This is a genomic window from Kutzneria sp. NPDC052558 (assembly GCF_044547355.1).
GTDB lineage: Bacteria > Actinomycetota > Actinomycetes > Mycobacteriales > Pseudonocardiaceae > Kutzneria.
In genome coordinates this window covers 1-55,028 of the sequence record NZ_JBIUAG010000044.1, presented here as the reverse complement: position 1 = coordinate 55,028, position 55,028 = coordinate 1, and the positions used below count along the sequence as shown (strand labels likewise).

Here is a 55,028-nt window from a genome sequence, read left to right as displayed (position 1 = left end):
CCGCAGACGGTGAAGGGCGCGGGCGCCGGGGTGGTGACCAAGCTGCCCGCGACCGGCGATCTCGCCGTGCAGGGCAAGGCGCTGTACTGGGTCAACGACAAGCCGGTGCCGGTGTTCTTCGGTGACACGCCGTTGTTCCGCAAGCTCGACGGGCCGATGCTGAAGGGCGCGGACGTCGCCGTGGTGGCGCAGAACCTCAAGGCCCTCGGCTACAGCGTCGGCACGCTGCCCAAGGACGCGCAGCAGACGGCGTTCACGCCGGCGATCGCGGCGGCGCTGAACAAGTGGGAGCGCAGCGTCGGGCTGGACGACACGGGAACCCTTGACGTGGGCCAGGTTCTGGTGCTGCCCGGGCCGATGCGGGTGAACTCGGTGACCGCGCAGCTGGGCGATCCGGCGGCCGGCGAGCTGTTGGCGGTGACCTCCACGCAGAAGGTCGTGACCATGCCGGTGGACGCCAGCTCGGTCGGGCAGATCAAGAACGGCGCGGCGGTGACGGTCATCCGCCCCGACACCAAGACCGTGTCGGCCAAGGTGACCGCGATCAGCACCACTGTGGACGGTGGCGACAAGCAGCAGAACAACGGGCCGCCGAAGCTGAACGTCACCGTCACGCCGGACGATCCGTCCACTGTGGCCGATCTCGACGCCGCCTCCGTGCAGGTGCAGGTGACCACGTCCGTCCACAAGGCAGTGTTGGCGGCGCCGGTCGGCGCGCTGGTGGCGTTGCGGGAGGGCGGTTACGCGGTGCAGACCGCCGACGGCAAGTACCACGCCGTGCAGACCGGGATGTTCGCCAACGGCATGGTGGAGATCAGCGGCGACGGCGTGGCCGAGGGGCTGAAAGTGGTGACCACGTCGTGACCCCGGTGCTGGAGCTCGCCGGCGTGGGCAAGCACTACCCGGGCGGCGTGGTGGCGCTGGACTCGGTGTCGCTGGAGATCGAGTCGGGCGAACTCGTGGCCATCGTGGGACCTTCCGGCTCCGGCAAGTCGACGATGCTCAACATCATCGGCACCCTCGACCTGCCGTCGCGGGGCACGGTCCGGCTCGGCGGCCTGGACGTCACCACGCTGTCCGACCGCCGGCTGTCGGCGCTGCGCGGCAAGTGGCTCGGCTTTGTGTTCCAACAGTTCCACCTCACCGACGGGTTGACCGCCGCGCAGAACGTCGCCACCGGGCTGCTGTACGCCGGCGTCCCGCGCCGCCGCCGTCGGGCCCTGGCCCTGGAGGCGCTGGACCGGGTCGGGCTGTCGCACCGCGTCGACCATCTACCGCAACAGCTTTCCGGCGGCGAGCGGCAGCGGGTGGCCATCGCCCGGGCCGTGGTCAACGATCCCGCGCTCGTGCTGGCCGACGAGCCGACCGGCGCGCTGGACACCGTCAACGGCCAGGCGGTGCTGGAGTTGTTGCGGCGCTTGAACAACGACGGCACCACCATCGCGGTGATCACGCACGACCGGGACATCGCGGCCAGCCTGCCCCGGCGCATCGAGATGCGGGACGGGCGCCTGGTGGCCGACACCCGCGCGGGGAGCCTGGTGTGACCGCGACCCTCGACACCCAGCCCGTCCGCCTCTCCTTCGGCGACATCGTCCGCCTGGGGCTGCTCGGCGTGGGCACCCGCAAGATGCGGACCGTGTTGTCGGCGCTGGGAATCTCCATCGGCATCGCCACCATGGTGATCGTCACCAGCATCCCCGCCGCCAGCCAGCAGGCCCTGCTGGACCAGCTGACCGCGTTGGGCACCAACCTGTTGCGGGCCGAACCCCAGCAGACGCAGGGCGATCCGGTGCTGCTGCCGCCGGACGCCATGGACATGGTCGAGCGCATCGGGCCGGTCACCGCGGCCGCGCAGGTGGCCAACGCCCACTCGTCCGTGCGGCGCAACGACAAGATCGACCCGAACGCCGACTCCGGGCTGACCGTGTTGGCCAGCAGCGCCAACCTGCTCAGCGCCGTCAACGGATCCCTGCACGCCGGCAAGTTCCTCGACGACGCCACCTCCGACTTCCCGACGGTCGTGCTCGGCTCCGTGGCCGCGGCCCGACTCGGCTTCACCACGCTGGTCGCCGGGCAGCAGCCGCCGCAGGTGTTCATCGGCAAGCAGTGGTTCACCGTGATCGGCATCCTCGACCCCATGCCGCTCGACCCCGACCTTGAACGGGCCGTGCTGGTCGGATGGGGTGCGGCGAAACAGGTTCTGGGCTTCGACGGCCATCCGACCGTGGTCTACGTCAAGGCCGACGAGGACGCCATCCAGGACGTGCGGGCCGTGCTCGGGCCGACGCTCTACCCCCAGCTGCCGGGCCTGGTCCAGGTGTCCCGACCCTCGGATGCCCTGGCCGCCAAGCAGGACACCAAGACCACCTTCTCCGCGCTGTTCCTCGGCCTGGCCGGGGTCGCGTTGTTGGTCGGCGGGGTCGGCGTGGCCAACACCATGGTCATCTCCGTGCTGGAACGCCGGCGGGAGATCGGCCTGCGCCGGGCGCTGGGGGCCACCCGGGGCCAGATCCGCGGGCAGTTCCTCACCGAGGCCGCGGTGTTGTCCGGGCTCGGCGGCCTGGCCGGCACGGTGATCGGCGTCGTGGCCACCTTGGCGTACACCGGATATCAGGGCTGGCCGGTGATCATCCCGTTCGCCGCGCTCGGCGGCGGCCTGGCCGGGGCCGTGCTGATCGGCGTGCTCGCCGGCATCTACCCCTCGGTCCGGGCCGCGCGGCTCACCCCCACCGAGGCCCTGGCGACGGCCTGACCATTCCAGGGCTTGGAACGGTCGATTGCCCCGACCCGCGGCGGCGGATTTCCTGGTGTCCGAGGTCGACGATCCCGCTCGGCCGACCGTGAGAACAGGAGTGAGAGATGCTCAATCTACGACGCAGGATCAGCGCCGCCACGCTGGTGCTCGGCGCCGTCGCCGCCGGCGCCGTGGTGACCGCCACCGCGGCCGACGCCGCCCCGACCAGCGGCGCGGTCTCCTACACCCAGGCCGTGCCGCAGCAGGCTGCCCCGGTGGGCATCTGCCGGGTGCGCATCTGCCCCTGACCGGTGCCCTGAACCTCGTCAGGACAGCTCGGCCAGCAGCGCGCGGATCTCGTTCGCCGCGCGCTCATTGCCGGCCAGGTAGCCGGTCGTCCGCATGACCTCCACGGCGTTCGCGAGCAGTTCCCGGGCCCGGTCGGTGCGGCCGGCCTGCACCAGGGCCCGGGCCAGGGCGTGTTTGCTGCGCACCTCGCCCCAGGGGTCGCCGAGCCGGCCCCAGAGTTCGAGGGCCTCCTCGTAGTGGCGGATCGCGTCGTCCACGAGGCCGGCGGACAGGCAGGAATCGCCCAGGTGCATCAGGCCGTGACCGCCGAGCATGTGCTCGGCCTTGGCCTCCCGCACCAGTTCCACGCACCGCGTGCCGTGCTCGATCGCCTCGTCGTACCGGCCGAGGTCGGCCATCACGGTGCCCAGCGCGTCGGAGACGGTGGCCTCGACGAACCGGTTGCTCCACCGCCGGGCGATCGCGAGCGCGTCCTCCAGCAGCGGCACCGCGTCCACCTGCCGGCCCATCTGCTGGTAGGCCACGGCGAGGTTCACCGCCACCGCGTGGTCGTCGCCGTCGCCGCTCTCGCTCAGCCCGGCCAGGATGTCGACCGCGGCCTGGTGACAGGGGATGCCTTCGACGCCGCGGCCGAGGAAGTGCAGTGCGACTCCCATGTCGTTGTGCAGCCGGGCCTGGTTGAGCCGGTCACCCGAACGCCGGGCCGCCGCCAGCCCCATCTCGGTGATGCGCAGCCATTCCGTCCAGCGGCTGGTGCAGTGGCACAGCGTCGCCAGCGCGGCGGCGAAGGTGGCGGCCCCAGCGTCGAGACCTCGGTCGACGGCCAGCCGCAGCACGTCGACGAGCGTGAACAACGTCTGGCTGGCCCAGCCGAAGGCCTCTTCGTAACTGCGCGGGGCGAACGGCGGATGGCGCGGGTGCGGCGGGTCGACAGCGATCGGGCCGAGCCCCGGCGCCAGCACGTCCCGGGCGGCCACGGTCGAGCCGACGCACCAGTTCAGCAGGCGCTGCACCGCCTGGCCGGTGGTCAGCGCGGTCTCGTCCCGGTCCGCGCACTCGGCCGCGTAGATCCGGAGCAGGTCGTGGAAGCGATAGCGGTCCCGCGCCACCCGCTCCAACAGGTGCCGCTGGCCCAGGCCGAGCAGCTGCCGCCGGGCGTCGGCCGGGTCGGTGTCCAGCAGCACGGCCGCCTCGGCGACGCCGAACTCCACCGCCGGATGCAGGCCCAGCAGCCGGAAGGCCCGGGCCTCCTCCGGCTTCAACGCGTGGTAGGACCAGGAGAACACGGTGCGCACCACGGCCGGTTCATCGTCCGGAGTGGACAGTGCGTCCAGCCGGTCCCGCTCCGCCCGCAGCTCATCGACCATGTCCGCGATGGCGTACGGCTCGTAGCCGAGAATGCGCTCGGCGGCGATCCGCAGCGCCAGCGGCAGGTGGCCGCACAGCTCGGCCAGCTCCCGCGCCTGGTCGAGCTCGGCGTCCACATGCTCGGCGCCCAGCACCCGGCGCAGCAGTTGCAGCGATTCCGCCGGCCGCAGCACGGTCAGGCTGATCCGGGTCGCGCCGTCCCGGGACACCAGCCCCGCGAGCCGGTTGCGACTGGTCACGAGCGCGAGGCAGCCCTTCGCCCCAGGCAGCAGCGGGCGGACCTGCTCGGCGCTGACGGCGTTGTCCAGCACCACCAGCACGCGCCGGCCGGCCAGCAGCGACCGGTACAGCGCCGACTGCGCGGCCAGGTCGCCGTGCTGGGTGTCGGTGTGCGCGCCGAGACTGCGCAGCAGGTGCCCGAGCGCGGTCTCCGGGGTGACCGGGGAGAAATGCGGGTCGAAGCCGCGCAGGTCGACGAACAGCTGACCGTCCGGAAAGGACGGTGCGACCTCGTGGGCGAGGCGGATCGCCAGCGCGGTCTTGCCGACCCCGGCCGTGCCGTCGATGGCCGAGATCACCACCGATCCGCCGCCGGTCCCGCCGGAGGTCTCCGAGCACAGCTGACGGAGCCGCCGCAGCTCGTCCTCCCGGCCGCTGAAGGCGGAGATGCTGTGCGGCAGCTGCGCCGGGACCACACGGGCCGGCCGCCCGGCGACGACCGGTTCAGCGGCGGCCGGCTCGGCGGCCTCGCCGGCCAGCACGTGCTCGTGCATCCGGCGCGTCGCCGGACTGGGATCCACGCCCAGCTCCTCGACGAGACGCCGGCGGAGCCGGCCGTACACGTCGAGCGCCTCGGCCTGCCGCCCGGTCCGGTACAGGGCGAGCATCAGCAACTCGTGCAGGCGCTCGCGCAGCGGGTTCTCGGCCGCGAGCGTGGTGAGCGTGGCGACCGCGCTGTCGGCGGCGCCGGTTTCCACCAGCGCCGCGCAGCGCAGCTCCGAAACGTCCAGTTTGAGCAGTTCGAGACGGGGCCGCTCAGCCTCGGCGAACGGCCCGGTCGCGCCGTTGAGGGCCGTGCCGGCCCATTCGCCCAGCGCGTCGTCGCAGCGCGCCAGCGCGCCGGGGAAGTCGTCGGCCGCCCAGCAGCGGCGGGCCTGCGCGGCCGCGGCCTCGAACCGACAGGTGTCCACGGACCCTGGCGGCAGCAGCAGTGAGTAACCGGCGCGGCTGCTGGCCAGCACCCGCGGTTCGTCCTTGCGGTGGCGGCCCGGTTCGAGCACTTTGCGCAGCGCCGAGACGTGGGTGTAGATGCCGCCTTCGGCGCTGCGCGGCGGGTTGTCGCCCCACAGCGCGCTGATCAGCTCGTCCATCGAGACGGTGGTGTTCGCGCGCAGCGCGAGCACGGCGAGCACGGATCGCGGCCCGGGCGGACCCAGGTCGATCGGATCGGCGCCGGCAAACGCCTGAACCTCGCCCAACAGCCGGACGGTGATCGCCGGACCGCCGACGTCGTCGTCCATCTGCCACCCTCCCGTCCCGAATGCCGACGCACTCGGCGGGACGCCGAGCGCGCCGGCACATCATGGCCGGGATCAGGGCCGGGTGAAAGTCGACAGGGGGGAAACGCTTGGGTCGGCCTGCCTCTACGGCCGCCTAGTCGGACAGGCCGGCAAGTTCCTCGTGCAATCCCGCCCTGGCCACGGCGGTGGCGACGACCCGCAGCCAGTGCACGGTCTGCTCCGGTCGTTCCAGCGGCGCTCGACCCCTGAGCACGAGAGCCGCCCGCGGCTGGCTCCCGCCGGTGGCCAGGACCATGGCCAGCCAGGCGACGCCGTCGCACTCGCTGATGGCCAATCCCCGGGCGCGGATCCGCAGCAGTTCGCCGTCGAGCTGGTCGAGCTGGTCGGCGGTCATGCCCACCGCCAGGGCGACATCGCGGGCGTTCTTCAGGTCCTGGGCCAGCAGCAGCCGGCCGACGACCGAGCGGAAGGCACTGTGCCGCCCCGGCACGGCGAGGGGATCCGGCACGTCATCGTGGCTGTAGACCGCGTGGGCGAACGTGACCTCGGCGCCGGTCAGCACGGCGAGGGCGGAGGTCATCCGGGTCCGCAGGAACAGGTCGCCGACAAAGGGGGCAAGCCGCCGTAACAGCCGGTCGCGCCGGTCGTCCTCGGCCGCTGCCGGGCGTTCGGCCGCGATGTAGCCGACGCCGAACCGGTCCACCAGACCGGCCGTCAGCAGGGCGCCCAGCATGCGATGCGTGGTCGACTTGGGCAGGCCGGTGCGCCGGCTCAGCTCGGACAGCCGGACCGCGCCGTCGGCGGCCTGCAGCACATCGAACAGGATCATCGCCTTGTCGATGGCGGTCGTCTCGCTGATGTCGACGGTGGTGCAGCTGGGCATGTGGAGCAGCGTTCTGGAGCCGTCTCAATGAAACCTCGGCCGAACCTCTATACGCCCCGCGCACGTGAAAGGGCCCGCGAGTGCCGGGCGCTGGAAATGCCCGGGCACTCGCGGGCCCGCGAGTGGTGAAATGAATCAGATGCACTGCCGCCCGCGGCAGATGTTCGGCTGCGCGAACGTCGCGGTCGAGGTCGAGACGGTGGCCTTGGCCGGGGCCGCGCCGGCGGTCGCGGTGCTGGTCAGCGCGATCGCGCCGGAGGTGAGGGCGCCGAGGGCGAGCGCGGCCGCGGCGACCCGGATGCGAATGCTCATGGGAACCATTCCTTTGTTTGGGATGGCGGGCCGATCGTGTCGACGGCCCGGCGAGAATGATGAAAGCAGCGGAATGGCCGGCCGTGTGTCGGGCGTTCCGACCCTTAGAACGGCTGTCGGAATGCTGTCGAAAAGCGACGTTCGACTGGCCGCTGCCCTGCGTGCGTGATACCTACTGACACGAAGGCGCTCCCGTCCTGGGGGAGCGGCCCGGCCTCGGTGTTCCAAGCCCTGGAACACCCGCTGTGCGGCCCGTGCCGTCCCTGTTTCGCTGACCCGGCCGACAACCCGTCGGCAGCGATCACCCTAGGAGTGGACATGACCGAGATGATCCGTTCGGCCTGGGCAGTGGCTGTGCTGGCGGGTGTCGCCGCCGCGCTAGGCCTGTGCTGCGTCGCCACGGCGTCGCCGTCCACAGTGGAGTCGAGTGGCGCTCACATCGTGCAGCCCATGATCTGTGTTCCCCGGGCGTGCACGTGATCGTGCCGCGGCGGCTCAGGCCGGCCCGGCCAGGGCCGGCACCGAGTCCCGGATGGTGATCTGCCAGCGGGTGGTGGGCGCGACCCAGCCGGCCGCCCGCCGCCCGGTCCGCTGCACGAGGTCGACGGCCGGCATCAGGCCCTGCTGGTAGGCGATCACGCCGGCCCGCCGGTCGACGGCCCGGCGCAGCGACTCGGCGAGCCGGTAGCCGCCGAACACGGCCACCGAGGCCCCGTGCCCGGCCAGCGCGGAGCCGGCCGCGGCGGCGTCGCCGACCAGGACGGTCCGGCCGACGTGCCAGCCGGCCAGTTCGACCTGGGCCACCGGGTGGTGCGCCAGCCCGGTCGGGCAGTGGCCCAGGGCCCGGTCGACGATCCAGCCCATGCCGGCGCAGCGCTGCCGCAGCTCGGCCATGGGATCGGCGGGGGAGCGGTCGCCGCGGTGCACGAAAAACGCGGCGACCCGGCCGTCGCAGGTGCGGCTGAAGCCGGCCTGCCGGTCGGCCAGGCTGAGCACCTTGAGGTTGGGCCCGAGGCGGGCCGCCAACTCGTCGTCGGTGAACACGAAGGCGCCGGTCTGCTGGCCCAACGCCCGCACGTACAGCCGGTCCGGCCCGAAGACGAGCCGCCGCACCGAGGACTCCAGCCCGTCCGCGCCGACCAGGAGATCCACTTCCTCGACCCGGCCGTCGGACAGCGTGACCCGCACCGGCCCGTCCCCGTCCTCGACGCCGACGACCTCGGACCCGCGTCTGAGCCGCACCCGGTCGGGCAGGGCGGCGGCCAGCGCGGCCTCCAGGTCGCCGCGCATGATCGTGAGCAGCCGGCCGTCCAGCAGGGTGGCGGCGGCCAGGTAGCTGACGGTGGCGAGGGTGGCCCCGTCCTCGTCGACGTACTCGATGGCGGGGATGGGCCGGCGGGTCCGGGCCAGCGCCGGCAGCAGGCCCATCCGGTCCAGCACGTCGTAGCCGGCGCCGCCGACGTCCAGCAGGTGCCCGGGGCCGCGGGGATGCTGGTCCCGCTCGGTCAGCAGCACCTCCCAGCCCTGCCGGTCCAACCACCACGCGGTGGTCAGCCCGGCGACCCCGGCGCCGCACACGAGCACCCGCATCGACCCTCCAGTCGAATTCGTCGGTCCCCAGTTCTATCCGGTGTCGCCGCTCGGTTCATCCGTTTCGCCAGGTTTAGACCAATCCTCATCTTTGCATAGTGCAAAACCCGGTGGCGGTACTATGCGCCACCGGGCGCAAGTGCGGGTTACCCGCTGCAATCGATTGCACCACCCTGTTGTGTCGATGGGCTTGATGTACGACAGGCCTGGGAGCGTTGCGGGTGCGAACGATTGCAGTCCGGTGGCGGACGTCATGGGCACGCCCCGCATCGGGTGGACCGGCACGGGTCACGGTCCTGACAAGTGAGCGGATGCTCGACCCCCAGTCCCTATGCTGGCGCGATGGACAAGCCCGCGACCATCAAGGACGTCGCCGAACTGGCCCGCGTGCACGCCGCGACCGCGAGCCGCGCGCTGAACCCGCAGACCAGGGACAAGGTGAGCCCGCGGACGGCGGCCCGGATCGTGGAGGCGGCGCGGACCCTGGGCTACTCGCCCAACTCGGCCGCGCGGTCGCTGCGCACACGGACGTCGTCGGTGGTCGGCGTGGTCATCCCCGACCTGCGCAACCCGGTGTTCCCGCCGATCGTGCGCGGCGTCGAGGACGGGCTGCGGGAGGCCGGCTACCTGGCGCTGCTCGGCAACACCGACGGCGACCCCGAGCGCGAGCGGGACCTGCTGACCACCATGCGCGGCCAGCAGCTCGCTGGGTTCATCCTGGCCACCAGCAAGCGGGACGGCGCGCCGCTGGGACCGGACGCCTCGGTCGTGCTGGTCAACCGGCGCACCGACGCCGGGGACATCGCCTCCGTGGTCGCCGACAGCGCGGCCGGCGTGCACGCCCTGGTCGATCTGGTCGTCGGCCAGGGGCACACCCGGATCGCCCATCTGGCCGGGCCGCAGGACACCTCGACCGGCGTCGAGCGGTACCGGGCGCTGCTGGACGGCCTGTCCACCCACGGCCTGTCGCCGTCCCGCGTCGAGTTCTGCGACGCCTACAGCGAGCAGGCCGGCTACGACGCCACCCTCGCCCTGCTGGCCGACCGGGCCGCCGCCACCGCGATCGTCGCCGGCAACGACATGATCGCGCTGGGCTGCTACCGGGCGCTGGCCGAGCTGGGGCTGCGCTGCCCCGAGGACGTCTCGGTCACCGGCTTCAACGACATGCCCTTCGTGGACAAGCAGAGACCGCCGCTGACCACGGTCCGCATCCCGCACTACGACATCGGCTACGAGGCGGCGCGGCTGCTGCTGGAGCGCATCGCCAACCCCACCTCCCCGCCCAAACGCATCGTCCTCCCCGTAGAACTGGTCAACCGCGCCTCCGTAGCCCCCGCGAATCCCGCTTAGCCCCGTTACTCGCGGGGGGTCACATGGCGGCGATGATGGCGGTGGGGGTGAGGGGGAGGTGGCGGACGCGGATGCCCAGGACGGAGTGGAGGGCGTTGGCGATGGCAGCGGCGGTGGGGCCCTGCGCGGTCTCGCCCGCGCCGAGGCTGGGCTGGTCGGGACGGTCCACGATGACCACCTCGACCGCCGGCACCTCGGAGAAGCGCAAGATCGGGTAGGACTCCCAGTCGGTGCTGGTGACCCGGGACCGGTCGAACCGGACCTGCTCCTTGACCGTCCAGCTGGTGGCCTGCACGGCCCCGCCCTCGACCTGGTTGCGCAGCCCGTCGGGGCTGATCACGGCCCCGGCGTCGACGGCGAGGGTGAGCCGCCGGACCAGCACCGAGGTCTCGGCCTCGACCTCGGCGACGACGGCGCAGTAGGCCCCGTGGTTGCTGTAGCGGGCGAAGGCGAAACCCCAGCCCTCGCCGCGATCGGCCCAGCCGGCGGCGTCGGCCGCGGCGGTGATCACGGCTCGGGCCCGCTCGTCCTCGAGATGCCGTAGCCGGTACTCGACCGGGTCGGCCCCGGCCCGCCCGGCCAGTTCGTCCACAAAGGACTCGATCGCGAAGACGTTGGCGTAGGCGCCCAAAGCGCGCAGGGACGAGGTGCGCAGCGGCATCTCCAGCAGGCGGTGCTTGACCACGTGCTTGGACGGAAACGTGTACAGCGGCACGGAATTGCGCTCGGAGCCGCCGCCGCCGGCGTAGGGTGGGTCCATCGACACCGGCGGGGCGGCGCCGGTCCGCAGCTGGTTGCCGAGCAGCGAAGGCACCTCGAACAGGCCGGGGCGGCTGACATGTCCGTTGCTGTAGAGGTCATGCCGCCACGCGACGACCTCGCCGGCGGCGTCGAGATCGGCCTCCACGCGCACGGCCATGGCCGCGCCGAACGGGGCCCAGCCCAACTCGTCGGCCCGGGACCAGACCACCTGCACCGGCTGCCCGCTCACCGCTCGGGCCAACAGCACCGCGTCGAACGCCGCGTCATCGGCGCCGTTGTGCCCGTAGGCGCCAGCGCCCTCGACGTGGTGCACGGTGACCTGGTCGATCGCCACGCCCAGCGCCCGGCAGATGTCCCGCCGCAGGTGGTAGACGCCTTGGCTGTGGCACCACAACTCCAGCTTGTCGCCATCCCAGCGAGCCAGTGCGCATGATGGCCCCATCGACGCGTGGGACAGGTAGGGCCGGGAGTACACTGCGCTCATCGTGGTGACGTGATTGTCCGAAGTGGACGGTTCGCTGATGGTGACGTCCTCGGTGTGGCGGGACATCAGGAATTCCGGCAGAGCGTCCACATCGGGCAGGCTGTCGTGCTCGACCCACTCGCAGCGCAGCAGTTCCGCCGCCCGCACGGCGGTTTCCTCGCGCGTGGCGAGCACGCCGAGGAAGTCGCCGTCCCGCACCACTTCCACCAGGCCGTCGAGCTCAAGCGGAGTCACCGACGCCAGGGTCGCGCCCCGCGACGGCGGTCGGACGACCCGGCCGTAGAGCATGCCCGGCAGCGACACGTCGTGGATGAACCGCGGCCGGCCGTACACCTTGTCGGGAATGTCCAGCCTCGGGCGACTCGTGCCGACCACCCGGCGCTGCGAGAACGGTTTGGGGGCAACGGATCCGGTCGCCTCCACGTCCAGGTCCACGTCGTCGGCCAGGTCCCAGTAGGTGATCGCGCCGTTGATCACGCCGTCGTCGACCGACAGCAGATCGGTGGAAACGCCCATGATGACGGCGGCTGCGTCGAGGAAGCGGGCCCGGACCTCGGCCCCGACCTGGCGCAGCGCCGCCCCGGAGTCCTCGATGGAGCGGCTGCCGGCGGTGAGCGCCTCGTCCGGGCTGGAGTCCGTGGTCAGCGGCACCATGGTGATCCGCTCGTAGGCCACGTCCAGTTCGTCGGCGGCGATCTGGGCCAGCGCGGTCAGCACTCCTTGTCCCAGTTCGACCTTGCCGCAGCGGACGTCGACGGTGCCGTCGGCGTGCACGGAAACCCAGTGCGAGAGCCGGGGATTGGCGGCCAGGTTGGGCGGGATCACCGGCTGGCCTTCAACACGGCGCGCACCATCCGGTTGTGCGCCCCGCAGCGGCACAGGTTGTCGTCCAGCGCCGCCCGGACCTCGGTCTCGTCCGGCGTGGAGTTCTCGGCCAGCAAGGCGGTCGCGGTCATCACCACGCCGGACACGCAGTAGCCGCACTGGGCCGCCTGCTCGTCGATCATGGCCCGCTGCAAGGGTGTGTCGCCGAGTCCTTCCACCGTCACGACTTCCTTGCCGTCGACCGACCACAGTGGAGTGTCGCAGGAGTGGATCACCCGCCCGTCGACGAGCACGTTGCACGCCCCGCACAGCCCCTGGCCGCAGCCGAACCGGGTGCCCTTCAGGCCGAGCTGGTTGCGCAGCGCGAACAGCAGCGGAGTGTCGCGGTCGCACTCGACCGTCACCTCGGCGCCGTTGACCAGCAGCCGGAACCTCTCGTCGCTCACTCACGGAAACGCTAGTCGCCCGCCGGCGAGCCGTCCACCAGATCCGGCAGCGCGGCCGGCCGTCGATTGCTCACGCAGCGGCGTTGATCCGCCGTCCCGCCAGGCGCACGGCGGCCCGAACCACCGGCAGCAGCACCCAGCACAGCAACGCCCAGTTCGTCACGAACGCCACCGGGATCGACAGCACGAACATCACCGTCACCGCGGTCATGAACTCCATCGCGTCGCTGATCACCGCGCCCGGGGTCAGCCGGCCCGACAGGCCTGTCGCGTGCCGGAACAGCCGGCTACCTCGACGTCGGCGCGCGCGGCGGTCTCGCTCATGAACCCGTCTCCCCTCACAGTCCAATGCTGGACGGTCCAAAAGTAGAATGTCGCTGTCGGGCCGTCAAGACGGAAAAGGCCGGGCGGTAGACCATCGTGACCTGGCAAGGTGGGGGTGTGAGCGTCCAGTACCGCACGACCGGAAGGCTCTCCGCCCGCATCGAGCTGCACCGCTACGGCACCAACCCGACGCCGTGGCACGACTGGGTTCGCGGCCGCCTGCCGAGCGGCCGGCGGGTGCTGGAGGTCGGGGCCGGCACCGGGGCGCTCTGGCCGTCCAAGCCGGATTTCCAGGTGGTGCCGACGGATCTCTCCGCCGCGATGTGCACCACGTTGCGGGGCAAGGGATTCGCGACCGCTCGGTGCAGCGCCGACGCCCTGCCCTTCGCCACCGGCTCGTTCGACGGGGCCGTCGCGTGCCACATGCTTTACCACGTCGGCGATCCCGCTCGGGGCATCGCCGAGCTGCGGCGGGTGCTGCGCCCCGGCGGCTGGCTGGTCGCCACCACCAACGGCGCCGGGCACATGGCCGAGCTGTGGGAGATCGCCGTTCGGGTCGGGCTGCCGATGTCGTTCCCCGAGGCCGTGGACCTCTCGTTCCGCGCCGAGAACGCGATCGAGCTGCTGTCGGCCGAGTTCGACGACGTGACCATGATTCGCTACGAGGACGAGCTGCGCGTGCCGGCCGCCGAGCCGGTCGTGGCCTACCTGGCCAGCTGCGTCGACCGTGATCTCACCGAGGACGAGCTGTCGGCCCTGCGCGCCGGGGTCGCCGGCGCCACTCGGGTGAGCAAGCATTCGGTGTTGTTGACCGCCCGTTCCACCGTCTGAGGAGAAACCAGTGGACTTCGCCGATGTGCTCCGCGCCCGCCGGATGGTGCGCAGCTACCGCCCCGACCCGGTGCCCGAGGACGTGGTGCGCCGGATCGTGCAGGTCGTGCACCGCGCGCCCAGCGCCGGCTTCAGCCAGGGCCACCGGCTCATCGTCGTCACCGACCCCGACATCCGGGCCGAGGTCGCCGCTCGCATCGAGCCCACCTATGTGGAATCCGGCATGAAACCGTGGGTTTCCGTCGCCCCGGTGTTGATCGTCATCGGTGTGCGGGAGGCGTCCTACCACGAGCGCTACCAGCAGCCCGACAAGGTCACCGAGGACGGGGAGGAGGGTGTGTGGCCCGTGCCGTACTGGTGGTTCGACAGCGGCAGCCTGCTGGTGATGCTCCAGATGGCCGCCGCCAACGAGGGCCTGGCCACCGGCTTCTTCGGCCCGCACGCCGACGGCCTCGCCGAGCTCGTCGGCCTCCCCGCCGACGTCGGCCTGTCCGGGATCATGACCCTCGGCTACTCCGACGACAACGACCGCGGCGTGCCCGCCACCCTCACCAACCGCCCCAAGCGCATTCCCCTCGACGGCCTGGTTACCTGGCGCTAACCCCCTCCCTCCGCTTTTTCGCCACATATGGTTACTGGGCGTTGTCGCGGTCGATCACCGGGAGGGAGAGGCGGCTGGGGCGGGTCGGACCGAAGTGGACGGTGTTCTCCGCCACCACGACGTTCTCCTTGCCGGCGGAGGCCACCACCCCGCCGGTGTTGGGGTTGCGGTCGTAGCGGGGGAAGCTGCTGCTGGTGACGTCCAGCCGGATGCGGTGGCCGGGGCGGAAGACGGTGGAGGTCACCGAAAGGTCCAGGGTGAGCTCGTAGACCCGGCCGGGCGTCAGGAGTTCCGGGGCGGAGAGGGAGTGGCGGTAGCGGGCGCGCAGCATGCCCCCGCACAGGTTCAGGGCAGTGCCGTCGGGGTGCACGTCGACGAGCGTGCCCATGAAGTCGGTGTCGACGGCGGAGCTGGACACGAACAGCGTCAGCGACACGTGTCCGGTGACCTCCAAGGGATCGGCCAGCGGCGGGCCGGTGAAGCAGAGCACGTCGGGGCGGGCCTCGACCGGCCGCTGGTCGCGCGGGCCGGCGTCGGCGGCGAGGGTGTTGCCGCCGACGGTGGGCACGGGGTCGAGCGGGTCGTAGCGGTAGGTCGTCGAGCCGGAGGTCGGCGCGGCGCCGGAAAGTGTGCCGTCACCGAGGAAGTAGTCCATGCGACGGGTGTCGGGCAGCGGCCAGGCGGCCTCGTCGCGCCACTGGTCGATGCCCATCACGAAGATCCGCACCGGGGCCGAGTCGTCGGGCTTGCCCCGCAGCCACTGGTCGAAGAACCGCAGGTGCGCCTCGGTGAGGCCGGCCGAGCGGTAGTCGGTGCTCAGGTGCGTCCACGGCCCGATGACCAGCTTCTCGTTGTGGCCGCGGACGGTCTCGTCGATGAAGATGTCGTACCAGCCGCCGACGCTCAGCGCGGGGGCCTTGGCCGCGGGAGCCAGCTGCTGCCAGTAGTGATCGCGGTCGGGGTGCGAGAAAACCGTGTCCAGCCAAGGGAAATGCTTGGCCAGCACCGGGTGGTCCCTGGTCGGCAGGGCGTCGAACCGCTGCCGCATGATCTCCGGCAGGTCGCCGACCGCGCCGGCCCTCATGGCCTCGCCGGCGGCGTTCGCGGTGATCCACGTCAGCACGGTGTGCAGGGACATCGCGCCGCCGGGGGAATACCAAGGGGCACGGTAGAAATCGGCGGTGGCGAAGGTGGGGGCGATGGCCTGCGACAACTCCGCCGACTGCCACTGCACCGCGCCCTGGTAGGACGCGCCGAAGCCGCCGATGTTGCCATCGCACCAAGGCTGTTCGCGCAGCCAGGCGATGGTGTCGGCGCTGTCGGCGGCCTCCGTCTCGTGCGGCACGTGCACACCGCCGGACCGGGCCGTGCCGCGGCAGCACTGGATCACCACCGCGTAGCCGGACTCCAGCAGGGCGAACAGGTTGGGCCGGTTGCCGCCGTAGCTGCCCACGTCGTCCTTGCCGTACGGGGTGCGCAACAGCAGCACCGGCGCCGGGCGCCCGTCGGCCGGCCGCCAGATGTTGGTGGCCAGCGTGACGCCGTCCCGGGTCGGGACCGGCACGTCGGTGTCCATGAGGTGGCGCATGACCCGGATCGTACGGATGATGACGATCGGGTGTCTCTGGCATTGTGATCGCATGAACCCGTTCGCCTCGCCGCTGGTCCTCAGCGGGAACGGCCTGCTGCTGCGGGATTTCACCGACGCCGACCTGCCGGTGATGATCGAGTTGTTCGACGATCCCGATGTGGCGCTGCGCACGCCCATCGTGTCGCCGTTCGACCTGGCCGCGGCCCGCGACTACCTGGCCGTCATGCGGCGGACCCGGGCCGAGGAGAACCGGCTGCACCTGGCCATCACCCGACCGGGCGAGGATGTGCCGCTGGGCATGGTGTTCCTGCGGCCGGCGCTGTGCATCGCCGGCTACGTGGTCGGCAAGGCGCATCGGCGGCAGGGGCTGGCCGTGCGGTCCATGCAGGTGATCATCGAGTTCGCGTTGCGCACGGTCGGGCTGCCGCATGTGCTGCTGGAGATCGAGGCCGAGAACCACGCGAGCGTGGCCGTGGCCCGGGCGCTCGGGGCCCGGCTCAGCGGGGCCGCGCCGATCGAAGTCGAGTCCAAGGGGCGGTCGCTGCGGCTGGACACATGGATCGTCGAACCGGAATTCGCCTGACCGGGGCCGGGTCGACGGGCCATAGTGGGTCGGTGCTGGATGTGCGGTTGGTCGACGGCCGGCGGGCCGATGTCGACGAGTACCACGAGTTGCAGCGGGCCGCGAGCCTGGTCGACTACCCGCACTCGCCGCCGCCGACCCGGGAGGCCGTGCTGGCCCGGCTCCGCGATCCCGACGTCGACCTGGGCGAACACCTGCTGTGGACGGCCCGCGTGGCCGGTCGGCTGGCCGGCTGCCTCAGCGCCCAGCTGCCGGTCGACGGCAACGAGCACCTCGCCTTCGCCCGCATCGTCGTGCATCCCTCGGACCGGCGGCAGGGCATCGGCTCACGGCTCCTGCGCGCCGGGGCCGTCGCCCTGCGGGACCGAGGCCGGACGGTCGTCGAGGTCTCCCAGATCGAGTCCAACTCCCCGGGCGCCCGCTTCGTTGCCGCACAGGGCTTCCGCACTGTCAACACATCCGTCTTGCAGACCCTGGAGTTGTCCGAGGTCGACCCGGCCATCTGGGACGTCGAGCCGCCGGCCGGCTACCGGCTCGAACGCTGGATCGGGCGCGCCCCCGAGACCCTCGTCGAGTCGTACGCCCGCGCCCGGCACGCCATCGGCGACGCCCCGCCCGGGCAGTCCGCTTTCCGGGTCCCCTCCTGGACCGTCGAGCGGATCCGGCGCGTGGAGGCCAGCTACCGCCAGCACGGCGTCGAACGCCGCGTCGTCGTCGCCGTGTCCGATCCGGGCGAGGTGGTCGGCGTCACCGAGCTCGACCTCCAGCCCTTACGCCCCGAACTCGCCGCCCAGCGTGACACCGCTGTCCTCGCCGCCCACCGCGGCCGGGGCCTCGGCCAGGCCATGAAGGCCGCCATGCTTCGCTGGATCACCGCCGACAAGGCCGGCCTGCGCCGGGTCTGGACCTCCACCGCCGTCGCCAACCAGTACATGGCCGACGTCAACCACCGCCTGGGCTTCGCCACCGTCCGGCGGTACTCCGTGGTCAACCGGGAGCTGGCGGGCCTGTGATCGACATCCGTCCCTTCGACGCCGAGATCGACGAGTACCACGAGCTGCGCTGCGCGGTGTACCGGATGGACTATCCGGAACTGTCGCCGCCGACCCGGGCAGCGACCGTTTCCCAGCTGGGCACGCCATCAGCGCAGCTCGGGGAGCGGCTGATGTGGCGGGCGCGCCTCGACGGGCGGCTCGCCGGCGTCTCGACCTGCTACCTGCCGGTCGACGGCAACGATCACGTGGGCATCGTGAACATCGTGGTGCACCCGGATTGTCGTCGGCGTGGGGTCGCCACGAAGCTGCTCGGCATCGTCGAGCCGATGCTGCGCGCGCGTGGGCGCACCGTGATCGAAGGGACTCACGTCACCGAGGATGGCGCTGGTGGTCACTGGACCCGGGCGCGGGGTTTCCGCGTCGTGCACACCGCCATCAACCAGATCCTCGACCTCGACGACGTGGACCGTGGGCGCTGGGAGGTCGCCGTGCCTGAACTGTACCGGCTAGTTCACTGGAGCGGTGACGCGCCCGAGCACCTCGTCGAGTCCTACGCGCAGGCCCGCACCGCCATCGGCGATGCCCCGCATGGTTTCGCCACGCCCGACTGGACGGTGGACCGGGTCCGCCGGATCGAGGCCGAGCAGGCCGAGCGCGGCGTCGAGTGCCGGACCGTGGTGGCGGTCGACTCCGCCGGCGAGGTCGTCGGTCTCACCGAGCTGGAGCTCCGCCCGCTGAACCCGGCGCGGCTGTTCCAGGGCGACACCGCCGTCCTGGCCGCCCACCGCGGCCACGGCCTGGGCCTGGCCATGAAGGCCGCCATGCTGCGCTGGTTCGTCCCCGACCGCCCCGCCGCGCGCGAGGTCTGGACCTCCACCGGCGCCACCAACGTGCACATGGCCGAGGTCAACCACCGCCTCGGATTCCGGACCGTCCTCCGGTCCAGTGCGGTAAAACGGGAGCTGTGACTCTGGGGGAGACGACGCTGGACGTGCGGCCGTTCGACGGCCGGCGGGCCACCGAGGCGGAGATCGACGAGTACCACGAGCTGCGCTGCGCGGTGTATCGCGTGGACATCCCGGAAATGCCGACGCCGACCAGATCGGAGACCGTGTCACGGCTGGCCGCGCCGCAGCTGATCCTCGGCGATCGGCTGATGTGGTTCGCCCGCCTCGACGGTCGGCTGGCCGGCACGGTGTCGGTCTACATGCTGGACGAGGGCGGCAAACGCGTCGCCATTGTCCAGGTCCTGGTGCGACCGGACCTGCGCCGGCAGGGCATCGGGACGCAGCTGCTGCGGGGTGTCGTGCCGACGCTTCGGGAGGCTGGGCGCACCGAGGTCCAAGGCTGGGACATCACTGCGGACGGCGCCGGTGACCACTGGACGAAGAGCCTGGGTTTTCGGGTCGTGCACACCACGGTGCTCCAGGTCCTGACGTTCGCCGAGGTGGATCCTGGACTGTGGGATGTCGCGGTGCCCGAGGGGTACCGGCTGGTCAGCTGGACCGACACGGCGCCGGACGACGTCCTTGAGCCGTATGTGGCTGCTCTGGGCGGTTTGGCCGATGCCACGAGCGGTGATTCCGGCGTCACGCTCTCGGACTGGTCGGTGGAGCGGGTGCGTCAGCTGGAGGCGGACTACGCCGAGCACGGCATCGAGCGTCGCAGCATTCTCGCGGTGAATGCCGAGGGTGAGGCGGCCGGCGTCACCGAGCTGGAGCAGCGGCCGCAGAATCCGGAGCGACTCTTCCAGGGGGCGACGGCGGTGCTCGCCGACCACCGTGGCCACGGGCTGGGCGTCGCGATGAAGGCGGCCATGCTGCGCTGGTTCACCGCCGACAACGAGGGGCTGCGGGAGGTGTGGACGAGCACTGGATCGGACAACACGCACATGATCGAGGTGAATTGCCGGCTCGGGTTCGAGATCGCTCGGCGCTCCAGCGTGGTGAGCCTGCCGCTGTAGCCTCCGCACCGGTTTTCCGACCATATGGCACCTCAGGCGTGGCCGGGGTGGACCGTTACGGCCGGTAGCCGTTGCGTCGGGTGGCGCAGAGCTGGTACTCCACGGGGTAACCCTGCCGATCGTGGAGTGGAAGCGCCATGCGGTTGTCCGTCATCACCGACGAGATCGCCCCCGATCTCGACACGGCGCTGCGCGAGTGCGAGGCGCTGGGGCTGGAGGCGGTCGAGCTGCGCAGCGTCGGCGGCCGCAACGTCGTGCACCACGAGCAGCGGCGGCTCCGCGAGTTCCAAGCCGCTCTGAAGGGGTTCAGCTGCCCGGTGGTGGACACCCCCTTCCTCAAGGCGACCAAGGCCATCTGGGAGCACCTGGACCGGGGCCTTGAGATCGCCGACCTGGTCGGCGCGCAGTCGATCCGGGTGTTCTCGGGCCTGCGGGTGGACGACCGCGAGTGGTACCTGCCGTGGCTGGCCGACGTGCTGTCGGCGGCGGCCAACCAGGTGCGGGCGGCCGGGTTCCGGCTGCTGCTGGAGATCGACGAGGCCTGCATGGTGGCCACCGTCGACGAGGCGGACGAGCTGCTCGGCAAGATGGCCCCGGGCCTGCTGGGAGTGGTCTGGGACCCGGCCAACGAGGCCCGGTTCCGGGACGCCGAGCCGGATCCGGTCAACCAGGGCAAGGTGGCCGACGCGGTGGCCCACGTGCACGTCAAGGACTACCAGCGCGGCCAGGGCTGGGTGCGGCCGGGCGCGGGCATCGTCGGCTGGGCCGGCCAGCTGCGCAGCCTGGAGGACGCCGGCTACGACGGCTACCTGTCGATCGAGACCCACCACTCGGCCCCCGAGGGCGGCACCGCGCAGGCGACGCGCGACAGCGTGGCGGCGCTGCGGCGCATCGCCGAGGAGACCGGGATCTCCTTGCTATGACGGGAGAATCCCGCAGCGCTGGGCCCGCAGCACGGTGGTGAGCCGGTCCGAGGTGCCCAGCTTGCGGTAGATGTTCTCCAGGTGCTTGTGCACGGTCCGCGGCGACGCGCCGAGCCGGTTGGCGATGCCGCCGGCGGTCAGGCCGGCGGCCAGCAGCGACAGCACGGTGATCTCGCGGTTGGTCAGCTTGAGCTCGGCGGCCCGGTCGAAACCGTGGGATGCCTTGTCCTGCCAGCGTTTCAGCTGCCGCACGTGCCCGTCGAGCCGGCGCAGCAGGGGTTGCAGCCTGCGCACGAACGCCCGTTCCCGGTCGGTGAAGTCCAGGCCGGGCCGGCCGAGCACAAAACCCCGGTTGGCGCCGGACAGGTCGTGCAGGGGCAGCGCGATGTGCCGGGTGACGCCGGAGGTCTCGCGCAGCGCGCCGAACGTCTCGGTGGACCGCCAGGTCCGGTCGTCGAGCAGGTCGCTGACGGTGCGCGGCTCGGCGTCGCCGGTCAGGGCGTAGTGCTGGACCAGCGGGTGCAGCGGCATGCGGCCCTGCTCCTCGGCCTCGGGTGGCAGCACGCCGCAGTACCACGGCGTCCACACCTCGACCTCGTCCAGCACGATCACGTTGCGCACGAACCGATGGCTGCGCGACAGCACACACGTGGTGCCGTGCAATGATCGGATCAATTCGTCGGCGACGAGTGTCCACGCCCGGTCCACGTTGCGACTGTCCAGCACCGTGGCCGCCAGGTCGAGCATGCGCTCGTAGTCGCGCGACGCCAGCTCCGCCATGTCACCGGGGACGCTACACGGCGACGCGGCGTAGCTGCTCCACCACCTTGCCCAAGTCCTGCTCGGAATCGGCCAGCCGGGTCAGCTGCGCGTGCACGGCGTCGGCCAGCGGCAGCTCGGTGGACGCCATGGCCAGCGCGACATCCTTGGCCGCCAAGCGAATCGGGTAGTGCACGCCCTCGGCGAAGGCCCGCGCCGTGACGCCGCCGACCGGGCTGTTGGCCAGGGCGGCGCGGACCAGATCCTCGGGCAGGCCATAGGTGTCGGCGAGCTTCACGGCCTCGGCCACGGCCGTCACGCCAACGATCACCGACGTGATGACGACGATCTTCAACGCCGAGCCCGCGCCCGGCCCGCCGCAGCGGGTGACCCGGCCGAACTGGTCGAGGATTGCCTGCACGGGCCCGGGATCGCCGCCGACGAACAGCACCAGCTGGCCGGTGGCGGCCCGGTCGACGCTGCCCAGCACCGGGGCGTCGATCGCGGTGACGCCGGCCGGCAGCTTGGCCGCGACCTCGGCGAAGGCCCGGGGGCCGATGGAGGACATGTCGATCAGGTGCGTGCCGGGCCGCAGCGCCGGGGCCATGGCGTCGACGACGGCGTGCCCGGCCTCCGGATCGGCCAGCATCGTGATCACGACGTCGGCGTCACGCACCGCCTCGGCCGGGGTGAGGGCGACCTTGGCCCCGTCTTGCGCCAGCAAGTCCGCCTTCGCGGCGGTCCGGTTCCACACCGTCAGCTCGTGACCGGCGGCCAGCAGGCGGCGGGCCATCGGCCGGCCCATCGACCCCAGGCCCAGAAACGCGATCTTTTCCATGGCCCCGACGCTACGAGCGCGTCAGCGATGCCACCAGCGAATGTCTAGCATGGACGGCATGCCTGACGCGCATGAGTTGTCCAGCGGCCTGCTGCGGGTGTTCGTCGAGGTCGCGCGGCTCGGCTCGTTCACCGCGGCCGGCAACCGCCTCGGCTACACCCAGTCGGCGATCTCCCGCCAGATCTCCGCCCTGGAGGACGAGGCCGGCACGCCCCTGTTCGACCGGCTGCCGCGCGGCGTGCGGCCGACCGAGCCCGGGCGGCGGCTGCTCCTGCACGCCGAGGCGGTGCTGGACCGGCTGGAGGCGGCCCGCCGCGAGCTGGCCGACCTGCGGGAGCTGGCGACCGGCCGGCTCCGGGTCGGGGGCTTCGCCACGGCCGACGTCTCCCTGGTGCCCAAGGCCATCGCCGCCTTCCAGGCGGCCTACCCGGCGGTGGCCGTGACCTTGACCGAGGGCTACACCCCGGGCCTCGCCAAACGCTTGCGGGCCGGCGAGCTGGACGTGGCGATCCTGTCCGGCGACGGCCCGTTCGACGGCCTCGACCTGCGCAAAATCTGCGACGACCCGATGTCGGTGGCGCTGCCGGCCGGGCACCGGCTGGCCCGCAGGCGCCGGGTGCGGCTGGCCGACCTGGCCGAGGAGCAGTGGATCGCCGGCAGCGACCGGCCCGAGGAGACGCTGATCAGCTCGTGTCTGGAGCACGGCTTCCAGCCCCGGATCGGCTTCGTGGCCCGGGACTGGCTGGCCAAGCAGGGCCTGGTCGCGGCGGGCGTGGGTATCACGCTGATCCCGGCCATCGCGGCCGAGTCGGTGCGGCCGGACATCACCGTGGTCCGGCTGCATCCCGACGAGGTGCCGGTGCGGGCCGTGCACGCCGCGACCCCGGCCGGGGTCACGCTGTCTCCTGCGACTCGCGCGTTCCTGGGCATCGTTAACGACTGATTTCGTTGCAAGAATTCGTTGACAGTACTGATTCAGTTGGTGTTTGCTCCCGGCATGCCGCGTACGGAGATGTTCCGGTTCCTGCGACGAGTCGCCGCCGACCACGCCGCCGCCGCGCGGCTGGGCCTTCCGGTGGCCGAGTTCCACGAGGCGAGGGCGGCCAGGGCCGCCGGCACACTGGGTCGCCGAGACGTGCTCAAGATCTTCGGCGCGACCGCTGCCGTGCTCGGCGCGGCCAGCGTGTTACGCGCACCGAAGGCGGCCGCGGTCCCGCAGGTCGCAACCAAGGCGCGGATTGCTGTCATCGGGGCCGGCATCGCCGGCCTCAACGCGGCGCTCGCACTGGCCGACGCCGGCGTGCGCTGCACCGTCTACGAGGCCAACGACCGCGTCGGCGGGCGGATGTTCTCCGAGCGTGACTACTGGAACGGCGGCCAGGTCACCGAGTACGGCGGCGAACTGATCGACACCGACCACACCGTGATCCAGGACCTGTGCAAGAGGTTCGGCATCGGCCTCACCGACGTGCACGCGGCCGAACCGGCCGGCAGCCAGGACGTGCTGTTCTACGAGGGCCGCTACCGTTCGCACGCCGAGTTCGTGGCCGAGTTCCAACCGGTCTACAAGGCGTTGCAGGACGACATCGCCAAGGCCGGCGAGGACATGCCCACCTGGGACGCCTCGACGCCGGAAGGTGTGGCGCTGAGCCGGATGAGCGTGCAGGAGTGGATCTCCACCCGGGTGCCCGGCGGCTACTCGACCTGGTTCGGCCGCTTCCTCGACGACGCCTACGTGGTCGAGTACGGCCGCGACACCGGCCAGCAGACGGCGATCAACCTGGCCTACATGATGATCGACCAGGAGGACCTGGACGAGCCGTCGATCTGGGGCGCGTCCGACGAGCGCTACCACATCACCGGCGGCAACCAGACCCTGCCGGAAGCCATCGCCGCTGCCCTGCCGTCCGGCGCCGTGCAGCACGGGCATCGGCTGGAGGCCTTGGTGCGCAACGGAGACGGCACGCAGACCCTGCACTTCGACACCGGCGCCGTCCGTGTCGACCACACCATCCTCACCGTGCCGCTGGGCGTGCTCCAACGCCTCGACCTCACCCGGGCCGGCTTCGACCCGCGCATGCGTGGCGCGATTTCCACGCTGCAGATGGGTTTCTGCACCAAGCTGCACATGCAGTTCACCTCCCGGCCCTGGGTCGGCCGCGGCCCGTGGCCGGGCGTCGCCAACGGGATCAGCTTTGCTGACACCGGATATCAGCAGGTGTGGGACGCGACCACCGGGCAGCCGGGGCGGCAGGGCATCGCCATCCAGTACGGCGGCGGCAGCGGGGCGCTGGACTTCCAGCCGTCGACGCCGTTCTCCAGCGCCTCGTCGGCGTACGTGCGGGCCGCCGTGCGGACGAAACTGGCCCAGTTCGGCGCAGTGGTTCCCGGGATTGGCAGCGCGTACGCGAGCAAGGCCACCTTGGCGGCGTGGCACAAGAACCCCTACACCTACGGGGCCTACAGCTGCTACCCGGTCGACTACTGCCACCGCTACGCCGGCTACGAAGGCACCCGCCAGGGCAACGTGCACATCGCCGGCGAGCACACCTCCGTCGACTCCCAGGGCTACATGAACGGCGGCGCGGAATCGGGCGCCCGCGCCGCCGCCGAACTGCTTTCCCTGCTGTGAGGCGTTAGGGTGTCAACCGGTGCAGGTCTCGGGGGAACAGCGTGGTCTGCCGGATGTTGGCCACCCCCAGCAGCCGGGCCGTCCAGCGTTCCAGACCGATCGCGAAGCCGCCGTGCGGCGGCATTCCGTGCGCGAACACCTCCAGATAGCTCCGGTACGCCTCCGGTGACTCGCCGCGTTGGTCCAGCGCGGCAAGGTAGTCGGCGTGCCGGTGCAGGCGCTGGCCGCCGGTGACCAGCTCCAGCCCCCGGAACAACAGGTCGAAACTGTTGCTGTACAGAGGGTTCCCGGGTTCGGGGTGGGTGTAGAACGGGCGCTTGGCCATCGGATATCCGGTCACGAACAGGAACTCCGAGCCGTGCTCCCGCAACGCCCACTCCGACAGGAAGCGCTCGTCGGCCGGGGCCAGGTCGACCTCGTCCTTGCCGCCCAACAGCTTCTGCGCCTCGGCGAAGTGGATCGACGGGATCTCCGCCGGCGCCTGCGGCAGCGTCGCGCCCAGCAGCGCCACCGCCGACTCGCGGGCCGCGGCGGCCGACAGCATGCCGGCGATGGCGTGCCGCAGCACGGCCATCACGTCCCGATGGTCGGAGATGAAGCCGATCTCGGCGTCGAGACTGGTGTACTGGGCCAGATGCCGGGCGGTGTCGTGGGGCTCGGCCCGGAACACCGGCCCGACCTCGTACACCCGCTCGAACACGCCGACCATGGCCTGCTTGAAGAACTGCGGCGACTGGGCCAGGAAAGCCCTGCGCCCAAAGTAGTCGATGCCGAAGACGTTCGCGCCGGACTCGGTGGCCGAGCCGACGATCTTCGGCGTGTGGATCTCGGTGGCGCCGATGCCGTCCAGCGCGGCCCGGAACCCGGCGACCGAGGCCGCCGAGATCTCGAACCGCGCCCGCAGCGCCGGATGCCGCAACGCGACCGGGGCACTGTCCAAAATGGTCGGCAGTGTGGCCGGCACCGTGGGTCGGTACAGGTCGAAGGGCGGCGGCACAACGGCTTCGCCGAGCACGGTCAGCGCCGGCTCGGTCAGCTCGGCCCCGCCCGGGGCCTTCGGGTTGGCGGTGACCAGGCCGGTCACCTCGACGACCGTCTCCTCGGCCGGCGCTGGCCCGGACAGGACGACCTGGGTCAGCCCCGACCGGTCCCGCAGGACCAGGAACGTCACGGATTTCAGCTCACGGCCGCGGTGCACCCAGCCGGCGACGCGCACGCGTTCGCCGATGTGGGCGGGAAGTTCCGCGGCCAGCACTCGGGCGATCATCGCCACTCCTGTGGTCGAGTCGACCCCTTGGGAGTGCGGGCGAGAAGGGAAACTCGCGGTGCCACCGCACTTTCGTCCCCGCGCGCGGGGACCTCGCTGTGGCCCGGTGACGGGGGCCGGCCGGCGGGGCATTGCCTCCCCGCACTCGGGAGTGTCTTCACCGTGGGAACGCGAGGCCGCCTTCGCAGCTGCCGGCGGCTCTCTCCGACCCGCGTCGATCCAGGCTACTTGTCTCCGTCAACGTGTTGCGCGCCAGCATAACCGGCCGGGCGCCGCGGGTGCCTCAGGATTTCAGCACGCGCTCGTGCAGCTCGGTCACGACCCGGCGGGCCGAGTCGAACGCGCCGGCCTGCCAGCTCACCAGGTAGGTCAGCCAGTCCCCGGCGAAGTACACCCGGCCCTGCGGCTGGTTGAGCAGCGTGTACTCGGGCGAACCGTACTTGATGGCCCAGCCGCCCTCCAGGTACGGGGTTCGGTGCCAGGCCACGGAGAACGAGCTGGCCAGCTCGGTCCGGTACCTCTCGCCGTGGATCTTCACGCCCTGCGCCACCGCGCGGGCCTCCCGCTCCCGGGGCGTCAGCTGGCCGTAGGCGATGGCGCTCGGGCCGGTGTTGTAGTAGCCGATCAGCACGCCCCGATCGCCGTGGAAACCGTTGGACGGATACCAGATCTGGACGATGTCCAGGTCGGTTCGGGTGATGCCGCCGTAGATCCGGTGCTCGGCCTCCCACCAGCGGCTGCGGTGCTCGATGCCGATCTTGCCGACCGGGTCGGCGGTGAAGGCGGCCAGCGCCGACTGGACGTTGGCCCCGAGGTTGTGCGGGATCCTGGCCGTGAGGTGCGGCGGCATCGCGCTGACGCAGTAGTCGGCGTCGATCCGCTGCGGCCGGCCGTTCCTGGTGTACGTCACGGAGACGCCGTCGTCCCGGTTGGTGATCCCGGTGACGACGCTGCCGGTCCGGACCCGGTCCGCCCCGATCGCCCGCACCAGCGCGGCCGGGATCCGGTCCATGCCGCCGACCGGCTGGAACATCTGCACCGCGAAGTCGTACTCGAACTCGAAGGAGAAGTACAGGCCCACGCCGCTGGCGAACACCTCCGACAGCGCCGGCGGCGGGCCGAGCGGGGTGCCGGCCTGGTCGGCGGCCCCGGGATCGACCGAGAAGCCGCGGCGGGGCGAGCCGGTGTAGCTCCGGTCGGGCTGGAGTCCGCCCCAGTTGGACAGGAACGCCAGCAGCCGCTCCTTGTCGTCGGCGGTCAGCCGGTCGTCCAGCGCGCCCTGGTTGGTGGCCTTGGACAGCAGTTCGCCGACGTAGCCGTAGACATCGGCCTTGGCCGTGCGGAACCGCACCGGCTCGGCCATGCCGTCGTTGTAGAGCAGCGCGTTGGCGTTCTGGTTGGCGAACGGCTCGATCGGGACGCCGAGCTCGCGGCAGTAGTCCAGGGTCACCATCCACTGGGCGATCCGGGCCGGGCCGGCGTTCATGTACTGGCCGTCGGAGAACCGGCCGACCTGGGTGTGGCCGTCGAGGTCGGTCTGCCTGGTGCCGCCGCGGACCGTGAAGTTGCGGCCGCCGGCGATGTCCCTGGCCTCCAGGACCGTGCAGTCGTAGCCGGCCTTGCCCAGTTCGTACGCCGTGGTCAGGCCGGCGATGCCGCCGCCGAGGACGACCACCTTGGCCGCCGCGCGGCCGGTCAGTCGGAAGTCGGACGGTTGCGGCGGTTGGAAGTTCGGCGTGCCCATGGCGGTCGGCGCGAGGCCGAGCGCGCCCATCGTGGCGAACATCGTGCCGGCGCCGCCGGCCATCCCGACCGCGGACAGGAAGTCGCGCCTTGAGATCCCTCTCATGGCGCGAGGCTGCCACCGGTCGGGGGCTTTTCCGGTGACAGGCCGGTAAAATGCCGGTCAGACCGCCCGATCGTGCAAGTTCTCGTGGAGCGCGGCGACACCGTCGGCCAGCGCGTCGAACTGCTCGCGGCTCATCCCGTCCACGAACAGCTCCCGCACCATCGCGGCATGGCCGGGCGCGGCCTCCCGCAGCTTCTGCCAGCCGGCCTCGGTCAGCACCGCCACGATGCCGCGCTCGTCGGTCGGGCAGCCCTGCCGCTCCACCAGACCGGCCTTGGCCAGCTGGCCGACCTGGTAGGTCAGGCCGCTCTTGGACGTCACCGCCACGCCCGCCAGCTCGGTCATGCGCAGCCGGCCATCGGGGGCCTCGGCCAGCCGGGCCAGCACCTCGAACTGCGGGTGCGAGAGCCCCGAGTCCTGCTTGAGCTGCTGGTCCAGGAGCCGGTTGAGCACGGCCCCGGTGAGCAGGAACTGTTTCCAGGCGGTCAGTTCCCGGTGATCGAGCCACATGACCACATAGTACGAATTCAAACGTTACCCGGCTTGACGCTGACCGTAAGCAGGCGCAGACTGGTGTGCGTATCGCGAATAGTCGTGCGCACAGCGAACACAGTGGAGTGGGTTGTGACGATCAAGCGAGACCTGGTCATCGGCGGCGAGGACGTCCCGGCGCTGGACGGCCGCACGACAGAGGATCTCAACCCGTACACCGGCGAGGTGTACGCGGTGGTGGCCGCCGGCGGCGCGGCCGATGTCACGCGCGCGGTCGACGCGGCCCAGCAGGCGTTCCCGGCCTGGTCGGCGACCTCCCCGGCGGCCCGCCGCCGGATCTTCCTCAAGGCCGCGGACCTGATGGAGGCCAAGGCCGAGCAGGGCGTGGCGCTGATGGCCGAGGAGGTCGGCGGCGTCGCCGGCTGGGCCCACTTCAACGTCGGCCTGGCCGCCGGCATCCTGCGCGACGCGGCCGCCGCGATCGGGCAGCCGGTCGGCGAGGTGCTGTCCACCGAGACCGAGGGGCAGCTGTCCCTTGCGCTGCGGGAGCCGCTCGGCGTGGTGGCGGCCTTCGCGCCATGGAACGCACCGCTCATTCTCGGCGCCCGCGCGCTGGCCGTGCCGCTCGCGGTCGGCAACACCGTGGTGGTCAAGCCCAGCGAGGACGCCCCCATCGCCTGCGGCCTGTTCATCGCCGACATCCTGCGCGAGGCCGGCCTGCCCGCCGGCGTGCTCAACGTCGTCACCAACGCGCCGGCCGACGCCGCCGACGTGGCCCGCACCCTGATCTCCGACAGGCGGGTCCGGGCGGTCAACTTCACCGGCTCCACCCGGGTCGGCCGCATCATCGGCACCACCGCCGCCGAGCACATCAAGCCCGCGGTGCTCGAACTCGGCGGCAAGAACGCGCTGCTGGTGCTGGACGACGCCGACGTCGACTACGCCGTCGGCGCCGCCAACTTCGGCGCGTTCAACAACGCCGGCCAGATCTGCATGTCCACCGACCGCGTGCTGGTGCACCGGTCGATCGCCGCCGAGTTCACCGAGAAGTTGGCGGCCAAGGCGGCCGGCCTGCCGCACGGCGACCCGACCGATCCCGGCACCGTGATCGGGCCGCTGATCACCGCCGAGTCCGCGCGGCGGGTGGCCGAGCTGGTGGCCGAGGCGGCCGCCGCCGGCGCCTCGGTGCGGGCCGGCGGCGGCGCGGCCGACGGGGCCAACTACCCGGCGACCGTGCTCGCCGACGTCACCCCGGACATGCGCGTCTTCACCGAGGAGATCTTCGGCCCGGCCGTCACCGTGACCACCGTGGACGACGACGAGCAGGCGCTGGAGATCGCCAACAACACCGACTACGGCCTGACCGCCGGCGTGATCACCGAGGACGCCCGGCGCGGCCTGAACGTGGCCCGGCGGCTGCGCACCGGGATCGTGCACGTCAACAACCAGACCGTGGACGACGAGCCGCAGGTGCCGTTCGGCGGCGTCAAGTCCAGCGGCTACGGCCGGTTCGGCGGGCGTTGGGGGGTGGAGGCGTTCACCGCGACCCGGTGGGTCACCGTGGCCGGGCAGCACAACCAGTTCCCCTACTGATCGACGATCCCTTACTGGCCGACTCAGGGGCATTCCCGATGCGGGGCCCCGCGGGGCCCGATAACGTGCGGTGGCGTCAGATATCGCACGGGGGAGTGACGAATGCGCAACTGGGGGATCGGCGTTCTAGTGGCGGCGGCGGGCCTGGCCGCCGGCGGCTGCGCCAACTTCAGCAACCTGCTGCCGCCGCAGTCGATCAGCGACACCAAGACGTTCGACCAGCCCGTCACGTCGATCAAGCTGGACAACCACGCCGGCGACGTGAGCGTCCAGGGCCAGGCCGGGCTGACCAAGACCACCGTGGTGCGGACCATCAAGTACCGCGACGGATCCGCCCCCTCGGTCGACACCTTCCACGTCGATGGCGGCGTGCTGACCTTGGCCGGCGACTGCGGCTCCAACTGCTCCATCGACTACCAGGTCACCGCCCCGGCCGGGCTGCCCATCACCGGCCAGACCACCGCCGGCGACGTCACCCTGGCCAAGGTCGGGGCCGTCGACGTCGGCACCACCTCCGGCGAGGTCGAGCTCAGCGACGTCACCGGCGCCGTGAAGGCCCACACCACCAACGGCAAGGTCAGCGGCAGCGGCCTGCGGGGCGGCGTAATCCAGGCCGACACCACCAACGGCGGCATCGAGCTCACGCTGGCCGAGGCCGTCGACGTCACCGCCCGCACCACCAACGGCCAGATCCGCCTGGCGGTGCCGGACGACGGCTACCGGGTCTCCACCGACACCCACAACGGCGACCGCAAGATCCGCATCGCCAATGACCCGGCCGGCAAGCACAGCCTCACCCTGAGCACCGACAACGGCTCCATCCGCGTCGACCCCGCCTGACCGCCCCGAAAAACGCCAGGAAAGTCCCTTTCACTGCGCCAGTATCGGGCCTTTCCTGGCGTTGGGGGTCAGCCCTGGGACCGGGCCTTGGCTATCGGCAAGCGGTCGAAGACGCTGACCACGTGGGTGATCTTGCCGTCGGTGACGGTGAGGTACTCCATGCCGCGGATGTCCTTGACGGCCGGCGTGTCCACGACGTAGACGGTCGCCGCGTGCTCGTCGTCGCCGAGCACGTCGACCAGCTCGCCGCGGACCAGGGTGGTGGCGAACGGCTCCAGGAACTGGCGGTAGCCGGCCAGCCCGGTGATCCGCCCGGTCGGGGCCTCGCACACGACGTCGTCGGCGATCAGGGCCAAGGCCTTGTCGACCTCGCCGGCGAGCCAGGCGCGCAGGTACTCGTCGGCGATCTGCCGGGCGGTTGCGGTGATGACTGTTTTCTCCATGACCACCACCCTGCGCCGACTATATGACATCCTGTGTCATATACCGGAGAAAGGGTCGGCCGCCATGAGATCCGACCGCCTGCTGTCGATCCTGCTGCTGTTGCAGACCCGCGGGCAGCTGCCCGCGGCCGAGCTGGCCGAGCGGCTGGAGGTCTCGGTCCGCACGATCATGCGTGACGTAGAGGCCCTGTCCTCGGCGGGCGTGCCCGTCTACACCGTCCGCGGCCCGCAGGGCGGCATCGCCCTGCTGCCCGGCTACCGCACCGACGTCACCGGGCTGACCGCCGACGAGTCCCGGGCGCTGTTCGTGCTGATGTCCGGCTCCGCGCATGCCGACCTCGGCCTCGGGCCGGCGCTCGGCTCCGCCCTGCGCAAGGTGATGGCCGCGCTGCCGGCCCCACACCGTCCGGACGCCGACCTGACCAGCCGCCGCATCCTCATCGACCCCGTGCGCTGGCGTGGCATACCCGGGCCCTCGCAGCCCGGCCCCGACTTCGCCGCCTTCCAGCAGGCCGTGTTCGCCGACCGTCGCCTGCGGCTGCGCTATCGGCGCGGCCGCGACAACAGCGTGCGCACCTACACCCTCGATCCCTACGGCCTGGTCAACAAGGCTGGCGTCTGGTACCTCGTCGCCGACCACCGCGGCGAACCCCGCCTGTTCCGCACCGACCGCGCCCAGTCCGCCACCGCCCTGGCCGAGCCCGTCCAACGCCGCCCCGGCCAGGAACTGGCCGACGTATGGGAAATCCTGCGCCGCCGCATCGACGACATCCCCGCCCCGCTGGCCGTCACCGTCCGCGTCCGCGACGAGACCCTGCCCCTGTTCCTGCGCTTCCACGCCGCCGATCTCGCCCCGGGCGACCCGTCACCCGAGGAGTCCGGCTGGACCCGACTCGAACTCCGCTTCCGCTCCCTCTACGCCGCCCAGCCCCTCCTGTCCTTCGGCCCCGACGTCGAGGTCCTCGCCCCCGACAACCTCCGCCGCCTCCTCGCCGACACCGCCGCCGCCATCACCGCCCTGTACGCCTAACCGCTCAGACGCCGGCGCAGCGGCCACCAGGTGGCCAGCACGAACAGGCTGAACAGGTTGAGCAGCAGCCAGGTCGGGTGCAGCAGTGCGGCCGGCAGCCGTGGCCAGTTCACGTACCAGTTGGCGAGCAGGTCCAGCGCGATCGCCGCGAACGCCACCGTGACGCCCCAGGACTTCCCCAGCGCGACCAGCACCGCCGTCAGCGGATCGATCACCACCAACGCCGTGAAGAACACCGCCAGCGGCATCGGGGCCCACGAGTAGCCGCCGGCGAGCAGGTCGACCGTGTGCGTTGCCGTGCCGACGAGAAAGCCGACCACATATACGACACGCGCGATCGACCAGCCCACGCCGGGAACGCTACCCCCACACCCCTGCGAGTCCCGCCGCCCATTTTTGCCACATGTGGCGCTGGGAGTCGAATGTGCGCCACATGTGGCATTCGAATGTGCGGGAAGTCGACATTCGGCGTGTCTGTGAGCGGGACAGTGGGGTGGGGGTTAGGAGAGGGTGGTGGGGGCGTTGTAGGCCTCGATGAGGAGGCGGGGGTGAGAGACGGGCTTGCGTGGGGTGACGGCGACGGTGCGGCTTTCGCCGGGTAGGAGCCAGAAGTAGTTGTCGCCGTAGAGGGTGGGCAGCACGCGGTCCTTGCCGTTGCTCTCCCGCAGCGACAGTCGGACCATGGCGGCGACGGTCTTGCCGGTGTTCTTGACGACGGCGCTGTAGGCGCTGCCGTCCTGGCGCAGCGAGGCGGAGAGGCTGGTGGCGGCGACCGAGTTGAGGGCCCGCATGTCGGTGTCGGCCCGGTAGCGCCAGTAGGTGTTCTCGGACAGCAGGGTGCCTGTGCTGTCGGTCATCCGCAGCCGCAGCAGGTGCAGCGCCGGCAGGGAGTCACCGAACGGCACGGTGAACGACGGCGTCACCGAGGACGGGGCGATGTCGACCTTCCCGCTCTGGGCGGAGCCGAGGGCCTGGCCGGACAGGTCGTACAGCTGAGCGGACACGGTGGCGCCGGACACCGCGACCGGGGTGTGGTTGAGGGCGCTGACTTTCCAGTCGACCAGGCTGGCCTGCACATGGTGCGGCTCGCATCCCTTGCGGGAGCCGTAGTAGCTGCCGTTGAGGTCCATGTCGTAGTCGTAGGTCTGCCACACGGTGCTGTGCCAGGCCGGATGCGACATCCACAGCAGCACACCGCGGGCGTCGTTCCACAGCACGGCGTTCCACGCCTCGAAGATGGCCCGGAAGCTCTCGTAGTTGACGAACTGGGCCTTGCGGCAGAACTCCTCCAGCCCGCTGGACGGGGCCAGCCGGGCGTTGATCGCGTCGAGGTAGGTCTGCGGCTTCTGGTTGCCGTTGGCCGACCAGTCGTGCAGGTACCACGGCCCGCCGATGGGCCAGCCGGGGTCCCCGGCGCCGACCAGGTTGCGTATGCTCTCCACCACGGACACGGTGGGCAGGCCGATCTCGCTCCAGAAGCCGTGGGTGACGCCGTAGTAGTTCTTCGGGTCCTGCCAGTAGTACGGGCCGTCGCCGCTGATCACGCCGCCGGCCGAGTTGCCCTGGTACATCAGGTCGCAGCTGCTGGCGACCATCTCGCGCAGCGGGGTGTCGATCGAGTCCGGCGGGGTGCCCTCGTTGCAGCCGAACCACACCACGGTGCACGGGTGGTGCCGGTAGCGGAGCACGGTGTCCTTGGCCTGGGCCAGGAAGATGTCGTGGTTGGCCGGGTCGGCGGAGAAGCCGTCCCAGAACTCGTTCCACAGCAGCAGACCGTACTTGTCGCAGGCCGCGAACAGCTCCTCGCGGTAGCTGCACCCGATCCAGTTGCGGATCAGGGTGAAGTTCATGTCCCGGTGCATCGCCACCACGTTGTCCACGCGGTCGGGCGGCATCCGGCGAAGCAGCTCGTCCCAGCCCCACGCCCCGCCGCGGATGAACACCTTGACGCCGTTGACAAAAATCGTCATCGGCACCGGGGAGTTGTCGACCGCCTTGGCGTCGGTCCAGGTGTCGCCGTCGTCGGAGACCTGGATGACGAAGGTCGCCGCGTAGGCGTACTCCCAGGTCAGGTTGAGCCGGTCGAAGGTCTGCACGGAGCCCAGATCGACCTGGATGTACTGGTCGTCCTGCCAAGCCGAGGCCCACCGGGTGTTGGGGTCACCGTCGACCGCGAGGCTCGGCGGGCGGCTCGGATCGTCCACAGAGGACGATGTCGCCGTCTTGTTCAGGGCCAGGTCGACGGTCGGCGCGGCGCTGTTGACGACCGACAGCGTGTAAAGCGAGATGCCGTAGCCGGTGGCCCGCTTGTGGCCCTGCAACCGCACGTAACGGGCCTGCTGCACCGGGAAGTCGACGGTCTGGTCGGCCCGGTTGTTCTTCATGGTGATCGGCAGGTTGTAGTCGTAGCTGACCTTGCGGATGCCGAACTGGACCGACCGCTGGTCGCTGGTCCTGCCGCCGACGGTCGCGGTCATCTGCAACGTGTGCAGGTTCGGATCGCCGTAACCGTTGGGCCACCACAACTTCGGGTTGGCCAGCTTGAGCTGCGGGTACGCCGTCGGGTCGAACGTGACGTCGACCTGCTGGCCGCCGGCGACCGTGACGGTCCTGCTCAGCTTGACGTTGTCGAAGGACGCGGCCACGGTGATCTGCTGCGAGCTCGACGAGGCGTTGCGCACCGGAACGGTGATGGTCAGCTCGGCGGCGCTCACGTCGGGCAGCTTCGGCAGCACGGTGTCGATGCGGGCGTCGCCCAGCACCGCCGCGCCGGTGGAGCGCAGCCGGACGTGGTCCCAGATGCCGGCCACACGGTCGCGGACCGCGGGCATCCAGTCCCAGCCCGAGGCGGCGACCAGGGTGGGGGAGTTGGCGAAGATGCCGCCGCCGGCGTCCACGAAGGACTGTCCGGCCGGGCCCTTGTCGCCGGGGCTGCCGGGGAACGGGATGGGCGTGATCTTCACCGCCAGCGCCTGGTCCCCGTTGCGGCGCAAGGCGTTGGTGATGTCGAAGGCGGCCCGGCCGAACGGGTGCGACTGGGTGCCGACCGCCTTGCCGTTCAGCCAGATGTCGGCGGTCTGGTTGACGCCGTCGAACTCCAGCCACACGAACCGGCCCGCGCCGGTGTCCAGTCCCGACGGCACCGCGAAGGTGCGCCGGTACCACCAGGAGTGCCGGCTCAGCGCCTCCGGGATGACCATGTTGTTCATGCCGGACACGGGATCCGGGAAGTGGCCCTGCTCGACCAGCGAGGCCAGCACCGTGCCCGGCACCGTCGCCGGCACCCAGCTGTCAGTGTTGACCGACGGGCCGGACAGTTGGGCGCCGTCCTGGCTGGGCGCGAAGTCGTCCATCGTCAGCACCCAGCCGGACTCCACCGGCACGGTGCCGTCGGCCGCCACCCGCAGTGCGGGCGGGGTGCGGTGCTGCGCGGGCCAGTTCGTCCAGCCGGTCACCTGCGGGCGGTGCGCGGTGGTCGTGCCGTACACCTGGAATCCGTTGAGCCCCAACGGGTTCGAGGTGGATCGGGCGAACGAGGTGAACCGCACCCAGCGGGCTGATGCCGGCGCCGACAGCGGGATGGTGTTCACCGCGCCGGCGCCGGAACTCGTGGTGTGGACGGTGGTCCACACTTCGCCGTCGGTCGAGACGTCCAGCGCGTACGAGGTCGAGTAGCTGGTCAGGATCTCCAGGCCGGTGCTCTGGTTGCGGGACTTGGAGAAGTCGAAGGCCGGGTCCCCGGGCTTGGCGTCGAAGGTCAGCACGATCTTGCTGACCTGGCACGGGGCCTGGAGGTCCACCACCATCCACTGCGGATCGCCCTGGACCGCGCGCCAGCCCGAGCCGCGCAGGCCGACCTGGGCCACGCCGTCCACCGCGAACGAGCCGGGCGTCGCCGCGTAGTCGGTCGAGGAGACCGTCACCGGCCGGAACAGCGCCAGGTCCGACGGCGCCGCGGCATCGGCGCTGTCGGGGGCGGCCGCCGCCTCGGCCGCCGGCAGCGCCGCCGCCAGGCCGAACCCCGCGAGCAGGGTGACCCCGGTCGACAGGAATCCCCTTCTCGACACCCCGTCTGCCTCTAGCGCCATGCCCGTCTCCCGGTCCCGTCGCGACGTTGACAACGTTGCCAAGACCCTGCTGGAGGGCCGTGACAGTGTCAAGAAGACAAGCAAGACAGGAAATCCGGCCACCGACAACGTTGTCGGAATGGCCGGATCCGCGTGTTCTGTCGACCCGCTGTCGAGGTCAGCCCCTTGCCTCCACCGGCGTGGCCATCTCGGGCGGGCGCGGGAAGAACTTGGCCAGCTCGCTCATCCACGCGTTGGGGTGGGTCGCGGTGGCCGGTCCGCCCGGCAGGGCACGCGCCCTGCGGATGCCCTCGATCAGGGCGTCGGTGGCGGTCTTGGTGTTGTACCGGTCCTGGATCCACTGCCGGCCGGCCCGCCGGACCTCGTCCTGGCCGGGCAGGTCGAGCAGCTCCAGGGCCTTGTCGGCCAGGGCGGCGGTCTCCAGCTCCGGCACTCGCCACGCCGACGGCGACTCGAACAGCTCGGGCACGCCGCCGGCGTAGCCGGTGACGAGGCAGCCGCTGGCCATCGCCTCGGCCGGCGGCAGACCGAAGCCCTCGCCCTCGGGCGCGCCCAGGGCGACGAACACCGAGGTCTCCGACAGCACCCGCGCGACCTCCTCGTGCGGGACGCTGCTGATGTCGTGCAGTTCCACGCCCTGCGACCGCGGGTCGGCCTTCAACAGCCGGCGCAGCAGTGTGCTCTCGATCGGACGCTTGCGAGGCATCCACGCGATGCGTCGCACCCGGTCGGCCGCCGGCCGGAACAGCTCGGCGTCGACCACGTTGGGCACCAGATGGGACTCCATGTGCGGCAGCGCGCGCCCCAGCATCGCCACCGCGGCGTCGGAAATGGCCCACAGCGACGCCGGCGTCGACCAGCCCGGGTACGGATCGAGGTCCGGGCAGGTCAGGAAGTTCAGGTACTGGTTCTGCGAATAGATCACCTTGCGTCCGCCCGGCGCCGGGTCGTGGCTGGCGGTCACGCTCACCTCGGGCAGCACCAGCACGTCGTCCTCGTCCAGCTCCAGGTTCATGCCGGACAGCGTGGGCACGTCGTCCTCGAACCACGTGTAGCGGAAGCCCGGCGTCGGCGTCCACCGGTACGCCTCCACCCCGGCCTCGCGCAGCAGCCCCACCTGCTGGCTCAACACCCGGATGCCCCCGAGCGGGAACTGAACCTCGAACGCCGCGTACACGACTCGGCCGGCCACTGCGCCTCCCCAGTAATTCAACAATCGGTGAAACATCACCATATGAGGCCGGCTCGCGCGCGAACACCTTGTGGGGCCAGGACTGCCCGATCGAACGGGCCTGGCGGGCAACGTCCGAGCTCAGGCCAGGGAGCGGGGCAAGCGGGCGGTCGAGGAGATCGGCGGCGACGCCGTCGCTTCCCCGTTCCGCCGCGAGAGCTACGTCAGGGCTGGTCGTCCATGAGGTCGAGGTCCTGCCACATCTGCTGGATTCCGCCCGAGGCGCGGATGGCGTCGTCGTCGGCCAGCTCGCCGAGAATGGCCTGCACGGCAGCGACGACACCGGTGAGCGACGGGCCGGGGTAGCTGGCCTCGATGGGGGTGACGACCAGGTGGTCGGCGTGCTCGGCCAGCGGCGAGGAACGCAGGTCGGTCAGCACGACGACGGTCGCGCCGCGGTCGTGGGCGAGGCGGGTCAGGGCGCGCAGGGTCCGGGTCAGCCGCCAGATGTTGATGGTGACCAGGCAGTCGCCCGCCGTCAGCCGGGCGATCTCGACGGCCTGGGTGGTGGAGGGACCGAGGGCCAGGCGGATGTCGAGGCCGCCGATGGTGCCGAGGTAGCCCAGGATGTGGGCCGGGCCGGCCCCGGTGCCGGAGCTGACGACGACGGTGCGGCGGGCTGACCTGATGGCGTGGGCGGCGGCGCGGATGGCGGCGAGGTTCTCCGGCGTGGCCAGCGCGCTGACGTTGACGGCGTCCTGGCGCAGCATGCGGGCGGCGCGGTCGCCGGCCGCCGGGTCGAGGGAGACCTCGGCCGAGGAGACCGAGGCGAGGTAGCGGGCGCGCAGCTCCTCGCGCAGCTGGGGCCAGCCGTCGTAGTCGAGCTGTTGGGCCGTGCGGACCACAGTGGACACGTTGACGCCGGCCCGCTCGGCCAGCTCGCGAACCGAGGCGTAGCTGGCGAATTCGGGCGCGCGCAGGAGGACGTGGGCGACGCGTTCGGCCTGAGGGCCCAGCGCCGTGCGTGCGGTGCGGTCGGCCAGCCATGCCTCGATGGTCACTGGGTCTTCTCCTCAGGTCGCACCGCCGGATTCTGCCAGGTTCGCTCGATGGAGTGATCGTTGCATAGATATGGCTAATGCAGCTATCGTTGCATCGAGTTGTTCACCATCGGGAAGGACCCCCATGGCCGCCACGCGCCTGCTGATCACCAACGCCCACCCGCTGGAACCCGAGAGCGGCGAGCTCGGCGACGTGTCCTGGCTGGAGGTCGCCGATGGTCGAATCGCCGCGACCGGCACGGGGCCCGCCCCCGCCATCTCCGACGAGGTGCGGCACATCGACGCCGGCGGCGCGACCGTGCTCCCAGGGCTGGTCGACGCCCACGTGCACATCCTGCTGACCTCGTTCGATCCGAAGGAGGCGGCGTCGTGGACGCCCGGCTACGCCACCGTCCGGGCGCTGCGTGAAGCCGAGCGGATGCTGCGGCGCGGGTTCACGACCGTGCGCGACGTCGGCGGCGCCGACTACGGCATGGCCCAGGCGATCGACGAAGGCCTCGCCGTCGGGCCGCGGCTGGTGTTCGGCGGCAAGGCCCTGTCGCAGACCGGCGGGCATGGCGACATCCGCCCGCTCGGCGACGACACCGAGCCGTGCTGCCAGAGCCGTCCGTCGTTCGCACGCGTCGCCGACGGGGTGGACGCGGTCCGCTCCGCCGCGCGCGACGAGTTCCGCAAGGGCGCGGCGCACCTGAAGATGCTCATCAGCGGTGGCGTCGCGTCACCCCACGACGAGGTCTCCGCGGTGCAGTACACCGACGAGGAGATCCACGCGGCCGTCACCGAGGCCGAGAACCACAACCGCTACGTCACCGTGCACGCCTACCATCCGCGTGGCGTCAACCGGGCCCTGCGGGCGGGGGTGCGCTGCGTCGAGCACGGCAACCTCATCGACGACGAGACCATCAGGCTCCTGCTCGAGAACGACGCCTTCCTGGTGCCGACCCTCGTCACCTACGACCAGATGGCGCAGTTCGGGCGGCGGGCGGGAATGCCCGAGGCGTCGTACCGGAAGGTCGCCGCCGTGCACGAGGCCGCGCTGTCCAGCCTGGAGCGCGCGCACCGGGCCGGCGTGAACCTGGTGTACGGCAGCGACCTGATCGGTCCGCTCCAGGCCGCCCAGCTGTCGGAGTTCACCCTGCGGGCCGAGGTCCAGCCCGCGGCCGACATCCTCCGCTCCGCCACCAGCACGGCCGCGCGGCTGCTGGGCATGGCCGGGCAGATCGGCACGCTGGCCGTTGGCGCCCATGCCGACCTGCTTGTCGTCGACGGCGATCCGCTGGCGGACATCAGCGTCCTCACCCGCCCGGAAAGCGCCCTGCGCCACGTCGTCAAAGCGGGGCAGGTCATCTGAGCCGCGCGCGGGGGCCGCCAGCCGAGCCAGTTCGGGTGTTCCTCGCGGGCTCAGTCGGTAGTTGCCCTCGTTCTTCACCGGCACCGACGCGGCCACGCTGTAGTACCGGAAGCCGCCGCGACCCCCGCCACCCCGGCCGCCAGCATCCCCAGCAGCACCCGCCGCCCGATCGGCTTGCCCTCGTCCTCGCTCACACCCGAGCTTGTGCGCACCGGTTAGAGCGGTGCGCCCAGTCGTCCGATGTTGGCCGAATCCGTGGACAGGGATGGGGAGGGTGGGGTGCTCCGTGGCGGGGAATCGGTCCGAGGGTCAGCAGAGAATGCGGATCACGTGGTCCTCCTGGCGGTGAGCAGGAGCATGCCGGCGGGGCTGCGGAGGTCGACGAGGTCGAGGCCGGCGGCGGTGAGCCAGGTGACGAGTTCGGGGGTGGTGAAGGAGCGGACGCCGAAGGTTTGCTCTTGTTGGCGTTGGAAATGGCGGTAGGTGGGGCGGTCGGAGCGGCGGTAGGTGAAGGCGGTGAACACGCCGCCGGGGCGGAGGCAGCGGCCGACCTCGCGCAGGACCGTGCGGGGGTCGGGCAGCAGCTGGAGGGCGTTGGAGCAGTTGACGCCGCCGAGGGAGCCGGTGGCGAAGGGCAGGCGGAGCGCGGTGCCGCGGACGACGCGGAGGCCAGGCAGGCCGGCGCGGATGGCGTCGATCATGGGGACGCTGAGGTCGAGGCCTACGACGCGGTCGATGCCGAGGTGGTCGACGAGGGTGCGGGTCCACCGGCCGGCGCCGCAGGCCAGGTCCAGCAGCGGCACGTCGGCGGCCGACAGGTGGGCCCGCAGGTAGTCGTCCTCGGCCTCGGGCGTAAGGGAGTTCTCCCAGTTGTCGCCCATGATCTGGAGGAAGGAGACCCGGGTGTGCGTCTCGTACCGGGGCACGTGCAGCGGGTCCTGGAGCATGAACATGCCGAGCCCGCCGCCGGGCCCCTGGGACGCCGGCCCGAGGTCGAGATAGCCGCCGGCGTCCGGATAGACCTGGCGGCAGTCGGTGCACCGCACGCCGTCGGCGGTCACGGCCAGGGTCCCCAGGCAGTCGGGACAGGCGAGGATGTCGATGAGGTCAGACACGTGCGTTCCGTTCCACGTAGTGGTCGGCCCGAGCGCCCATGAAGGCGAGGATGGCGGTGGTCTCGGCATCCCAGATGGCCTGCACGGTGGCGTCGTCCCAAGCGCCGGACTCCCGCCAGCGGCGGTCGGTCTCCTGCTCCTCGTCGCTGAGCTCCCACAGGGCGGGGGTGGGCCAGGAACGCCCGATCCGGGACGGGGAAACGGTGGCGAGGCAGCGTCGCAGGCGGTGGAAGTCCTCGGGCGGCAGGTCCCGGAGCAGCTCCAGCAGGACGGCGGAGTGCTCACGGAAGTGCGCGCCGAGATAGGCGAGGGCCAGTGCGGCTGGGGATTTCGGGACGGGGCCGAGGGCCGACAGGATTTCGGGGATATGGCGGGAAACGGCATCGGGCCGGGATTCGGCGATGATGCCGAGCAGGATGAGGGCCCGGGCGTGGCCGGGGTCCTCGGGAATCCGCTTGGCCGCGACGACCAGGCCGTCGACGACATCGGCGGGGACCGGCGCGGGGCCGGCGACCAGGTGGGACAGACAGCGATAAGAATCGGTGGCGCCGACGGCGGTGGCGAGCAGGTGGAGATGTCGGGCCCGTTCGGCCGCATCGTCACGGAAGATCGTGGCGCCACGGGAAGCCGACTCCGCGGCCATGGCGGCGGGATCGGTGTGCACGTGGCGGTCCTGCTCGGACGGCAGGCGCTCCTCGGTGGCCGGCGGGCTGACGACCTGGAACATCTCCTCGAAGCCGCCGGGGGTGATGAGCATGAGGTAGTGCGCCCGCTCGGAGATCACGGCGAAGCGATGGGCCTTGTGCCGGGGCAGGAAAGCGCTCTCGCCGGCGCGGAGCACACCCGAGCGCTCGCCGACCGTGTACTCGAGTTCCCCGTCCAGCACCACGAGCGTCTCGTCCTCACGGGAATGCACGTGCGGCGGCGTGGCATAGCCCCGCCGGGCCCGCTGCTCGACGACGCTCAGCGCGCCGTCGGTGTCGTCGGCGGTGACGCGGATCGACATCAGACCGCCGAGATGCCACAGTTGGCGCGGTAGCTCGGAAGTGCGCCGGGCCAGCAGACCGGGTGGGATCGACATGACGCCAACCCTAGCGACCGCGCGGGCCCGGCTGGGTGGACAAGCGCTAAAGGGACTGTCCACTTAGGACAGTCAGGGGCCGAGCTGCTCGATCCGGTAGCCATCGGGACAGCTCGGGGTCTCCGGTTTGTCCTGGTAGAGCGGTGTTTTCCGGACCGGTAGCCAACGCGCTACCCGGTCACGGCCCGGAACGCAAGCCGGATCGCGAGGGCAGCCCGGGGCATGTGCGTGATTGGGGACGTGTCCAGTACGGACAGCGGGTCACGTCTTGTCGTCGTCCAAGGCGGTGAGCGCCTTGGCCAGGGCCCGCATCATCGAGGCCTGCTCCCGCGCGGTGCGGGCGTTGACCGCGCCGCGCTGGGCCATCTTGGTGACGCCGGAGTCCCGCATGGCCTGCTGGAGCTCCTGGGTGGCGGCCCGCAGCTCGTCCTGCGCGGCCTGGTTGCTGGCCACCGCCTTGGCCAGCCGTTCGGCCTGCTCGGTGAGCTCCCGGTCGATGTCGGCCGGGATCTCGGTGTCGGTGAAGTAGCCGACCTGGACCTGGAAGAACGAGGCGATGGCCTGGAGGGTGCGCAGCGTCGGGTTCTGCTTGACGCCGCGGCGCAGCTCCGACAGGTGTGACTCGGACAGCTCGAAGCCGGCGGCCTTGCAGCCGTTGACCACCTCGCGGTTGGTGTAGGCGCGTTCCGGCGCGTCGGCCGGTCTGCGCACGTCGAACAGGCGGTTGAGCCGATCGCCCAGCGTCGTGGAGGTCTGCTCGCGATCGCTGCTCATGTCCCCGTCTCCCCGGCTTGGCGTTGCCGAACCAGCATGCCACGTCGTCGGCCTGCGAAACCAGCGTCAGCCGGGTGGTTGGTGAATTTATTTCGCTTCACTTCAGCGTAGCGAAACTGGTCACAGGTGCTGTACGGTTTCGCTGGAGCGACGAAGCCATCGTTGCTCGACTGTGTGGGCTGTGCGGGGGAGTGGGAGGTCGTTCCGGCGCTCTAGGGGTGCGCCGGACCGGCCTCTTATACCGCCATGGGGTATCGTCGGCGGGGTGAGGACGAGCGCGCGGCTGCTGACGCTGTTCGCCGTGCTCGTCGGGGTTTTCGCCATGCACGGCCTGGCCCCGCAGGACTGCTCCGGCATGTCGATGCCGTCGATGTCGGCCATGGCCCACGCGGACGCCGGCATGGACATGGGTTCTGGCCACGGCGGCATGTGCGTGTTCACCGCGCCGTCCCGTGACCACTTTCCCGTGCTGGCTTTGGTGTTGCTGGCCGTCGCCGTCCTGGTGACGACCCTGTGGCGGCCGGTGTCGACCAGCGGCCCGAGCCGTCGTGGCCCTCCGCTGTCCGGCGCCCGACTGCTGACCGTGGTGGGTGTCTCCCGGACCTGACAGGCGCTCGTGTCGAGCCGTCCTGTTCACATATCCCGGAAAGACAACATCATGTTCACGATCACCCGTGCCCTGGCGGCCGTCGCCGCCGTCGGGCTGCTGGCCGCTGCCTGCGGCAACTCCTCGGCCAGCATGCCGATGTCCCCGACCACCACGTCGTCCTCGCCCATGGCCATGGGCGACGGCCTGGCCGCCGAGTCCGGCGGCTACAAGTTCGAGCCGACGTCGACCACGGTGTCCGGCCCGTTCACGTTCCGCATCCTCGGCCCCGACGGCCAGGCCGTGACGGCGTTCGAGCCGGAGCAGACCAAGCTCATGCACTTCTACCTGGTGCGTTCCGACCTGACCGGCTTCCAGCACGTGCACCCGACCATGGCCGCCGATGGCACCTGGACCGCCCCGCTGGCCGCCGCCGCCCCCGGCAGCTACCGCGTCTACGCCCAGTTTGTCGTCAACGGAGCCGATGAGGTGCTCAGCCAGCCGGTCACCGTGCCCGGCAGCGCCACCACGTCCGCCTTGGCTGCGCCCAGCGCAACTACGGAGGCAGATGGCTACACCCTGACCATCGGCGGCGACAAGCCCATGGCCGGCATGACCCACACGTTGACGATCAACGTCGCCAGCAACGGGCAGCCGGTCAGCGACCTCCAGCCCTACCTCGACACCTACGCCCACGTCAGCGCCTTCCACGCCGGCGATCTCGCCTTCGCCCACCTGCACCCGCAGGGCACGGTCGACGGCGATCACGGCGGCCCGCAGCTCACTTTCGAGGCGATGCTGCCCAAGCCCGGCGACTGGCGCCTGTTCATCCAGTTCCAGACCGCCGGCGTCCTGCACACCGCCGCCGTGACGGTCTCGGCCGGCTGACGGCAGCCAAGGCGGCCTTCCTCGCGCTCAACGCGACGAAGGCCGCCTTGGCTCACAGGGTTTCGCGGCACCGGTGACGCCGGAGCTTCCCGCTGGTGGTGCGGGGCAGCGCGCCGGGCGGGACCAGGATGATGCGGCGGGCCTGGACGCCGTGCTCCTCGGCCACCGCGGTGCGGATCGCCAGCTTGAGCCGTCGGTCGGAGATCTCCAGGTCGGTCTCGGCGGCGATGCCGAGCCGGGTGCGGCCCTGGTCGGGGTAGCCGAGCAGCTGGGGGCTTTTGTGCCGCACCAGGCCAATCTGCGCATCATCGACGGGGTGGCCAAGGCCCTGGCGCTCCCGCCGCATGTCGAGGTGGCGCGGGACGTCGTCGGGGCCGGCAACACCTCGGCGGCGTCGATCCCGCTGGCCATCGAGGCCTTGCTGGCCGAGGGCCGGTGCGCCGGGCGGCCGGCCCTGCTGGTCGGCTTCGGCTCCGGTCTCGGCTACTGCGCGCAGGCCGTCACCCTGCCCTGACTCACGTCCCCACGACACCGGCCGGGCCGCCCAGCGGCCCGGCCAGTCCTGTGTGGAGACTCATCGGGACGCGCGAGGGGCTCGCAGCGAGGCGAGCAGCAGGGCCAGCAGGCTCAGGCCGAGGATCACCAGCAGGGAGCGGTCGTACATCGCGTGATCGCCGGTCACCGCCGACTGAAAGCCCCGCAGCGCCCAGAAACCCGGCGTCCACGGCGCGACGTCGGAGACCCACTGCGGCAGGATCGCCAGCGGCACCAGGGATCCGCTCAGGCAGGTGATGGCCAGCGCCCCCACGTCGGCCGCCGCCGCCAGCTGGCCCTGGGTCCGGACCCACACCCCCAGGGCCAGGCCCAGGCACGACACGCACCAGCCCCAGGCCACCGTGATCAGCGCCAGCCGCCACGACCCGGCCGCCAGGTCGAATCCGTAGACCAGGCCCGAGAAGACGAACAGCACCGCCTGCTGCACGGTGAACAGCACCGTCAGCGGCAGCGCCTTGCCGACCAGCACGGTCGGCCGGCCGATCGAGTCCGCCCGCAGCCGGTCCCAGGTGCCCCAGATCCGCTCCGACAGCAGGACCTGCCCGGCCACGTCCAGGGCCAGCAGCGTGAACATCACCGCGATGCCCGGCGCCTCCTGGTTGATCGCCGGCCCGGTCAGCGCCCCCAGCCGCTCGTACATCGGCCGCAGCACGGTCAGCAGCACCATCGACATGATCGAGTAGGCGATCACCGTGCCCGGCGACCGCAGCAGCAGCACGCTGGTGTGCTTGGCCACCACCAGCACTCTGCGCGGCACCGCCATCGGCCCCGACGGCCGGTAGCCCTCGGGCGGTCCCGCCGCCGGCCGGCGGACGATGGTGGCGGCCGGTGTCCGATCAGACGCCATGGCCCGTCTCCTCCCCGCCGGTCGGCCCGGCCCCGGCGCTGGTCAGGTGTTGGTAGAGGTCGTCGAGGTTGGGCTCGCGGATCTCGGCCGCGGTCACCAGGGCGGCGTCCGGGCCGAGGCCGGTGAGCAGGGTGGCCAGCAGCTGCGCGGGCCGGTCGGTGCTGAACTGGAGCTCGCCGTCGTCGGTGGTGCGCACGGCCTGGGCGGCGAGGTCGGGCGGCGGGGGCGAGGAGAAGCCGAGCACGACGCGGCTGGGCAGGCCGGCCAGCAGTTCGCGCCGGCCGCCTCGGGCGATCACCCGGCCGGCCTCGGCGACGGCGAGGGTGGCGTCCAGCACCTCGAGCTCGGGCAGGTAGTGCGTGGTGTAGCAGATCGTCGCGCCGGCACGGGCCCGTGACAGCACCAGGTCGAGCAGCGCCTGGCGGGTGACCGGGTCGGCGCCGACGGTCGGCTCGTCCAGCAGCAGCACGGACGGCCGGGCCAGCAGCGCGGTGGCGGCCTGGGCCCGGCGCTGCTGGCCGCCGGACAGGGCGTCCACCGTCCGGTCGAGCGCCTCGGTCAGGGCCACGGCCTCGACGATCTCGTCGATCTCCCGGCGCAGGGTCGCGCCCCGCATTCCGGCCAGCCCGCCGAAGAAGCTGAGGTTCTGTCGCAGGGTGACGGTCGGGTAGAGCGCGATTTCCTGGGGCGCCAGGCCCAGCCGGGATCGCGCCCGCTCGGGCTCGGCGTCCACCGCGTGCCCGTCCACCCAGACCCGCCCGGCGTCCGGCCGTTCGAGTCCGGCGCAGATCCGCGCGAACGTCGTCTTGCCCGCGCCGTTGTGCCCCATCAACCCGCAGATCTCGCCGGCCTCGATGGACAGCGAGAAACCGTTCAGCGCGTGCACGGGGCCCCAGTGTTTGCGTAGTCCGTCCGCCTCGAGCATGACCACCGCCGCGTAAAGTATACTTAGTATATGTACACTGGACTCTAGCGTCAACAACAGGAGTGCGCAAATGAGGCCAGCCTTGATCTCCCGCGCCCAGGTGCTGGACGCGACCCTGCGACTGGCCTCGGAAAAGGGACTTTCCGCCGTCACGATGCGCTCGGTCGCCACCCGCCTCGGGGTCAGCCCGATGGCCCTCTATCGGCACGTCGGCGACAAGCAGGGCCTGCTGGACGGCCTGGTCGAGCGCCTGATGACCGAGGTCGCGGGGGCCGAGGAGAACACCGACGAGGACTGGCGCGTGCCGCTGCGCGGCCTGGCCGCCAACATGCGGCGGACCGCTCGGCAGTACCCGGACCTGTTCATCCTGCTGTTCCAGCGCCGGGCGGTCACCCCGGCCGCGGTCGCCGCGCGGGACGCCGTCTACCGGGCGCTGCGGGCGGCCGGCGTGGCCGAGTCCGAGCTCGACCGGCTGGAGCGGATGATCTCCACGTTCATGCTCGGCTTCGCCGCCTCCGAGGCCGGCGGCCGGTTCGCCGGCATCGACGCCGACGTCGAGTTCCGCTACGCCGAGGAGCGGATCGAGCAGCTGATCGCGGCGGCCGTGCGGGGTTGATCACGCCGTCAGCGCCGGCTCCGGCGGGTTCTCCCTCACCGCGGTGCGCACCATGTTGCAGAACTGGTTGATCAGCGCCGACGACTTCTCCCGGTGGAACACGAAGGCCAGGCTGAGCTCGCGGTTGCCCGAGGCCAGGCCGCGGATCGCCACGTCGGCGTGCGGCCGCACGGCCGAGCCGGGCACGATGGCCAGGCCCAGGTGCGAGGCCACCATCTCCAGCGTCGGCTCGATCCCGCTGGTCTCGTACTCGAACCGCGGCGCGAAACCCTTGTCCCGGGCCAGCAGGCTGAGCGCGTGGGCGTAGGCGGGGCAGCGCAGGCGCACGCCGATGAACGGCTCCTCGGCCAGCTGCTGCACGTCGATCACGTTGTCCTTGGCGTACGGGTGGTTGCGCGGCAGGGCGACCACCAGCCGGTCGCGCCGGATGACCACCGGCGTCAGCGCGGGTTCCAGCACGGGCAGGTGCATCAGGCCCACGTCCAGCGAGTTGTCCAGCAGGGCGTTGGCCTGCCGCTCGCACGGCATGTCGAAGACCTCGATGCGGGTGTCGGGAAAGCGGTGCGCGATGCGGCGCAGGAACGGGGCGAGCATGCCGCTGGACTCACCGCGGGGGAAGCCGATGCGCAGCCGGTCGGCGGTGTCCTCCGAGCTCTGCGCCAGTTCCCGGGCCTCGTCGTAGGCGGCCAGGCATCTCTGTAACGGGTCCAGCACCAGCATGCCGGCTCTGGTCAGCGAGTTGGTGCGGCTGGTCCGGTCGACCAGGGTCGCGCCGAGTTCGAGTTCCAGGCGCCTGATCTGTTGGCTGAGCGCGGGCTGCGTGATGCCCAGGCGCGTGGCGGCTCGTCCAAAGTGGAGATCCTCGGCGACCGCCAGAAAGTACTGTAGACGTCGTAAATCCATGTTCCCCCTCCGAGTCCACCCAGATCCCCGCAGCGAACGAAGCGCTCAGTCGAATAAACGGAATACAGGAGATGAACATTCGGCACGTTAGCATGATCGTTCTGTGCGTGTCAACGATTGGAATGATGTATAAGCGTGCGATGATCGACGCTGTCACGCTGATCAACACGCGCTTTCGCGACCGGCAAGCTTTCTTACCCGGCCCCCTGTCGGAACCTCCACATTGTCGTCATCGTGACGTCTACATTAATGTAGTACTTCGGGTGGCGAACATTCATTGGCGGCAATGTCGCCGCTATAAGGTCACCCGTTCGACTACCCCGAGGGGTGTCATTGCCGGGCCGGATCGCGCCCGTGCGCACGGGCTCGGGTCGTCCTTCGGCGGCGGGCTGTGGGCGGCCAACGCGCAGGTCGTGGCGATGTGCGCGCTCACGTCCGAACAGGATGCTCACCTTCGGTCGAAACGATTGAGTGGTAAGAAGAGTGTCAACACCACGGGGTGATGCCTTGACGCCGGGGCGGCCTGGATCTGCGGTCTCGAACCACCGGTGGGCCGATCATCGCGGCATTTTGTGACGGCGTTACGGCCGCCAAAATGAATCATTCACCGGTCACGGTCACGCCCTCGAACGGCGTAAATACATTCCGGTCCGGTTTGACCGGAATGGGTCGTGTCGGTTGTGCGCAATCGCCGCGCCCCCGGTGGGGCCGGGGGCGCGGCGGCCGGGGGTTCAGCGGAAGCGGCGCAGGCGGAGGCTGTTGCTGACGACGAAGGCGGAGGAGAAGGCCATCGCGGCGCCGGCGATCATGGGGTTGAGCAGGCCCAGGGCGGCCAGCGGCAGGGCGGCGACGTTGTAGGCGAAGGCCCAGAACAGGTTGCCCTTGATGATGCCCAGGGTGCGGCGGGACAGGCGGATGGCGTCGACGGCGGCACGGAGGTCGCCGCGGACCAGGGTGAGGTCGCTGGCCTCGATGGCGACGTCGGCGCCGGTGCCCATGGCCAGCCCGAGGTCGGCCCGGGCCAGGGCGGCGGCGTCGTTGACGCCGTCGCCGACCATGGCCACGACCCGGCCCTCGGCCTGCAACCGAGCCACCACGTCGACCTTGTCGGCCGGCAGGACCTCGGCGATGACCTCGTCGATGCCGACCTCGGCGGCGACGGCCCGAGCGGCGGCGGTGTTGTCGCCGGTGAGGAGAACGGGCTTGAGCCCCAACGCCTTCAGTCCGGCGACGGCCTCGGCCGATGTGGGCTTCACGGTGTCGGCGACGACCAGCACGGCCCGGGCGGAGCCGTCCCACGCCACGGCGACGGCGGTGCGGCCGGCCTGCTCGGCGGCCAGCTTGGCGGCGGCCAGCGAGGCGTCGAGCGACACCGACCACTCGGCCAGCAGCCGGTCTCGGCCGACCAGCGTCGCCTTGCCGTCCACGATTCCTTGCACGCCAAGGCCTTCGACGTTCTGGAAGTCCTCGACGGCCGGCAGCTGCCCGACCCGGGCGGCCGCCCCGGCGGCGATGGCCCGGGCGATCGGGTGCTCCGAGGCGTGCTCCAGGGCGCCGGCCAGCCGCAGCGCCTCGTCGGCCGAGACCCCGTCGGCGACGTGCACCGCGACCAGGCTCATCCGCCCGGCGGTGACGGTCCCGGTCTTGTCGAGCACGACGGTGTCAACCCGACGGGTGGACTCCAGCACCTCCAGGCCCTTGATCAGCACGCCCAGCTGCGCCCCGCGACCGGTGCCGACCAACAGCGCCGTCGGCGTGGCCAGGCCGAGCGCGCACGGGCAGGCGATGATCAACACGGCCACGGCGGCGGTGAACGCGGCCTCGGCCGGGTTGCCGGTGGCCAGCCACACCACCAGGGTGGCCAGCGCCAACACGATCACCACCGGCACGAACACCGCGGACACCCGGTCGGCCAGGCGCTGCACGGCGGCCTTGCCGTTCTGCGCCTCCTCGACCAGCTTGGCCATCTGCGCCAGCTGCGTGTCGGCCCCGACCCGGGTCGCCCGCACCACCAGCCGTCCGCCGGCGTTCACGGTCGCGCCGACCACGGCGTCGCCGGGCCGCACCTCGACCGGCACGGACTCGCCGGTCAGCATGCTCATGTCGACGGCGGAACTGCCCTCGGCGACCACGCCGTCGGTGGCGACCTTCTCACCCGGCCGCACCACGAACTCGTCGCCGACCCTGAGCTGCGCCAACGGGATCCGGTGCTCCTGGCCGTCGCGCAGCACGGCGACGTCCTTCGCGCCCAGTTCCAGCAGCGCCCGCAGGGCCGCCCCGGAGCGGCGCTTGGACCGCGCCTCGAAGTAGCGGCCGGCCAGGATGAACACGGTCACCCCGGCGGCGACCTCCAGGTACACCTGCATCCCCGACATGCCCGTCATACCGGCCATGTCGGTCATGCCCGCCGCGTCGCCGAAGAACAGGGCGTACAGCGACCACAGGTAGGCCGCGCCGACGCCGAGAGAGATCAGCGTGTCCATGGTGGCCGCGCCGTGCCGCAGATTGGTCCACGCCGCGCGATGGAACGGCCAAGCGCCCCAGGCGACAACCGGAGTGGCCAGCACTAACGCCACCCACTGCCAGTTGGCGAACTGGAACACCGGCGCCATGGACAGCAGGATCACCGGCACGGCCAGCACGGCCGACACGATCAGCCGCTGCCGCAACGGCCGCGTCGAGTCCTCCTCGACGGCCGGTTCCTCGGGGACCGGCAGCGCGGCGGTGTAGCCGGCCGACTCCACCACCTGCACGAGGGACTCGGCTGCCACCGTGTCCGGGAAGCTGACCTTGGCCTTCTCGGTGGCGTAGTTGACGGTGGCGGTGACGCCGCCGACCTTGTTGAGCTTGCGTTCGATCCGGGCCGCGCACGAGGCGCAGGTCATGCCGCCGATGGACAGCTCGACCTCGTTGCGGGCGAGCTCGGGTGCGGAAGTCATGGAAACCTCCTCCGGGGAGAGAGAAAAAGGGGCCCGCCGCCGCGGGCGGCGGGCCGGTGGCGTCAGCCGGCCAGCTGGTAGCCGGCCTCCTCGACGGCCGCGCGGATGTCCGCCTCGGGCACGTCGACGTCGCTGGTCACGGTCAGCCGGCCGCTGGCCAGGTCGACGTCCACCTGCCGCACGCCCGCCACCTCGCTGACCTCCTCGGTCACCGAGCTGACGCAGTGCCCGCAGGTCATGCCCTGGACGGTGTAGATGTTCTCGGCCATCGGTCTGTTCTCTCCTCGGGGACGGAATGTGTGTCAGGAGCGGACCAGCCGGGCGATCGCGTCGCCCGCCTCCTTGATCTTCTCGTCGGCGTTCGACCCGCCCTCGGCGATCGCGTCGGTGACGCAGTGCCGGAGGTGCTCGTCGAGCAGCGACAGGGACACCGCCTGCAACGCCCTGGTCGCGGCGGAGATCTGCGTCAGGATGTCGATGCAGTACTTGTCCTCGTCGATCATTCGCTGTAGCCCGCGGACCTGTCCTTCGATCCGGCGCAGGCGACGCAGGTGCGCCTCTTTGTTGTCGGCGTAGCCGTGCATCGTCGTCCTCCTGTGGTCGGGGCGCCCGCGACGCGGCCGCTCACCAGGGGTGAGGCGGGGGAACCGCGGGCTCGTGCCTCCTTTATACCCCTAGGGGGTAGCGGTACGCCAACCGCAGGCGACCGACATCACCTGAAGGAGTTCGCCGTGGCCGGGGTGTGCTCGAAGCCCTCGTGCGAGGAGCACTCGGTTGCGCGGAACCGGGGCGGCAAGAGGCCGCGCACAGTAATTGAGCGGCGTGGCCGGCCATGCCCCGGCTACCCTGCGGCGATGTCCGCTGAACTGAGTGCGGCGGCCGCCGCGTTGCAGGCTCTGTCCAATCCGACGCGGCTGGCCATTCTCGCCGCCGTCTCCGACCGCAACCAGCGGCGGGTGCCGGTGGTGCTGGCCGAATTGGGCTTCGACATGAAGATCCTGACCAAGGAGATCGGCCGGCTCACCGAGGCCGGCCTGCTCGCCACGGTCCGCGGCCAGCTCGTGGCCGAGCTGTCCCCGCTGGCCGGGCTGGCCAACGCCGTGGTCGAGGCCACCGCCCTGGCCCGCGCGATCCCGCGGGACTCGCCGCTGCGCCGCTACCTGGTGCGCGGCCGGATCCAGAACCTGCCCAAGCGGCCCGAGGACCTGGACGCGATGGCGGCGGCGGTGTGCACGCTGCTGCCCGAGGACCGCACGCTGACCGAGGCCGAGGTCAACGACCGGCTGGCCCCGGTCGGCGACCCGGCGGTGCTGCGCCGGCTGCTCGTGGACAAGCACTTCGTCAGCCGCAGCGCCTCGGCCGAATACCGCGTCATCGAGCACACCATCGTCGTCTAGGACAATAGTGTCCGGCGTTCGACCGGTGGTCCGGACAATTCCGTTCGCCCTGCTCGACGCGTACTCTCCCGGGCAACGAACCGGGCGGTGAAATGGGTTTACGTCACCAGGGTTGCCTCTACGGCAGCGACGGGGAATTCCTCGCGACGGCGGTGCCGTTCGTGCGGGACGGGCTGGCCCGCGGCGAGCCGGTGCTGGTCGCCACCACCTCGGCCAACCTGGAGCTGCTGCACGAGGCGATGGGGGAGGAGGCGGACGGCGTCGACTACGCCGAGTCGGCGTACTTCGGGCGCCGTCCGCCGCAGCGGGCCACCGCGATCCACCGGTACTGGACCCGGCACGGCGAGCCGGTGCGGATCATCGCCGAGCCGGTGTGGACCGGCCGCTCCCGCCGCGAGGTCGAGGCCTGGCAGCGCATGGAGGCCGGCTTCAACGAGGTGCTCGCCGACGCCGACATCCGGCTGATCTGCCCGTACGACACCAGGATCGTGGCCCCGGCCATCGTCGAGGACGCCTGCCGCACCCATCCGGAGCTGGTGGTCGGCGACGCGGCCGAGCCGTCGCCGCGGTTCATGGCGCCGTCGGAGTTCGTGCGGGCGCACCGCACCGCCGGCCCGCCCGACGTGGCCGCCGACATCTTCCGCTTCGAGGGCGATCTGGCCGCCGTTCGGCGGTACGTGCTGGACCGGGCCACGCCGTTGCTGCGGTCGGAGGACGATGTGGCCACCTTCGGCATCGCGGTCGGCGAGTCGATCACGTACCTGCTCGGGCACGGCGTCACCCGCCTGTCGGTGTGGGTGCGGGCGGCGGCCGGCCGGGTCGTCTGCACCCTGCACAGCGACCAGCCGCTCGCGGTGCAGCCGTTCGTCGGCTACCGGCACGGCGACGGACTGTGGCTGACCAACCAGATCTGTGAGTGGCTGGACGTCCGCGCCGACGCCGGCGGCTGCACCGTCGAGCTGGCGGTGCCCGGACAGCGCGCGGCGGAGGCTTTCGGTGTGTGAGGCCTCAGCTCAACTGAACTGCGCCGAACCGCTCCTGGATCCGGCGCAGCTCCCGCAGCCGGGGCTCGGTCTCGCCGCCGACCCAGCGGCTCACCGTCTTGGCCGACACGCCCAGCTCACGGGCCACGGCCTCGCGGGACAGGCCCTCCCGGCGCAGCGTTTCCGTGATCCAGTCGGCAAAACTGTTCCGCACCGGCGCCGGCAGCGGCGGCTCGGCCAGCGCCTGCAGCACGTCGAACTCGACGTAGTCGGGATAGGTGCGGCAGGAGATCTGGATCGCCCCGGCCGGGCCGGCCGAGTCCAGCAGGGCGCGGAACACCGCCTTGGACACCTCGCGGCCGTCGGCCTCGCTCAGCGGGGCGTCGGCCGTGCACTGGCGGATGAAATCGCGAATCTCCGGCACCGCCGCCGGCCGCGCCGGGAACAAGCGAGTGCGCACCTCGACCGGGAGCACCTCGATCACACCCTGGATTTTCACCGATGACGGCCGGAAGCACCAGCACCGGAGGCGACGTGCTGCACATTCTCTGGCTCAACGGCGGCCTGGGCTGCGACGGCGACTCAGTCGCGCTGACCGCCGCCACCCAGCCCAGCATCGAGGAGATCGTGCTCGGCGGCCTGCCCGGGCTGCCGCAGGTCGCCATGCACTGGCCGATGCTGAGCTACGACAACGGTCCCGACCTGATGCAGTGGTGGCACCGGGCCGCCCGCGGTGAGCTCGACCCGTTCGTGCTGGTCGTGGAGGGGTCGGTGGCCGACGAGAGCAACAAGGCCGAGGGCTACTGGACCGGGTTCGGGGCCGATCCCGCGACCGGGCAGCCGATCACCGCCAGCGAGTGGCTGGACCGGTTGGCCCCCAAGGCCTTCGCCGTGCTGGCCGTCGGCACCTGCGCGGCGTACGGCGGGATCCACGCCATGGCCGGCAATCCGACCGGGGCCATGGGCGTGCCGGACTACCTGGGCTGGCAGTGGAAATCCAAGGCCGGCATCCCGATCGTGTGCGTTCCCGGCTGCCCCATCCAGCCCGACAACCTCTCCGAGACCCTGCTGCACCTGCTCTACCAGTACGGCAGTCCGCAGCCGGCGCTGCCGCTGGACGAGGCCCTGCGGCCGAAGTGGCTGTTCGAGAGCACCGTGCACGAGGGCTGCGACCGGGCCGGCTACTACGAGCAGGACGAGTACGCCGTCGACCACGGCTCGACGAAATGCCTGGTCAAGCTGGGCTGCTGGGGCCAGGTCGTGAAGTGCAACGTGCCCAGGCGGGGCTGGATCAACGGCGTCGGCGGCTGCCCCAACGTCGGCGGCATCTGCATCGGCTGCACCATGCCCGGCTTCCCCGACAAGTTCATGCCCTTCATGGAGCCCCAGTCCGCCGCCGGCCGCGAGACCCGCCTGTCCGGCTCCGTCGTCCGCGTCCTCCGCTCCCTCCGCACCACCTAGTTGCCGCACACCACCTAGTTGACGCTTGGAAGGGGGCTTTCCTCCACTCCGAGTGGAGGAAAGCCCCCTTCCAAGCGGGGATGTGTGACGCGGGGGTCAGTGGAGGGCGATTTCCTTCAGTTTGGGGTTGCCGTCGTCGGCGTCGTA

The 55,028-nt window shown here is 71.3% G+C and carries 56 protein-coding genes (1 of these 56 running past the window's edge); 27 read left to right on the top strand and 29 right to left on the bottom strand.

The window, feature by feature from the left end; translation table 11 throughout:
* The 4 genes from ACIG5F_RS44440 to ACIG5F_RS44425 form a co-directional block, all read left to right on the top strand.
* On the top strand, nt 1-864 hold the 3' portion of the coding sequence (locus tag ACIG5F_RS44440) for a peptidoglycan-binding protein (RefSeq protein WP_396526287.1). The gene continues 210 nt to the left of window position 1, outside the view; only the last 864 of its 1,074 coding nucleotides appear in the window; its start codon lies beyond the left edge, outside the window; its stop codon occupies nt 862-864.
* Nucleotides 861-1,547 carry an ABC transporter ATP-binding protein gene (locus ACIG5F_RS44435; RefSeq protein WP_396526286.1) on the top strand — a complete coding sequence of 229 codons (687 nt, stop codon included), beginning with the start codon at nt 861-863 and terminating at the stop codon, nt 1,545-1,547. Before ACIG5F_RS44440 ends, ACIG5F_RS44435 begins: the two co-directional genes overlap by 4 nt.
* Nucleotides 1,544-2,755, top strand: a complete 1,212-nt coding sequence (locus tag ACIG5F_RS44430; RefSeq protein WP_396526285.1) for an ABC transporter permease — start codon at nt 1,544-1,546, stop codon at nt 2,753-2,755. The genes ACIG5F_RS44435 and ACIG5F_RS44430 overlap by 4 nt, the downstream gene beginning before the upstream one ends.
* A gap of 107 nt (nt 2,756-2,862) precedes the next feature.
* Nucleotides 2,863-3,045: a hypothetical protein gene (locus ACIG5F_RS44425; protein ID WP_396526284.1), complete on the top strand. Its 183-nt coding sequence runs from the start codon at nt 2,863-2,865 to the stop codon at nt 3,043-3,045.
* An 18-nt stretch (nt 3,046-3,063) separates the two neighbouring features.
* On the opposite strand, the gene ACIG5F_RS44420 is transcribed toward ACIG5F_RS44425, so the two are convergent.
* From ACIG5F_RS44420 to ACIG5F_RS44410, 3 genes are all read right to left on the bottom strand, one after another.
* The gene (locus ACIG5F_RS44420) at nt 3,064-5,934 is read right to left on the bottom strand and encodes an AfsR/SARP family transcriptional regulator (protein ID WP_396526283.1); all 2,871 of its coding nucleotides are present in this window, start codon (nt 5,932-5,934) and stop codon (nt 3,064-3,066) included.
* Nucleotides 5,935-6,067: 133 nt separating this feature from the next.
* A complete protein-coding gene (locus tag ACIG5F_RS44415) occupies nt 6,068-6,817 on the bottom strand; it encodes a helix-turn-helix domain-containing protein (RefSeq protein WP_396526282.1) in 750 nt (249 codons plus the stop codon).
* Nucleotides 6,818-6,952: 135 nt separating this feature from the next.
* Nucleotides 6,953-7,129 carry a hypothetical protein gene (locus ACIG5F_RS44410; RefSeq protein ID WP_396526281.1) on the bottom strand — a complete coding sequence of 59 codons (177 nt, stop codon included), beginning with the start codon at nt 7,127-7,129 and terminating at the stop codon, nt 6,953-6,955.
* Between the two features lie 318 nt (nt 7,130-7,447).
* On the opposite strand from ACIG5F_RS44410, the gene ACIG5F_RS44405 reads away from it, so the two are divergent.
* On the top strand, nt 7,448-7,609 hold the full coding sequence (locus ACIG5F_RS44405) for a hypothetical protein (protein WP_396526280.1): 162 nt from the start codon (nt 7,448-7,450) through the stop codon (nt 7,607-7,609).
* A 15-nt stretch (nt 7,610-7,624) separates the two neighbouring features.
* Here ACIG5F_RS44405 and ACIG5F_RS44400 read toward each other — a convergent pair whose 3' ends face one another.
* Nucleotides 7,625-8,719, bottom strand: coding sequence for an FAD-dependent oxidoreductase (locus ACIG5F_RS44400; protein WP_396526279.1), 1,095 nt, complete (start codon nt 8,717-8,719; stop codon nt 7,625-7,627).
* Nucleotides 8,720-9,061: 342 nt separating this feature from the next.
* Here ACIG5F_RS44400 and ACIG5F_RS44395 point away from each other — a divergent pair, with 342 nt between their 5' ends.
* Complete coding sequence (locus ACIG5F_RS44395) at nt 9,062-10,069, top strand: LacI family DNA-binding transcriptional regulator (protein ID WP_396526278.1); 1,008 nt, start codon at nt 9,062-9,064, stop codon at nt 10,067-10,069.
* 19 nt (nt 10,070-10,088) lie between these two features.
* On the opposite strand, the gene ACIG5F_RS44390 is transcribed toward ACIG5F_RS44395, so the two are convergent.
* The 3 genes from ACIG5F_RS44390 to ACIG5F_RS44380 form a co-directional block, all read right to left on the bottom strand.
* On the bottom strand, nt 10,089-12,140 hold the full coding sequence (locus tag ACIG5F_RS44390) for a molybdopterin cofactor-binding domain-containing protein (RefSeq protein ID WP_396526277.1): 2,052 nt from the start codon (nt 12,138-12,140) through the stop codon (nt 10,089-10,091).
* The gene (locus tag ACIG5F_RS44385; RefSeq protein ID WP_396526276.1) at nt 12,137-12,586 is read right to left on the bottom strand and encodes a (2Fe-2S)-binding protein; all 450 of its coding nucleotides are present in this window, start codon (nt 12,584-12,586) and stop codon (nt 12,137-12,139) included. Before ACIG5F_RS44385 ends, ACIG5F_RS44390 begins: the two co-directional genes overlap by 4 nt.
* A 70-nt stretch (nt 12,587-12,656) precedes the next feature.
* Nucleotides 12,657-12,821 (bottom strand): hypothetical protein, encoded by a 165-nt coding sequence (locus ACIG5F_RS44380; protein ID WP_396526275.1) that lies wholly within the window; start codon nt 12,819-12,821, stop codon nt 12,657-12,659.
* A gap of 206 nt (nt 12,822-13,027) precedes the next feature.
* Here ACIG5F_RS44380 and ACIG5F_RS44375 point away from each other — a divergent pair, with 206 nt between their 5' ends.
* Nucleotides 13,028-13,741 (top strand): class I SAM-dependent methyltransferase, encoded by a 714-nt coding sequence (locus ACIG5F_RS44375; RefSeq protein ID WP_396526274.1) that lies wholly within the window; start codon nt 13,028-13,030, stop codon nt 13,739-13,741.
* A 10-nt stretch (nt 13,742-13,751) separates the two neighbouring features.
* Nucleotides 13,752-14,342 carry a nitroreductase family protein gene (locus ACIG5F_RS44370; protein ID WP_396526273.1) on the top strand — a complete coding sequence of 197 codons (591 nt, stop codon included), beginning with the start codon at nt 13,752-13,754 and terminating at the stop codon, nt 14,340-14,342.
* Between the two features lie 31 nt (nt 14,343-14,373).
* Here the strand turns inward: ACIG5F_RS44370 and ACIG5F_RS44365 are convergent, their stop codons facing one another.
* Nucleotides 14,374-15,930: a CocE/NonD family hydrolase gene (locus tag ACIG5F_RS44365; RefSeq protein WP_396526272.1), complete on the bottom strand. Its 1,557-nt coding sequence runs from the start codon at nt 15,928-15,930 to the stop codon at nt 14,374-14,376.
* Nucleotides 15,931-15,982: 52 nt separating this feature from the next.
* On the opposite strand from ACIG5F_RS44365, the gene ACIG5F_RS44360 reads away from it, so the two are divergent.
* The 5 genes from ACIG5F_RS44360 to ACIG5F_RS44340 all read left to right on the top strand — a co-directional run bounded on the left by ACIG5F_RS44360 (nt 15,983) and on the right by ACIG5F_RS44340 (nt 20,397).
* Nucleotides 15,983-16,516 (top strand): GNAT family N-acetyltransferase, encoded by a 534-nt coding sequence (locus ACIG5F_RS44360; protein WP_396526271.1) that lies wholly within the window; start codon nt 15,983-15,985, stop codon nt 16,514-16,516.
* A 32-nt stretch (nt 16,517-16,548) separates the two neighbouring features.
* A complete protein-coding gene (locus ACIG5F_RS44355) occupies nt 16,549-17,529 on the top strand; it encodes a GNAT family N-acetyltransferase (RefSeq protein ID WP_396526270.1) in 981 nt (326 codons plus the stop codon).
* The gene (locus tag ACIG5F_RS44350) at nt 17,526-18,479 is read left to right on the top strand and encodes a GNAT family N-acetyltransferase (RefSeq protein WP_396526269.1); all 954 of its coding nucleotides are present in this window, start codon (nt 17,526-17,528) and stop codon (nt 18,477-18,479) included. The genes ACIG5F_RS44355 and ACIG5F_RS44350 overlap by 4 nt, the downstream gene beginning before the upstream one ends.
* Complete coding sequence (locus ACIG5F_RS44345; RefSeq protein WP_396526268.1) at nt 18,476-19,474, top strand: GNAT family N-acetyltransferase; 999 nt, start codon at nt 18,476-18,478, stop codon at nt 19,472-19,474. The genes ACIG5F_RS44350 and ACIG5F_RS44345 overlap by 4 nt, the downstream gene beginning before the upstream one ends.
* A 137-nt stretch (nt 19,475-19,611) precedes the next feature.
* Entirely contained in the window at nt 19,612-20,397 is a 786-nt protein-coding gene (locus ACIG5F_RS44340) for a sugar phosphate isomerase/epimerase family protein (protein WP_396526267.1), read from the top strand.
* Here ACIG5F_RS44340 and ACIG5F_RS44335 read toward each other — a convergent pair.
* Together ACIG5F_RS44335 and ACIG5F_RS44330 are read right to left on the bottom strand one after the other, a co-directional pair.
* Nucleotides 20,392-21,177, bottom strand: coding sequence for a response regulator transcription factor (locus tag ACIG5F_RS44335; protein WP_396526266.1), 786 nt, complete (start codon nt 21,175-21,177; stop codon nt 20,392-20,394). The two genes, ACIG5F_RS44340 and ACIG5F_RS44335, sit on opposite strands and share 6 nt — an antisense overlap.
* Nucleotides 21,178-21,190: 13 nt before the next feature.
* A complete protein-coding gene (locus ACIG5F_RS44330; protein WP_396526265.1) occupies nt 21,191-21,994 on the bottom strand; it encodes an NAD(P)-dependent oxidoreductase in 804 nt (267 codons plus the stop codon).
* Nucleotides 21,995-22,052: 58 nt separating this feature from the next.
* On the opposite strand from ACIG5F_RS44330, the gene ACIG5F_RS44325 reads away from it, so the two are divergent.
* The gene (locus ACIG5F_RS44325; RefSeq protein ID WP_396526264.1) at nt 22,053-22,937 is read left to right on the top strand and encodes a LysR family transcriptional regulator; all 885 of its coding nucleotides are present in this window, start codon (nt 22,053-22,055) and stop codon (nt 22,935-22,937) included.
* 54 nt (nt 22,938-22,991) lie between these two features.
* The gene (locus ACIG5F_RS44320; RefSeq protein ID WP_396526263.1) at nt 22,992-24,626 is read left to right on the top strand and encodes a flavin monoamine oxidase family protein; all 1,635 of its coding nucleotides are present in this window, start codon (nt 22,992-22,994) and stop codon (nt 24,624-24,626) included.
* A gap of 4 nt (nt 24,627-24,630) precedes the next feature.
* On the opposite strand, the gene aspS is transcribed toward ACIG5F_RS44320, so the two are convergent.
* The 3 genes from aspS to ACIG5F_RS44305 all read right to left on the bottom strand — a co-directional run bounded on the left by aspS (nt 24,631) and on the right by ACIG5F_RS44305 (nt 28,252).
* A complete protein-coding gene (gene aspS / locus ACIG5F_RS44315; RefSeq protein WP_396526262.1) occupies nt 24,631-25,893 on the bottom strand; it encodes an aspartate--tRNA(Asn) ligase in 1,263 nt (420 codons plus the stop codon).
* 283 nt (nt 25,894-26,176) lie between these two features.
* Complete coding sequence (locus ACIG5F_RS44310; protein ID WP_396526261.1) at nt 26,177-27,742, bottom strand: flavin monoamine oxidase family protein; 1,566 nt, start codon at nt 27,740-27,742, stop codon at nt 26,177-26,179.
* Between the two features lie 57 nt (nt 27,743-27,799).
* A complete protein-coding gene (locus tag ACIG5F_RS44305; RefSeq protein ID WP_396526260.1) occupies nt 27,800-28,252 on the bottom strand; it encodes a MarR family winged helix-turn-helix transcriptional regulator in 453 nt (150 codons plus the stop codon).
* A 114-nt stretch (nt 28,253-28,366) separates the two neighbouring features.
* Here ACIG5F_RS44305 and ACIG5F_RS44300 point away from each other — a divergent pair, with 114 nt between their 5' ends.
* Both ACIG5F_RS44300 and ACIG5F_RS44295 read left to right on the top strand, forming a co-directional pair.
* Nucleotides 28,367-29,827 (top strand): aldehyde dehydrogenase family protein, encoded by a 1,461-nt coding sequence (locus tag ACIG5F_RS44300; RefSeq protein WP_396526259.1) that lies wholly within the window; start codon nt 28,367-28,369, stop codon nt 29,825-29,827.
* 102 nt (nt 29,828-29,929) lie between these two features.
* On the top strand, nt 29,930-30,667 hold the full coding sequence (locus ACIG5F_RS44295) for a DUF4097 family beta strand repeat-containing protein (RefSeq protein ID WP_396526258.1): 738 nt from the start codon (nt 29,930-29,932) through the stop codon (nt 30,665-30,667).
* Between the two features lie 68 nt (nt 30,668-30,735).
* Here ACIG5F_RS44295 and ACIG5F_RS44290 read toward each other — a convergent pair whose 3' ends face one another.
* Nucleotides 30,736-31,110: a nuclear transport factor 2 family protein gene (locus tag ACIG5F_RS44290; protein WP_396526257.1), complete on the bottom strand. Its 375-nt coding sequence runs from the start codon at nt 31,108-31,110 to the stop codon at nt 30,736-30,738.
* A 64-nt stretch (nt 31,111-31,174) separates the two neighbouring features.
* Between ACIG5F_RS44290 and ACIG5F_RS44285 the strand changes: the two genes are divergently transcribed.
* A complete protein-coding gene (locus tag ACIG5F_RS44285; RefSeq protein WP_396526256.1) occupies nt 31,175-32,140 on the top strand; it encodes a helix-turn-helix transcriptional regulator in 966 nt (321 codons plus the stop codon).
* Here the strand turns inward: ACIG5F_RS44285 and ACIG5F_RS44280 are convergent.
* From ACIG5F_RS44280 to ACIG5F_RS44265, 4 genes are all read right to left on the bottom strand, one after another.
* On the bottom strand, nt 32,137-32,490 hold the full coding sequence (locus ACIG5F_RS44280; protein ID WP_396526255.1) for a hypothetical protein: 354 nt from the start codon (nt 32,488-32,490) through the stop codon (nt 32,137-32,139). The genes ACIG5F_RS44285 and ACIG5F_RS44280 overlap by 4 nt on opposite strands.
* 150 nt (nt 32,491-32,640) lie before the next feature.
* A complete protein-coding gene (locus ACIG5F_RS44275) occupies nt 32,641-36,228 on the bottom strand; it encodes a discoidin domain-containing protein (RefSeq protein WP_396526254.1) in 3,588 nt (1,195 codons plus the stop codon).
* A gap of 157 nt (nt 36,229-36,385) precedes the next feature.
* Nucleotides 36,386-37,420: a glycosyltransferase gene (locus ACIG5F_RS44270; protein WP_396526253.1), complete on the bottom strand. Its 1,035-nt coding sequence runs from the start codon at nt 37,418-37,420 to the stop codon at nt 36,386-36,388.
* Between the two features lie 203 nt (nt 37,421-37,623).
* The gene (locus ACIG5F_RS44265; protein ID WP_396526252.1) at nt 37,624-38,460 is read right to left on the bottom strand and encodes a MurR/RpiR family transcriptional regulator; all 837 of its coding nucleotides are present in this window, start codon (nt 38,458-38,460) and stop codon (nt 37,624-37,626) included.
* A gap of 124 nt (nt 38,461-38,584) precedes the next feature.
* Here ACIG5F_RS44265 and ACIG5F_RS44260 point away from each other — a divergent pair, with 124 nt between their 5' ends.
* Nucleotides 38,585-39,811, top strand: coding sequence for an amidohydrolase family protein (locus ACIG5F_RS44260; RefSeq protein WP_396526251.1), 1,227 nt, complete (start codon nt 38,585-38,587; stop codon nt 39,809-39,811).
* Between the two features lie 326 nt (nt 39,812-40,137).
* Here the strand turns inward: ACIG5F_RS44260 and ACIG5F_RS44255 are convergent, their stop codons facing one another.
* The 3 genes from ACIG5F_RS44255 to ACIG5F_RS44245 all read right to left on the bottom strand — a co-directional run bounded on the left by ACIG5F_RS44255 (nt 40,138) and on the right by ACIG5F_RS44245 (nt 42,781).
* Nucleotides 40,138-40,926: a methyltransferase domain-containing protein gene (locus ACIG5F_RS44255; RefSeq protein WP_396526250.1), complete on the bottom strand. Its 789-nt coding sequence runs from the start codon at nt 40,924-40,926 to the stop codon at nt 40,138-40,140.
* A complete protein-coding gene (locus ACIG5F_RS44250) occupies nt 40,919-42,007 on the bottom strand; it encodes a cupin domain-containing protein (protein ID WP_396526249.1) in 1,089 nt (362 codons plus the stop codon). The genes ACIG5F_RS44255 and ACIG5F_RS44250 overlap by 8 nt, the downstream gene beginning before the upstream one ends.
* A gap of 261 nt (nt 42,008-42,268) precedes the next feature.
* Nucleotides 42,269-42,781, bottom strand: a complete 513-nt coding sequence (locus tag ACIG5F_RS44245) for a hypothetical protein (RefSeq protein WP_396526248.1) — start codon at nt 42,779-42,781, stop codon at nt 42,269-42,271.
* Between the two features lie 265 nt (nt 42,782-43,046).
* On the opposite strand from ACIG5F_RS44245, the gene ACIG5F_RS44240 reads away from it, so the two are divergent.
* Complete coding sequence (locus ACIG5F_RS44240) at nt 43,047-43,388, top strand: hypothetical protein (protein ID WP_396526247.1); 342 nt, start codon at nt 43,047-43,049, stop codon at nt 43,386-43,388.
* 51 nt (nt 43,389-43,439) lie between these two features.
* The gene (locus tag ACIG5F_RS44235) at nt 43,440-44,255 is read left to right on the top strand and encodes a hypothetical protein (protein WP_396526246.1); all 816 of its coding nucleotides are present in this window, start codon (nt 43,440-43,442) and stop codon (nt 44,253-44,255) included.
* Between the two features lie 52 nt (nt 44,256-44,307).
* Here ACIG5F_RS44235 and ACIG5F_RS44230 read toward each other — a convergent pair whose 3' ends face one another.
* A complete protein-coding gene (locus tag ACIG5F_RS44230) occupies nt 44,308-44,544 on the bottom strand; it encodes a hypothetical protein (RefSeq protein WP_396526245.1) in 237 nt (78 codons plus the stop codon).
* On the opposite strand from ACIG5F_RS44230, the gene ACIG5F_RS44225 reads away from it, so the two are divergent.
* The gene (locus tag ACIG5F_RS44225; protein ID WP_396526244.1) at nt 44,536-44,769 is read left to right on the top strand and encodes a 3-oxoacyl-[acyl-carrier-protein] synthase III C-terminal domain-containing protein; all 234 of its coding nucleotides are present in this window, start codon (nt 44,536-44,538) and stop codon (nt 44,767-44,769) included. The two genes, ACIG5F_RS44230 and ACIG5F_RS44225, sit on opposite strands and share 9 nt — an antisense overlap.
* Before the next feature lie 60 nt (nt 44,770-44,829).
* Here ACIG5F_RS44225 and ACIG5F_RS44220 read toward each other — a convergent pair whose 3' ends face one another.
* Both ACIG5F_RS44220 and ACIG5F_RS44215 read right to left on the bottom strand, forming a co-directional pair.
* Nucleotides 44,830-45,657, bottom strand: a complete 828-nt coding sequence (locus ACIG5F_RS44220) for an ABC transporter permease (protein WP_396526243.1) — start codon at nt 45,655-45,657, stop codon at nt 44,830-44,832.
* Nucleotides 45,647-46,582, bottom strand: a complete 936-nt coding sequence (locus tag ACIG5F_RS44215) for an ABC transporter ATP-binding protein (protein ID WP_396526298.1) — start codon at nt 46,580-46,582, stop codon at nt 45,647-45,649. Before ACIG5F_RS44215 ends, ACIG5F_RS44220 begins: the two co-directional genes overlap by 11 nt.
* Nucleotides 46,583-46,652: 70 nt before the next feature.
* On the opposite strand from ACIG5F_RS44215, the gene ACIG5F_RS44210 reads away from it, so the two are divergent.
* Complete coding sequence (locus ACIG5F_RS44210) at nt 46,653-47,198, top strand: TetR/AcrR family transcriptional regulator (protein ID WP_396526242.1); 546 nt, start codon at nt 46,653-46,655, stop codon at nt 47,196-47,198.
* On the opposite strand, the gene ACIG5F_RS44205 is transcribed toward ACIG5F_RS44210, so the two are convergent.
* Nucleotides 47,199-48,101, bottom strand: coding sequence for a LysR family transcriptional regulator (locus ACIG5F_RS44205; protein WP_396526241.1), 903 nt, complete (start codon nt 48,099-48,101; stop codon nt 47,199-47,201).
* A 140-nt stretch (nt 48,102-48,241) separates the two neighbouring features.
* Between ACIG5F_RS44205 and ACIG5F_RS44200 the strand changes: the two genes are divergently transcribed.
* Nucleotides 48,242-48,604: a hypothetical protein gene (locus ACIG5F_RS44200; protein ID WP_396526240.1), complete on the top strand. Its 363-nt coding sequence runs from the start codon at nt 48,242-48,244 to the stop codon at nt 48,602-48,604.
* 228 nt (nt 48,605-48,832) lie between these two features.
* Here the strand turns inward: ACIG5F_RS44200 and ACIG5F_RS44195 are convergent, their stop codons facing one another.
* The 3 genes from ACIG5F_RS44195 to ACIG5F_RS44185 form a co-directional block, all read right to left on the bottom strand.
* The gene (locus ACIG5F_RS44195; RefSeq protein ID WP_396526239.1) at nt 48,833-51,040 is read right to left on the bottom strand and encodes a heavy metal translocating P-type ATPase; all 2,208 of its coding nucleotides are present in this window, start codon (nt 51,038-51,040) and stop codon (nt 48,833-48,835) included.
* A gap of 62 nt (nt 51,041-51,102) precedes the next feature.
* Nucleotides 51,103-51,309 (bottom strand): heavy-metal-associated domain-containing protein, encoded by a 207-nt coding sequence (locus ACIG5F_RS44190; RefSeq protein WP_396526238.1) that lies wholly within the window; start codon nt 51,307-51,309, stop codon nt 51,103-51,105.
* A gap of 33 nt (nt 51,310-51,342) precedes the next feature.
* Nucleotides 51,343-51,624: a metal-sensitive transcriptional regulator gene (locus ACIG5F_RS44185; protein WP_211762350.1), complete on the bottom strand. Its 282-nt coding sequence runs from the start codon at nt 51,622-51,624 to the stop codon at nt 51,343-51,345.
* 270 nt (nt 51,625-51,894) lie between these two features.
* Between ACIG5F_RS44185 and ACIG5F_RS44180 the strand changes: the two genes are divergently transcribed.
* Together ACIG5F_RS44180 and ACIG5F_RS44175 are read left to right on the top strand one after the other, a co-directional pair.
* Complete coding sequence (locus tag ACIG5F_RS44180) at nt 51,895-52,437, top strand: DUF2087 domain-containing protein (protein WP_396526237.1); 543 nt, start codon at nt 51,895-51,897, stop codon at nt 52,435-52,437.
* 92 nt (nt 52,438-52,529) lie between these two features.
* On the top strand, nt 52,530-53,441 hold the full coding sequence (locus tag ACIG5F_RS44175; RefSeq protein WP_396526236.1) for an anti-sigma factor RsbA family regulatory protein: 912 nt from the start codon (nt 52,530-52,532) through the stop codon (nt 53,439-53,441).
* Between the two features lie 4 nt (nt 53,442-53,445).
* Here ACIG5F_RS44175 and ACIG5F_RS44170 read toward each other — a convergent pair whose 3' ends face one another.
* A complete protein-coding gene (locus tag ACIG5F_RS44170; protein ID WP_396526235.1) occupies nt 53,446-53,904 on the bottom strand; it encodes a multiprotein-bridging factor 1 family protein in 459 nt (152 codons plus the stop codon).
* Nucleotides 53,905-53,921: 17 nt separating this feature from the next.
* On the opposite strand from ACIG5F_RS44170, the gene ACIG5F_RS44165 reads away from it, so the two are divergent.
* Nucleotides 53,922-54,881, top strand: coding sequence for a hydrogenase expression protein HypE (locus ACIG5F_RS44165; protein WP_396526234.1), 960 nt, complete (start codon nt 53,922-53,924; stop codon nt 54,879-54,881).
* Nucleotides 54,882-55,028 lie beyond the last annotated feature (147 nt).

Coding starts and splice junctions, on each gene's coding strand:
- ACIG5F_RS44420 (WP_396526283.1), bottom strand. CDS start 5,934: ATGGACGACGACGTCGGCGGTCCGGCGATCACCGTCCGGCTGTTGGGC.
- ACIG5F_RS44245 (WP_396526248.1), bottom strand. CDS start 42,781: ATGAGCAGCGATCGCGAGCAGACCTCCACGACGCTGGGCGATCGGCTC.
- ACIG5F_RS44340 (WP_396526267.1), top strand. CDS start 19,612: ATGCGGTTGTCCGTCATCACCGACGAGATCGCCCCCGATCTCGACACG.
- ACIG5F_RS44395 (WP_396526278.1), top strand. CDS start 9,062: ATGGACAAGCCCGCGACCATCAAGGACGTCGCCGAACTGGCCCGCGTG.
- ACIG5F_RS44210 (WP_396526242.1), top strand. CDS start 46,653: ATGAGGCCAGCCTTGATCTCCCGCGCCCAGGTGCTGGACGCGACCCTG.
- ACIG5F_RS44290 (WP_396526257.1), bottom strand. CDS start 31,110: ATGGAGAAAACAGTCATCACCGCAACCGCCCGGCAGATCGCCGACGAG.
- ACIG5F_RS44200 (WP_396526240.1), top strand. CDS start 48,242: ATGATCGACGCTGTCACGCTGATCAACACGCGCTTTCGCGACCGGCAA.
- ACIG5F_RS44195 (WP_396526239.1), bottom strand. CDS start 51,040: ATGACTTCCGCACCCGAGCTCGCCCGCAACGAGGTCGAGCTGTCCATC.
- ACIG5F_RS44305 (WP_396526260.1), bottom strand. CDS start 28,252: ATGTGGCTCGATCACCGGGAACTGACCGCCTGGAAACAGTTCCTGCTC.
- ACIG5F_RS44190 (WP_396526238.1), bottom strand. CDS start 51,309: ATGGCCGAGAACATCTACACCGTCCAGGGCATGACCTGCGGGCACTGC.
- ACIG5F_RS44335 (WP_396526266.1), bottom strand. CDS start 21,177: ATGGCGGAGCTGGCGTCGCGCGACTACGAGCGCATGCTCGACCTGGCG.
- ACIG5F_RS44165 (WP_396526234.1), top strand. CDS start 53,922: ATGACGGCCGGAAGCACCAGCACCGGAGGCGACGTGCTGCACATTCTC.
- ACIG5F_RS44295 (WP_396526258.1), top strand. CDS start 29,930: ATGCGCAACTGGGGGATCGGCGTTCTAGTGGCGGCGGCGGGCCTGGCC.
- ACIG5F_RS44320 (WP_396526263.1), top strand. CDS start 22,992: ATGCCGCGTACGGAGATGTTCCGGTTCCTGCGACGAGTCGCCGCCGAC.
- ACIG5F_RS44425 (WP_396526284.1), top strand. CDS start 2,863: ATGCTCAATCTACGACGCAGGATCAGCGCCGCCACGCTGGTGCTCGGC.
- aspS (WP_396526262.1), bottom strand. CDS start 25,893: ATGATCGCCCGAGTGCTGGCCGCGGAACTTCCCGCCCACATCGGCGAA.
- ACIG5F_RS44275 (WP_396526254.1), bottom strand. CDS start 36,228: ATGGCGCTAGAGGCAGACGGGGTGTCGAGAAGGGGATTCCTGTCGACC.
- ACIG5F_RS44330 (WP_396526265.1), bottom strand. CDS start 21,994: ATGGAAAAGATCGCGTTTCTGGGCCTGGGGTCGATGGGCCGGCCGATG.
- ACIG5F_RS44260 (WP_396526251.1), top strand. CDS start 38,585: ATGGCCGCCACGCGCCTGCTGATCACCAACGCCCACCCGCTGGAACCC.
- ACIG5F_RS44220 (WP_396526243.1), bottom strand. CDS start 45,657: ATGGCGTCTGATCGGACACCGGCCGCCACCATCGTCCGCCGGCCGGCG.
- ACIG5F_RS44410 (WP_396526281.1), bottom strand. CDS start 7,129: ATGAGCATTCGCATCCGGGTCGCCGCGGCCGCGCTCGCCCTCGGCGCC.
- ACIG5F_RS44365 (WP_396526272.1), bottom strand. CDS start 15,930: ATGCGCCACCTCATGGACACCGACGTGCCGGTCCCGACCCGGGACGGC.
- ACIG5F_RS44205 (WP_396526241.1), bottom strand. CDS start 48,101: ATGGATTTACGACGTCTACAGTACTTTCTGGCGGTCGCCGAGGATCTC.
- ACIG5F_RS44360 (WP_396526271.1), top strand. CDS start 15,983: ATGAACCCGTTCGCCTCGCCGCTGGTCCTCAGCGGGAACGGCCTGCTG.
- ACIG5F_RS44310 (WP_396526261.1), bottom strand. CDS start 27,742: ATGAGAGGGATCTCAAGGCGCGACTTCCTGTCCGCGGTCGGGATGGCC.
- ACIG5F_RS44175 (WP_396526236.1), top strand. CDS start 52,530: ATGGGTTTACGTCACCAGGGTTGCCTCTACGGCAGCGACGGGGAATTC.
- ACIG5F_RS44325 (WP_396526264.1), top strand. CDS start 22,053: ATGCCTGACGCGCATGAGTTGTCCAGCGGCCTGCTGCGGGTGTTCGTC.
- ACIG5F_RS44285 (WP_396526256.1), top strand. CDS start 31,175: ATGAGATCCGACCGCCTGCTGTCGATCCTGCTGCTGTTGCAGACCCGC.
- ACIG5F_RS44185 (WP_211762350.1), bottom strand. CDS start 51,624: ATGCACGGCTACGCCGACAACAAAGAGGCGCACCTGCGTCGCCTGCGC.
- ACIG5F_RS44180 (WP_396526237.1), top strand. CDS start 51,895: ATGTCCGCTGAACTGAGTGCGGCGGCCGCCGCGTTGCAGGCTCTGTCC.
- ACIG5F_RS44250 (WP_396526249.1), bottom strand. CDS start 42,007: ATGTCGATCCCACCCGGTCTGCTGGCCCGGCGCACTTCCGAGCTACCG.
- ACIG5F_RS44400 (WP_396526279.1), bottom strand. CDS start 8,719: ATGCGGGTGCTCGTGTGCGGCGCCGGGGTCGCCGGGCTGACCACCGCG.
- ACIG5F_RS44215 (WP_396526298.1), bottom strand. CDS start 46,582: ATGCTCGAGGCGGACGGACTACGCAAACACTGGGGCCCCGTGCACGCG.
- ACIG5F_RS44415 (WP_396526282.1), bottom strand. CDS start 6,817: ATGCCCAGCTGCACCACCGTCGACATCAGCGAGACGACCGCCATCGAC.
- ACIG5F_RS44235 (WP_396526246.1), top strand. CDS start 43,440: ATGTTCACGATCACCCGTGCCCTGGCGGCCGTCGCCGCCGTCGGGCTG.
- ACIG5F_RS44405 (WP_396526280.1), top strand. CDS start 7,448: ATGACCGAGATGATCCGTTCGGCCTGGGCAGTGGCTGTGCTGGCGGGT.